At 42.9% G+C, this 55,993-nt stretch carries 65 protein-coding genes, 1 tRNA gene and 1 pseudogene (1 of these 67 running past the window's edge); 16 read left to right on the top strand and 51 right to left on the bottom strand.

Translation table 11 applies throughout. The features are described 5' to 3' along the window. Positions 1 to 50 carry the end of a Uma2 family endonuclease gene (locus RMZ95_RS14520; RefSeq protein ID WP_322684811.1) on the top strand. Its footprint begins 568 nt before the window's first position, so 50 of the gene's 618 nt are visible here — the last part of the coding sequence; its start codon lies off the left edge, out of view; it ends in the stop codon at positions 48 to 50. A gap of 27 nt (positions 51 to 77) precedes the next feature. Here RMZ95_RS14520 and RMZ95_RS14515 read toward each other — a convergent pair whose 3' ends face one another. Next, positions 78 to 308 carry a type II toxin-antitoxin system HicB family antitoxin gene (locus RMZ95_RS14515; RefSeq protein ID WP_322667297.1) on the bottom strand — a complete coding sequence of 77 codons (231 nt, stop codon included), beginning with the start codon at positions 306 to 308 and terminating at the stop codon, positions 78 to 80. Between the two features lie 236 nt (positions 309 to 544). On the opposite strand from RMZ95_RS14515, the gene RMZ95_RS14510 reads away from it, so the two are divergent. Beyond that, entirely contained in the window at positions 545 to 1,918 is a 1,374-nt protein-coding gene (locus RMZ95_RS14510; protein WP_322684810.1) for a deoxyguanosinetriphosphate triphosphohydrolase, read from the top strand. A 162-nt stretch (positions 1,919 to 2,080) separates the two neighbouring features. Here RMZ95_RS14510 and RMZ95_RS14505 read toward each other — a convergent pair whose 3' ends face one another. Then, positions 2,081 to 2,962, bottom strand: a complete 882-nt coding sequence (locus RMZ95_RS14505) for a LysR family transcriptional regulator (protein ID WP_322684809.1) — start codon at positions 2,960 to 2,962, stop codon at positions 2,081 to 2,083. A 691-nt stretch (positions 2,963 to 3,653) separates the two neighbouring features. Between RMZ95_RS14505 and RMZ95_RS14500 the strand changes: the two genes are divergently transcribed. Continuing rightward, positions 3,654 to 4,211 carry a hypothetical protein gene (locus RMZ95_RS14500; RefSeq protein WP_094349133.1) on the top strand — a complete coding sequence of 186 codons (558 nt, stop codon included), beginning with the start codon at positions 3,654 to 3,656 and terminating at the stop codon, positions 4,209 to 4,211. 77 nt (positions 4,212 to 4,288) lie between these two features. Then, positions 4,289 to 4,933, top strand: coding sequence for a DUF3318 domain-containing protein (locus tag RMZ95_RS14495; RefSeq protein WP_292729213.1), 645 nt, complete (start codon positions 4,289 to 4,291; stop codon positions 4,931 to 4,933). A gap of 143 nt (positions 4,934 to 5,076) precedes the next feature. On the opposite strand, the gene RMZ95_RS14490 is transcribed toward RMZ95_RS14495, so the two are convergent. Then, the gene (locus RMZ95_RS14490; RefSeq protein WP_322684808.1) at positions 5,077 to 5,874 is read right to left on the bottom strand and encodes a 7-carboxy-7-deazaguanine synthase QueE; all 798 of its coding nucleotides are present in this window, start codon (positions 5,872 to 5,874) and stop codon (positions 5,077 to 5,079) included. Positions 5,875 to 6,072: 198 nt separating this feature from the next. Here RMZ95_RS14490 and RMZ95_RS14485 point away from each other — a divergent pair, with 198 nt between their 5' ends. Continuing rightward, on the top strand, positions 6,073 to 7,122 hold the full coding sequence (locus tag RMZ95_RS14485; RefSeq protein ID WP_322672252.1) for a sugar transferase: 1,050 nt from the start codon (positions 6,073 to 6,075) through the stop codon (positions 7,120 to 7,122). Between the two features lie 283 nt (positions 7,123 to 7,405). Here the strand turns inward: RMZ95_RS14485 and RMZ95_RS14480 are convergent, their stop codons facing one another. The 6 genes from RMZ95_RS14480 to RMZ95_RS14455 form a co-directional block, all read right to left on the bottom strand. Further along, entirely contained in the window at positions 7,406 to 8,860 is a 1,455-nt protein-coding gene (locus RMZ95_RS14480) for a YcjF family protein (protein ID WP_322684807.1), read from the bottom strand. 103 nt (positions 8,861 to 8,963) lie between these two features. Beyond that, positions 8,964 to 9,040, bottom strand: a tRNA-Met gene (locus RMZ95_RS14475). Positions 9,041 to 9,086: 46 nt separating this feature from the next. After that, on the bottom strand, positions 9,087 to 10,040 hold the full coding sequence (locus RMZ95_RS14470) for an asparaginase (protein WP_322667280.1): 954 nt from the start codon (positions 10,038 to 10,040) through the stop codon (positions 9,087 to 9,089). A 151-nt stretch (positions 10,041 to 10,191) separates the two neighbouring features. Beyond that, entirely contained in the window at positions 10,192 to 10,692 is a 501-nt protein-coding gene (locus RMZ95_RS14465; protein ID WP_322672250.1) for a CGLD27 family protein, read from the bottom strand. Beyond that, a complete protein-coding gene (rsfS, locus tag RMZ95_RS14460; RefSeq protein ID WP_181928677.1) occupies positions 10,689 to 11,147 on the bottom strand; it encodes a ribosome silencing factor in 459 nt (152 codons plus the stop codon). The genes RMZ95_RS14465 and rsfS overlap by 4 nt, the downstream gene beginning before the upstream one ends. A 736-nt stretch (positions 11,148 to 11,883) precedes the next feature. After that, positions 11,884 to 13,158, bottom strand: coding sequence for a glycosyltransferase family 4 protein (locus tag RMZ95_RS14455; RefSeq protein ID WP_322684806.1), 1,275 nt, complete (start codon positions 13,156 to 13,158; stop codon positions 11,884 to 11,886). A 360-nt stretch (positions 13,159 to 13,518) separates the two neighbouring features. On the opposite strand from RMZ95_RS14455, the gene RMZ95_RS14450 reads away from it, so the two are divergent. The 6 genes from RMZ95_RS14450 (at position 13,519) to RMZ95_RS14425 (ending at position 20,261) form a co-directional block, all read left to right on the top strand. Next, positions 13,519 to 14,697 (top strand): DNA cytosine methyltransferase, encoded by a 1,179-nt coding sequence (locus RMZ95_RS14450; protein ID WP_322684805.1) that lies wholly within the window; start codon positions 13,519 to 13,521, stop codon positions 14,695 to 14,697. Positions 14,698 to 14,867: 170 nt separating this feature from the next. Next, the gene (gene deoC / locus RMZ95_RS14445) at positions 14,868 to 15,548 is read left to right on the top strand and encodes a deoxyribose-phosphate aldolase (protein ID WP_322672247.1); all 681 of its coding nucleotides are present in this window, start codon (positions 14,868 to 14,870) and stop codon (positions 15,546 to 15,548) included. Between the two features lie 90 nt (positions 15,549 to 15,638). Then, positions 15,639 to 16,583 (top strand): DNA repair protein RecO, encoded by a 945-nt coding sequence (gene recO, locus RMZ95_RS14440; RefSeq protein WP_322684804.1) that lies wholly within the window; start codon positions 15,639 to 15,641, stop codon positions 16,581 to 16,583. Continuing rightward, positions 16,570 to 18,210 carry an MFS transporter gene (locus RMZ95_RS14435; protein WP_322684828.1) on the top strand — a complete coding sequence of 547 codons (1,641 nt, stop codon included), beginning with the start codon at positions 16,570 to 16,572 and terminating at the stop codon, positions 18,208 to 18,210. Before recO ends, RMZ95_RS14435 begins: the two co-directional genes overlap by 14 nt. Positions 18,211 to 18,566: 356 nt before the next feature. After that, positions 18,567 to 19,715, top strand: coding sequence for a glycosyltransferase family 4 protein (locus RMZ95_RS14430; RefSeq protein ID WP_322672245.1), 1,149 nt, complete (start codon positions 18,567 to 18,569; stop codon positions 19,713 to 19,715). 150 nt (positions 19,716 to 19,865) lie between these two features. Next, complete coding sequence (locus RMZ95_RS14425) at positions 19,866 to 20,261, top strand: hypothetical protein (protein WP_322684803.1); 396 nt, start codon at positions 19,866 to 19,868, stop codon at positions 20,259 to 20,261. A 15-nt stretch (positions 20,262 to 20,276) separates the two neighbouring features. Here the strand turns inward: RMZ95_RS14425 and RMZ95_RS14420 are convergent, their stop codons facing one another. From RMZ95_RS14420 to RMZ95_RS14395, 6 genes and pseudogenes are all read right to left on the bottom strand, one after another. Continuing rightward, on the bottom strand, positions 20,277 to 21,086 hold the full coding sequence (locus RMZ95_RS14420) for a peptidase (protein ID WP_322672243.1): 810 nt from the start codon (positions 21,084 to 21,086) through the stop codon (positions 20,277 to 20,279). 10 nt (positions 21,087 to 21,096) lie between these two features. Continuing rightward, positions 21,097 to 21,330, bottom strand: a complete 234-nt coding sequence (gene secG, locus RMZ95_RS14415) for a preprotein translocase subunit SecG (protein ID WP_118167599.1) — start codon at positions 21,328 to 21,330, stop codon at positions 21,097 to 21,099. A 148-nt stretch (positions 21,331 to 21,478) separates the two neighbouring features. After that, positions 21,479 to 23,077, bottom strand: a complete 1,599-nt coding sequence (gene gpmI / locus RMZ95_RS14410) for a 2,3-bisphosphoglycerate-independent phosphoglycerate mutase (protein ID WP_322684802.1) — start codon at positions 23,075 to 23,077, stop codon at positions 21,479 to 21,481. A 221-nt stretch (positions 23,078 to 23,298) separates the two neighbouring features. Then, positions 23,299 to 24,993, bottom strand: a complete 1,695-nt coding sequence (locus RMZ95_RS14405) for an ABC-F family ATP-binding cassette domain-containing protein (protein WP_322684801.1) — start codon at positions 24,991 to 24,993, stop codon at positions 23,299 to 23,301. 167 nt (positions 24,994 to 25,160) lie between these two features. Continuing rightward, positions 25,161 to 25,963: pseudogene (locus tag RMZ95_RS14400) on the bottom strand (Rpn family recombination-promoting nuclease/putative transposase). A gap of 34 nt (positions 25,964 to 25,997) precedes the next feature. Beyond that, positions 25,998 to 26,495: a hypothetical protein gene (locus RMZ95_RS14395; protein ID WP_322672239.1), complete on the bottom strand. Its 498-nt coding sequence runs from the start codon at positions 26,493 to 26,495 to the stop codon at positions 25,998 to 26,000. Positions 26,496 to 26,573: 78 nt separating this feature from the next. On the opposite strand from RMZ95_RS14395, the gene RMZ95_RS14390 reads away from it, so the two are divergent. The 3 genes from RMZ95_RS14390 to RMZ95_RS14380 are packed head-to-tail and all read left to right on the top strand — an operon-like array spanning position 26,574 to position 27,591. Next, complete coding sequence (locus tag RMZ95_RS14390; protein ID WP_322672238.1) at positions 26,574 to 26,843, top strand: hypothetical protein; 270 nt, start codon at positions 26,574 to 26,576, stop codon at positions 26,841 to 26,843. Next, positions 26,773 to 27,312, top strand: coding sequence for a hypothetical protein (locus RMZ95_RS14385; RefSeq protein WP_322684800.1), 540 nt, complete (start codon positions 26,773 to 26,775; stop codon positions 27,310 to 27,312). Before RMZ95_RS14390 ends, RMZ95_RS14385 begins: the two co-directional genes overlap by 71 nt. 36 nt (positions 27,313 to 27,348) lie before the next feature. Next, complete coding sequence (locus tag RMZ95_RS14380; protein ID WP_322684827.1) at positions 27,349 to 27,591, top strand: DUF6745 domain-containing protein; 243 nt, start codon at positions 27,349 to 27,351, stop codon at positions 27,589 to 27,591. 481 nt (positions 27,592 to 28,072) lie between these two features. On the opposite strand, the gene RMZ95_RS14375 is transcribed toward RMZ95_RS14380, so the two are convergent. Both RMZ95_RS14375 and RMZ95_RS14370 read right to left on the bottom strand, forming a co-directional pair. Next, on the bottom strand, positions 28,073 to 28,531 hold the full coding sequence (locus RMZ95_RS14375; RefSeq protein WP_322672236.1) for a DUF29 domain-containing protein: 459 nt from the start codon (positions 28,529 to 28,531) through the stop codon (positions 28,073 to 28,075). Positions 28,532 to 28,734: 203 nt separating this feature from the next. Continuing rightward, positions 28,735 to 29,097, bottom strand: a complete 363-nt coding sequence (locus RMZ95_RS14370; protein WP_094328443.1) for a helix-turn-helix domain-containing protein — start codon at positions 29,095 to 29,097, stop codon at positions 28,735 to 28,737. A gap of 240 nt (positions 29,098 to 29,337) precedes the next feature. Between RMZ95_RS14370 and RMZ95_RS14365 the strand changes: the two genes are divergently transcribed. Further along, positions 29,338 to 29,805 carry a hypothetical protein gene (locus tag RMZ95_RS14365; RefSeq protein ID WP_322684799.1) on the top strand — a complete coding sequence of 156 codons (468 nt, stop codon included), beginning with the start codon at positions 29,338 to 29,340 and terminating at the stop codon, positions 29,803 to 29,805. 161 nt (positions 29,806 to 29,966) lie between these two features. Here RMZ95_RS14365 and prfA read toward each other — a convergent pair whose 3' ends face one another. The 31 genes from prfA to rplC form a co-directional block, all read right to left on the bottom strand. Next, positions 29,967 to 31,064: a peptide chain release factor 1 gene (prfA, locus tag RMZ95_RS14360; protein ID WP_322684760.1), complete on the bottom strand. Its 1,098-nt coding sequence runs from the start codon at positions 31,062 to 31,064 to the stop codon at positions 29,967 to 29,969. Between the two features lie 103 nt (positions 31,065 to 31,167). Then, positions 31,168 to 31,410, bottom strand: a complete 243-nt coding sequence (gene rpmE, locus RMZ95_RS14355) for a 50S ribosomal protein L31 (RefSeq protein ID WP_012410697.1) — start codon at positions 31,408 to 31,410, stop codon at positions 31,168 to 31,170. A gap of 182 nt (positions 31,411 to 31,592) precedes the next feature. After that, on the bottom strand, positions 31,593 to 32,009 hold the full coding sequence (gene rpsI, locus RMZ95_RS14350; RefSeq protein ID WP_104906415.1) for a 30S ribosomal protein S9: 417 nt from the start codon (positions 32,007 to 32,009) through the stop codon (positions 31,593 to 31,595). Beyond that, the gene (gene rplM / locus RMZ95_RS14345) at positions 32,009 to 32,464 is read right to left on the bottom strand and encodes a 50S ribosomal protein L13 (RefSeq protein ID WP_322672303.1); all 456 of its coding nucleotides are present in this window, start codon (positions 32,462 to 32,464) and stop codon (positions 32,009 to 32,011) included. The genes rpsI and rplM overlap by 1 nt, the downstream gene beginning before the upstream one ends. Positions 32,465 to 32,592: 128 nt before the next feature. Continuing rightward, a complete protein-coding gene (gene truA, locus RMZ95_RS14340; protein WP_322684797.1) occupies positions 32,593 to 33,441 on the bottom strand; it encodes a tRNA pseudouridine(38-40) synthase TruA in 849 nt (282 codons plus the stop codon). Positions 33,442 to 33,558: 117 nt separating this feature from the next. Continuing rightward, a complete protein-coding gene (gene rplQ, locus RMZ95_RS14335; RefSeq protein ID WP_100901254.1) occupies positions 33,559 to 33,909 on the bottom strand; it encodes a 50S ribosomal protein L17 in 351 nt (116 codons plus the stop codon). Between the two features lie 32 nt (positions 33,910 to 33,941). Beyond that, the gene (locus RMZ95_RS14330) at positions 33,942 to 34,889 is read right to left on the bottom strand and encodes a DNA-directed RNA polymerase subunit alpha (protein WP_322672233.1); all 948 of its coding nucleotides are present in this window, start codon (positions 34,887 to 34,889) and stop codon (positions 33,942 to 33,944) included. A gap of 402 nt (positions 34,890 to 35,291) precedes the next feature. Then, a complete protein-coding gene (gene rpsK / locus RMZ95_RS14325) occupies positions 35,292 to 35,687 on the bottom strand; it encodes a 30S ribosomal protein S11 (RefSeq protein ID WP_069070761.1) in 396 nt (131 codons plus the stop codon). Between the two features lie 54 nt (positions 35,688 to 35,741). Next, positions 35,742 to 36,122 carry a 30S ribosomal protein S13 gene (gene rpsM / locus RMZ95_RS14320; protein ID WP_104906411.1) on the bottom strand — a complete coding sequence of 127 codons (381 nt, stop codon included), beginning with the start codon at positions 36,120 to 36,122 and terminating at the stop codon, positions 35,742 to 35,744. A 115-nt stretch (positions 36,123 to 36,237) separates the two neighbouring features. Beyond that, on the bottom strand, positions 36,238 to 36,351 hold the full coding sequence (rpmJ, locus tag RMZ95_RS14315) for a 50S ribosomal protein L36 (protein WP_015129703.1): 114 nt from the start codon (positions 36,349 to 36,351) through the stop codon (positions 36,238 to 36,240). 117 nt (positions 36,352 to 36,468) lie between these two features. Next, complete coding sequence (gene infA, locus RMZ95_RS14310; protein WP_006276978.1) at positions 36,469 to 36,693, bottom strand: translation initiation factor IF-1; 225 nt, start codon at positions 36,691 to 36,693, stop codon at positions 36,469 to 36,471. Between the two features lie 234 nt (positions 36,694 to 36,927). Then, positions 36,928 to 37,482 carry an adenylate kinase gene (locus tag RMZ95_RS14305; protein ID WP_322684761.1) on the bottom strand — a complete coding sequence of 185 codons (555 nt, stop codon included), beginning with the start codon at positions 37,480 to 37,482 and terminating at the stop codon, positions 36,928 to 36,930. Between the two features lie 2 nt (positions 37,483 to 37,484). After that, positions 37,485 to 38,795 carry a preprotein translocase subunit SecY gene (gene secY, locus RMZ95_RS14300; RefSeq protein WP_104906409.1) on the bottom strand — a complete coding sequence of 437 codons (1,311 nt, stop codon included), beginning with the start codon at positions 38,793 to 38,795 and terminating at the stop codon, positions 37,485 to 37,487. 74 nt (positions 38,796 to 38,869) lie between these two features. Next, positions 38,870 to 39,313: a 50S ribosomal protein L15 gene (rplO, locus tag RMZ95_RS14295; protein ID WP_322684762.1), complete on the bottom strand. Its 444-nt coding sequence runs from the start codon at positions 39,311 to 39,313 to the stop codon at positions 38,870 to 38,872. 102 nt (positions 39,314 to 39,415) lie between these two features. Then, positions 39,416 to 39,943 (bottom strand): 30S ribosomal protein S5, encoded by a 528-nt coding sequence (gene rpsE / locus RMZ95_RS14290; protein ID WP_322672230.1) that lies wholly within the window; start codon positions 39,941 to 39,943, stop codon positions 39,416 to 39,418. A 93-nt stretch (positions 39,944 to 40,036) separates the two neighbouring features. After that, positions 40,037 to 40,399: a 50S ribosomal protein L18 gene (gene rplR / locus RMZ95_RS14285; RefSeq protein ID WP_099101131.1), complete on the bottom strand. Its 363-nt coding sequence runs from the start codon at positions 40,397 to 40,399 to the stop codon at positions 40,037 to 40,039. 2 nt (positions 40,400 to 40,401) lie between these two features. Beyond that, complete coding sequence (rplF, locus tag RMZ95_RS14280; protein ID WP_322672228.1) at positions 40,402 to 40,950, bottom strand: 50S ribosomal protein L6; 549 nt, start codon at positions 40,948 to 40,950, stop codon at positions 40,402 to 40,404. Positions 40,951 to 41,050: 100 nt separating this feature from the next. Then, the gene (gene rpsH, locus RMZ95_RS14275) at positions 41,051 to 41,452 is read right to left on the bottom strand and encodes a 30S ribosomal protein S8 (protein ID WP_094349096.1); all 402 of its coding nucleotides are present in this window, start codon (positions 41,450 to 41,452) and stop codon (positions 41,051 to 41,053) included. Positions 41,453 to 41,472: 20 nt separating this feature from the next. After that, positions 41,473 to 42,021 carry a 50S ribosomal protein L5 gene (gene rplE / locus RMZ95_RS14270; RefSeq protein ID WP_322684763.1) on the bottom strand — a complete coding sequence of 183 codons (549 nt, stop codon included), beginning with the start codon at positions 42,019 to 42,021 and terminating at the stop codon, positions 41,473 to 41,475. A 103-nt stretch (positions 42,022 to 42,124) separates the two neighbouring features. Next, positions 42,125 to 42,478 carry a 50S ribosomal protein L24 gene (gene rplX / locus RMZ95_RS14265; RefSeq protein ID WP_069070771.1) on the bottom strand — a complete coding sequence of 118 codons (354 nt, stop codon included), beginning with the start codon at positions 42,476 to 42,478 and terminating at the stop codon, positions 42,125 to 42,127. After that, positions 42,478 to 42,846 carry a 50S ribosomal protein L14 gene (gene rplN, locus RMZ95_RS14260; RefSeq protein WP_099101129.1) on the bottom strand — a complete coding sequence of 123 codons (369 nt, stop codon included), beginning with the start codon at positions 42,844 to 42,846 and terminating at the stop codon, positions 42,478 to 42,480. The genes rplX and rplN overlap by 1 nt, the downstream gene beginning before the upstream one ends. Positions 42,847 to 42,892: 46 nt before the next feature. Next, positions 42,893 to 43,141: a 30S ribosomal protein S17 gene (gene rpsQ, locus RMZ95_RS14255; RefSeq protein WP_094349093.1), complete on the bottom strand. Its 249-nt coding sequence runs from the start codon at positions 43,139 to 43,141 to the stop codon at positions 42,893 to 42,895. Positions 43,142 to 43,147: 6 nt separating this feature from the next. Next, entirely contained in the window at positions 43,148 to 43,375 is a 228-nt protein-coding gene (gene rpmC, locus RMZ95_RS14250; RefSeq protein WP_094349092.1) for a 50S ribosomal protein L29, read from the bottom strand. Positions 43,376 to 43,378: 3 nt separating this feature from the next. Then, positions 43,379 to 43,804, bottom strand: a complete 426-nt coding sequence (gene rplP, locus RMZ95_RS14245; RefSeq protein ID WP_069070775.1) for a 50S ribosomal protein L16 — start codon at positions 43,802 to 43,804, stop codon at positions 43,379 to 43,381. Positions 43,805 to 43,884: 80 nt separating this feature from the next. Beyond that, complete coding sequence (rpsC, locus tag RMZ95_RS14240; protein WP_322684764.1) at positions 43,885 to 44,667, bottom strand: 30S ribosomal protein S3; 783 nt, start codon at positions 44,665 to 44,667, stop codon at positions 43,885 to 43,887. Positions 44,668 to 44,718: 51 nt separating this feature from the next. Next, the gene (gene rplV / locus RMZ95_RS14235) at positions 44,719 to 45,075 is read right to left on the bottom strand and encodes a 50S ribosomal protein L22 (RefSeq protein WP_069070777.1); all 357 of its coding nucleotides are present in this window, start codon (positions 45,073 to 45,075) and stop codon (positions 44,719 to 44,721) included. Between the two features lie 108 nt (positions 45,076 to 45,183). Further along, positions 45,184 to 45,462 (bottom strand): 30S ribosomal protein S19, encoded by a 279-nt coding sequence (rpsS, locus tag RMZ95_RS14230; RefSeq protein ID WP_012410721.1) that lies wholly within the window; start codon positions 45,460 to 45,462, stop codon positions 45,184 to 45,186. Between the two features lie 113 nt (positions 45,463 to 45,575). After that, positions 45,576 to 46,439: a 50S ribosomal protein L2 gene (gene rplB, locus RMZ95_RS14225; protein WP_322672226.1), complete on the bottom strand. Its 864-nt coding sequence runs from the start codon at positions 46,437 to 46,439 to the stop codon at positions 45,576 to 45,578. 154 nt (positions 46,440 to 46,593) lie between these two features. Next, positions 46,594 to 46,908: a 50S ribosomal protein L23 gene (locus tag RMZ95_RS14220; protein ID WP_069070779.1), complete on the bottom strand. Its 315-nt coding sequence runs from the start codon at positions 46,906 to 46,908 to the stop codon at positions 46,594 to 46,596. Next, positions 46,901 to 47,539, bottom strand: a complete 639-nt coding sequence (rplD, locus tag RMZ95_RS14215) for a 50S ribosomal protein L4 (RefSeq protein ID WP_322672225.1) — start codon at positions 47,537 to 47,539, stop codon at positions 46,901 to 46,903. The genes RMZ95_RS14220 and rplD overlap by 8 nt, the downstream gene beginning before the upstream one ends. Before the next feature lie 82 nt (positions 47,540 to 47,621). Then, on the bottom strand, positions 47,622 to 48,254 hold the full coding sequence (gene rplC / locus RMZ95_RS14210; protein WP_289799260.1) for a 50S ribosomal protein L3: 633 nt from the start codon (positions 48,252 to 48,254) through the stop codon (positions 47,622 to 47,624). Between the two features lie 1,029 nt (positions 48,255 to 49,283). Between rplC and RMZ95_RS14205 the strand changes: the two genes are divergently transcribed. After that, entirely contained in the window at positions 49,284 to 49,760 is a 477-nt protein-coding gene (locus RMZ95_RS14205) for an NAD(P)H-quinone oxidoreductase subunit N (protein WP_322672223.1), read from the top strand. A 112-nt stretch (positions 49,761 to 49,872) separates the two neighbouring features. On the opposite strand, the gene RMZ95_RS14200 is transcribed toward RMZ95_RS14205, so the two are convergent. The 3 genes from RMZ95_RS14200 to RMZ95_RS14190 all read right to left on the bottom strand — a co-directional run bounded on the left by RMZ95_RS14200 (position 49,873) and on the right by RMZ95_RS14190 (position 55,504). After that, positions 49,873 to 50,346, bottom strand: coding sequence for a GNAT family N-acetyltransferase (locus RMZ95_RS14200; protein WP_322672222.1), 474 nt, complete (start codon positions 50,344 to 50,346; stop codon positions 49,873 to 49,875). Between the two features lie 313 nt (positions 50,347 to 50,659). Then, positions 50,660 to 53,980, bottom strand: coding sequence for an efflux RND transporter permease subunit (locus RMZ95_RS14195; RefSeq protein WP_322684765.1), 3,321 nt, complete (start codon positions 53,978 to 53,980; stop codon positions 50,660 to 50,662). Between the two features lie 75 nt (positions 53,981 to 54,055). Continuing rightward, positions 54,056 to 55,504, bottom strand: a complete 1,449-nt coding sequence (locus RMZ95_RS14190) for an efflux RND transporter periplasmic adaptor subunit (RefSeq protein ID WP_322684766.1) — start codon at positions 55,502 to 55,504, stop codon at positions 54,056 to 54,058. Positions 55,505 to 55,993 lie beyond the last annotated feature (489 nt).

The raw sequence follows: 55,993 nt of genomic DNA, 5'->3' as shown, positions 1-55,993 counted from the left end.
AGCCTGTTGAGCTGGAAGCTGAAAGGATTGATATTGAGGGATTGGGGTAAGTGCCATGCACTGTATCTTAAAAAGATTTAAGCCACTTTTAACGGTTTATGAGGAAAAGTAATTGGCTCTGGCAAAGCTTTTCCTTGCTCTTTATACCATTCAATCAGGGATTCAATTACCTCTTGTCCGTGTTTAGCGGCTTCTTCATAACTCTTACCATGAGTGTGGAATTGCTGCCAAGGGAATTCCGGTAAGTGTACTAAGTAGCAATTATCTTCATCTGACCATTGAATTACCATACTATAGCGATCGTTCATTATTCTTCCTCTATTTTTCCTACTTGCTTCAAAACACCATTGATTTGCTTTTCCAAGTATCGGGGAGATTTTCCTTGCTCTCCATACCATTTAATTAGAGACTCAATGACTTCCTGTCCATGTTTAGCGGCTTATTCGGTTATTACTTACATTTTTTTATAGCATAGAAGAATTTTTACATAGTGATAAGTGGGGGTTACAATGTGGCATTGCCCATTGCTTCTAGCTAAGGCGCATTGTCTAACCCACTTTCACATAACACTGCAATGATGGATTGGAAGAAACTTCTGACACCACAAAGACTTGGCAAGACTGAAGCAGAAAATCTCCAGTTTGATCGTACTCCCTTTCAAAGAGACTACGATCGCCTAGTGTTTTCCTCACCTTTTCGTCGTCTCAAAGATAAAACTCAGGTTTTTTCTTTGTCCACAAATGATTACATTCGTACTCGTCTCATTCATAGCCTTGAAGTGTCTTGCGTCGGTCGCTCCCTTGGCCGAATAGTAGGTGAAGCAATTGTAAAAAAATACGACTTTAATCAGGATGGGTTACGTGCTTCAGACTTTGGTGATATCGTATCTGCTGCTTGTCTAGCTCATGATATTGGGAATCCTCCTTTTGGCCATTCTGGAGAGGATGCTATTCGTACAGGATTTGAATCGTGGTACAACACTGTTAATCATGTAGGCGAAGAACTTCTCAGCAAGTCTCAAAAAGCTGACTTTGATTCATTTGAGGGTAATGCACAAGGCTTTCGTATTCTAACCAAGCTTGAAATGCCCCCCAGAAAAGGTGGAATGCAACTAACCTGCCCAACTTTAGCTGCTTTCACAAAGTACCCTAGAGAATCTTCTCTACCAAAATCTATTTTTAACGGTTACTCAGGTAAAAGTGTTAAAAAATATGGTTTTTTCCAGGCAGAAAAGGATTTATTTGCTGAAGTAGCAGAAACAGTTGGTCTAATTCGTCGTGATGATAATGCAGCATGGTGGTCTCGACATCCCCTTGCTTTTCTTGTTGAAGCAGCAGATGACATTTGTTACTCAATTGTTGATGTAGAAGATGGCCATCGTATGGGTTACATCCCATTTGACAAAACCAAGGAATTACTTAACGTAGTTGCAAATATTGCAAATAAAGATATTCAAGAACATGGTGAAAGCAATACAGAAATAGTTAAGCGATTGCGGGCTTTAGCTATCAATAAGCTCATAAATGAGGCAAGTGATATTTTTCTTAAACACGAAGAAGAGATACTTTCTGGAGAGTTTGATAAGGACTTATTATCTCTAAGCACTTATTCAAACCACTTAGAAGAAATTGGAAAGGAAACTCGCGCGGCTGTTTTTCAACATTCTGATGTTGTTAGTATCCAGATTGCTGGGTATGAAGTTTTAGGGAAACTATTTGCTGAATTTGTTAATGCCGTCCTGCACAATAGTAAGAAAGGGAATTTGGTCTATCATATGCTTCCCAAAGAATATAATACTCCGAATTCAGACGAAGATACCTATAATAAAATTCTTCGAGTAACAGACTATATCTCCGGTATGACTGATTCTTACGCTACCAGTTTATTCCAACAATTTAGTGGGATTTCATTGGGATAGGTTTAATTCCAATTTATGGCGGTACTTAATTTAATAATTTCCATTTCAATAATACATTGACAACGTAGCAAAACCTGTTTTTACGAAATGAGTAGATTGGCCAAATAAAGCTAACTCAGATTTGTGTAGGTAGCATCTATGTCAGAAGAAGATCGTCATTTCTCAACAGATACTTCTAACAACTTGTAGAAATCCCCTTAGTACAGGTGTCATATCTTCTTCCCGCCACACTATAGCCGTTTCTACTAATGGTGTTTTCTCCTCTAGAGTACGATAAACTACACCAGTTCTCTGAAGATTTTGCAATGAAGACGGTGCGATCGCAATCCCCATTCCCGCTGAAACCAATCCGATAATCGTCTGCATCTGAATTGCTTCTTGAGTCACTTTTGGGCTGAAGTCTCCTTGCTGACAAAGGCTTACGATTTGGTCGTAAAGTCCGGGCCCCAAATGGCGAGGGAACATGATAAAGTTTTCGTTTACTAGCGATCGCACTGAAATCTTTTCTTGTTCAGCTAAAGAATGAGTTTCCAACATAGCGACAATTAACGCTTCTTGCTGAATGCACTCTTGATTGAGTGTGTTGTCTTCTAAGGGTGGATGGGCAAAACCTACATGGATGCGCCGATTTTGTAGCGCTTGCTCCTGCTGAGTTGTGGTTAGTTCTTGCAATACCAACTCTACTTCTGGAAACTGTTCTCTAAACCGCCGCAAAATCACAGGAAGCAAATCGTAAGTTACCAAACTGGTAAACCCAATTCGTAATTGCCCCTTCTCACCTCTTCCCGTTTTTTGGGTTAGCTCAATTGCTTTTTGGAGTTGAGCTAAAAGTTGATAAGACTCTTGCAAAAAAACTTCCCCTGCTTCTGTTAGTTGTACTTGTCGTTTGGTTTTACGGTGAAATAGTTCTACTCCCAATTGCGTCTCTAATTGCTGAATTTGCTGGCTTAAGGGCGGTTGAGCAATGTGCAATCGCTCGGCGGCTCTACTGAAGTGCAGTTCTTCAGCTACAGCAATAAAGTAGCGCAGGTGTCGCAATTCCATTTTTGTGATATTTTATAAGTTTTAATTTTCTATAGAAGATATATAAACGCAAAGAGGCACAAAGTAGCGCAGAGGTTTTAGAAAATTTATAACAAAAACTAGAGGTGCGATCGCTATCATTAATGCTGATTTATGCATAATATTTCTTGATATTCATAATCCAAAAAGTGTTGCTAGCTACAATCATTATGTGAAAAAAGTTGTTAATTTTAATATAAAAATGTATTAATTATCATGCTATATTATTCAACTTTAAAAGTAGTATTTGAGGCTTTTACGTATATTTTCAAAAAATTTAGATGCTATGTATAAATTATTTAAACTTTGCTTTATATTTCAATTTGATTACAAATCCTGCCACCATGCTTGCTCTAGCAAGACATTCATTCAAATTATAAAAAAATTAAAATTTAAGGGAGTTAGGACTATATGCTTTATTAGCTAAAATTTGAAAAACAGTAATGATTACTTCTTTAAGAATCAGCAAAAGTCATCCAAAAAATATCATTCATAGGGACGACCGAACGTCTATTTTTCTTATCTTCAATGCCCCATACCCCATAACCCATCCCCAATACCTTAATTGCATACTTCTATGCGATCGGAAGTATCCACACCAACCCAAACAACTGCCCCTAGCAGGTTAAACTAGGTCTGGTAACAACTGCTCCACGTTCCTTATGAGGCTTTTATGGGAGCTAACCTCAAACAGATTGCCAACTATTTAGACAACCTTGGTTGGGACTACCGTTTTGATGATGAAGAAGACCGGATTATAACAGGTGTAGAGGCTGATAATCTAGAAGATTTCCTAATAGTTGTCCAACTGGATGAAGAAGGAAAATTTTTCCGGGTATTTGCCCCTCAAGTTCTGGGAGGAATCCAAGACCATCCTCACAAGGCAGCTATCCTCCAAACAATGCTTGCCATTTCCTGGGAAACCAAAATGTTGCAATGGGAGTATGACCCATCCGATGGTGAAATTCGTGCGATTATTGAGTTTCCTTTAGAAGACTCAATTCTTACAGAAAAACAATTTCACCGTTGCCTGAGTGGATTAATTCAGATTGTGGATGGCATAGCAATACCTCGCTTGACAGAAGTGATGGCAACAGGTCTCGATCCGGGGAATATAGAACTTGGGGAAAGACTATTACTCAGTATCCAAGAAGAAGCCCCAGGATTGTTAGATTTACTAGAAAAAGCAATGGAAGCACGAAAAAAGCGAGGAACTTTTCCTAGTGAGTGAGACGGATCGTTACTTAAATAGCTATACTCCAAAGTGATACCCTCACTATATACTGAAATTTTCTGGGGCTGGATATTATGACATCCTATGCAACCTCCTCTGCCAAAGCGGAAATGAGCGAACTCCGGCGGTTGAAAGCTTTACTACCACCAGAACTACAAAGCTGGGTCACGGTTGAAGGCACAACTGAGGTCAATCCACCCCTGGTTCGCTGCGAAGAAATTGGTAAAGACCAGGTAGAAATTCAAATTGATTTGGTGAAATGGGATGCCCTCGCAATGGATCAGCGTAATCTGCTGTTCTGGCATGAGGTTGCTCGCGTTCAAAATGACACAATTCCTAAAGATGGTTGGGAAATGGCAGCACTAGCCATCGGTTTAGGTGGTGCTGTCGGGGAATTGTGGGTACAAGATGGATTGCTGCTGGTGTTAGCTTTGTCGCTTTGTGGCGTGTCAGGCTGGCGACTGTACCAAAAGAATAATGGGGAAAAGCAACTAAGAGAATTGCTCAATGCTGATGAGAAAGCGATCGCTTTAGCAACTCGTTTTGGTTATAGCCTCCCCAATGCCTACAAGAGTCTTGGTAGCGCCTTGAAAACCCTGATTGATAATACTCCTAGTAAGCGCCAACGATCGAGATACGAAGCAAGACTCTCTGCCCTAAAACGCAGTGCCAATAAGGCAAAAGCTAAATCCAAAGCTCCAGATGAGGGCGCACTATAGCAAATTCTATTTGAAATGGAATAAATCAGCCCTGCTGCTAGTAATTGGGCTGCTGCCTTCCTAATTCATGAGAGGCAACAGCCCAATCACCATTTCATAAAATCTTACTTTTTTCTTGACTACATCTTTATCAAACTAAAATTTTACAACTGGTTCAGCATTTTATGGGTCTGGGGGATCACGCGCACGTGCTTGAGAAACCCCTTCATCAAAGCTTGCCACATCAAAACTCGATCGCTGGAAGGCGCAAGTACAGGCACTGGAGAAAATTGTTCTGATACTGCTAAAGGCGTGACAGGTTGTAAAAATACTGGGATATCTGGACTAACCTCTGCCACCAACAAAGCTGAACGTTCCAACTCGGCGGGATCTGTGTCTTGAGACACAATTATCTTGACAAAAACATTTAAATATGAGTCATGACATAACTGGAGAAATTTACTATGTTCTTGCCAATAACTTTCGCCGCTAACACTGGGCAGTTTTAAATCCATACCTACAGAGTCTAAGTATGGGATAATCATTGCTAGTTGTTCTGGGCGATGTCCGCCAGTTTCTAAGTATATAGGTAGACCAGTTATGGCTCGCACTTGGGGTAGAAACTGCGTTAAAAATGAAGCATGAAGAAGTGGTTCGCCGCCAGTTAAGCTAATGCTATCGTGTAGACAAGGTAGATTTTGCTGTTCCACCCATTCGAGTAATATGGGTAATGAGACGGGGTTAGAGTGAATTTCAAAGTCGCGCAATCCAGGCGATCGCTCTATCCGACAAGTTGTAGGTGCACTCCAAGTGTGGGCGCTATCACAAAAGTGACAGCGCAAATCACACAAAGCAAAACGAATAAATATCTGACGTGTCCCGACATTCAGTCCTTCCCCTTGAATGGCAGAAAAGACCTCAATCAGGCGTGCGGTAGGTGTAACCGTATTTTTAGCAATCATTTGATCAGAGCAACGCGATCGCGCTGCGTCGGCACAACAGCAAGGATGTTTTTTGGCTTCTTGTTCTATTGTGAATCGTCGCTAGCGATCTCCAATCTCAGCCCCGGTAAATAGCAGTTAGTCCTGATTACCACTAATTCCGATATTAGGTTAAGTAATTTTGTAGGACAAAGTAATGTTTGGCATATTACATTATACATGGCAACGAAAGTGCAGAGCTTCATGACTAGCCAACCGACAGAGGTCGATTTTCCAGTTAATTCCCTAAACGACATGGCTATAGTGCAGGTGCCGACGCGGTTGAGCGTGCTGGAGGCTTTAGGCTTTAAGCAAACCTGCCAAGGCTTAATTGGGCCCAATTCACATCCTAAGCAAATCATCATTGACTTTCACCAAACTACTTTTATCGATAGTAGTGGTTTAGGTGCTCTGGTAAGTAATTTTAAATACGCTCAGACTAAGGGGATTACATTAACACTGCGGAATGTAACACCTCAAGTCATGGCAGTCCTAAAACTCACAGGGTTAGATCAGGTTTTTGCTTTAGAGCTTCTGGGGGATGGGTCGTTAATAGAACAAGATGACGTAGTAGATAATCGGAAGACAACTTCCCGTAAAGTAGAGCAGTTACCCACTACTCACCCTTCTATGGCATCTTGGATGAAACGGTTCTTAGATATTGTCGGGTCAGTGATTGGTTTATTAATTACAGGAATTTTGTTTATTCCAATTGCGATCGCGATTCAAATTAACGATCCCGGGCCCATTTTCTTTAGTCAAATTCGTTGTGGTTGGATGGGTAAGCGGTTTAAAATTTGGAAATTCCGCTCTATGTGTGTGGATGCAGAAGCGAAGAAATCTGAAGTTAAAAACCAAGTGCAAGGTGCTTTTTTCAAAAATGAGAATGATCCCAGAATTACTAAGGTAGGGCGCTTTTTACGGCGAACTAGTCTTGATGAATTACCCCAATTTTGGAACGTCCTCAAAGGAGAGATGAGTTTAGTAGGCACTCGACCACCTACACCCGATGAAGTTGAACGCTATGAAGTACCGGAGTGGCAACGTTTAGATGTAAAACCCGGCATGACTGGCGAATGGCAAGTAAATGGACGTTCTACAGTCCGTAGTTTTGAAGATGTAATTCGTCTGGATTTGCAGTATCAAAAAAATTGGAGTTTAGTGTACGATTTAAAGCTAATTTTCAAAACTATAGCTATTCTGTTTAATAGAAACAGTGGTGCTGTTTAGCTAATTATCCTTATTCACAATTTTTTGAGAACTAGCAATCACGATATTCTTAAATACACCCAAGCCTAAAATAGGCTTGGGTAAATTTTAGGTTTACTAACAGCAGCACACAAGTGTCAGCCAATTTTGGTTTTGAAATTTTAGACTGATTTATTAAAAGAAAGATGTTTATGTATTTTTATCCTCTATTAAAATTATGGGTTGAAAAAAATTTTGGATTTTGAATCATTAAATCCAAAATCCAAAATCCAAAATCTAAAATTTAGCGATCCTGTGTATGAAATTATCCCATTGCTTTCTGAACACTAACTACTTCAACCTGCTGCACTTCTGGTAACAAACGCTTCATGCCTTGCTTAACAAACCCCTGCAAAAAACCAATCTGCTGATTTTGCTGAAATACCTTTTGCAAGGTTTGCCGCAAATTCTCCAAATTAAAACCAGTTCCAGAATCTATCGCTATTTCCTGCTGTTGGAAATACTCAACTAGACTTAACCCTGCGACTCTAGTCAGATAAGCTGCACTTACTCCTTGCACTACGCCACCAGCAACAAAGGTAACGGCATTACTTTTGAGAACAGTACTAATAGCCTTTGTAGAAAGTTCAACTAAACCCAATTTCAGCATTAAACTTCCCATTGTTCCAGCTACGGTTTGTGCCTGTTCTAGGGAAAATTTTTGCTGATAGATATTACCCAAATCCATTACCATTTGAGCATTAATCGCCGCAGTTGCCAGAATATCAAAGGCTGGTACTGGGTTAGCAAAGGCAGCAGCAGCAGCTATCCACTGATATTGTTCAATAATTGGGGTGGCGCGATCGCGTCTGGTTCCATTCAGCCAGTTTTTTGCCTCAGCTTTCAACAACCCAGCTTTCCTCATGGTTGTCACCCAAACTAGCCGTTGTCCTTGCTGTGCCAAAACTTCACCCAACTGGTGCGTTAATTGCTGAATATCTGCTGCTGGTTGCTCCATCCACTCTTGCACAGAACCATCAGCCTCATGCTTTCGGACTTTGATGGCAATGGGAGAGGCCGCAGTTGCAACTACATTTCCCTGCATCCGCTGTTTCAATTGACTAAAGATGTTGGCGCTTTCATCAGTTAAATACTGGTCTTGTTTGTTGAAAACCAGCATATTAGGCTGATTTGCTGCCTTTAGCTGCTGTAAGGTTTGAAATTCTGAATCTGTCAAATCACCGTTTGTCAGAAATAGCACAAAATCAGATTTTGCTACTTCTGCCAAAATAGCTGCATCTGAATTTTCACCTGTTTCTCTAAACAAAGGTGCTGTCTCTTGTAAAGACACGGAATTTTGTGTCTCTAGATTTTGTAGCACTTGAATTAAAGTGCTTTTACCCACGGATTTCCCGCCAGTCACAGCTACTTTAATTTTTTGCCTATCTAATTCCAGCAACAATTGGGCAACTTGTTCTCTGAGTGTCTCTAAGGCTGGATGGTTTTCTGTTTCTTGTGCTAGTTGGTTAATTACAGTTTCAGTTTTAGCGATCGCACTTTCCACAGTCGCTCGGTCAACCACCATACCATCTAGCTGCTTTAAACTGTCTTTGGGGCGCTTTTGCTGGAATAACCACAAACCACCACCGACAGCTAAGGCACTCAACAAACCGAACTCACCCACCTGCACTATAGAATCGTGCCAACTGTCCAACATCCACAGGGAAAAGGAAAGTCCCAATCCTCCCACTAAAATTGGTCGCTGCAACTTCACAACCATGATTCTCCGCGCTTTTTGGATGGCTATTTCTTCCAGAATAGATCAAAATAAAACAAAACCCTGCAATCTTTACTGATTGTAGGGTTTTGTTTTATTTTTTATGTGGTGGCGGGAAGTGGATTTGAACCACTGACCTTCGGGTTATGAGCCCGACGAGCTACCAGGCTGCTCTATCCCGCGTCGCTCTTAACTTTTATAGCATAACCTATAGTCAAGAGTTTGGCAACTACAAAAATGATAATTCTCCAATTACTTCTAAACGCTTGTATTTTCCCAAGGTGACAAACTTTTCTGAGAGACTTTCGGCGGCGCTGGGACTAATCCACCCCATTTGCTGAAGTAAATGAATAGCAACGGCATACTTTGCTCGTTTTGCCCCATCCATGACTTTGATTGCCAATCCCAAGCCTTCACCGAGTCTACCAATGCACTGCACTCCTTCGGCACCAGTTTTACTGACTAGTTCTCCTGGAGTTAAGCGCATCAGTTCCGTATCAAATTCTCCATCTCCTGCGACCATCGCGGGGTGATGAGTCATAGCACGGACAATCCGCTCCATATCCAAGTTGGTACTAGAGGCTAGCAGTGCATATAAAGATGCCATGTGACCGAGTTGCATTAGATAAGTTGGTGCGCCACAATCATCATGAGCGCTGATAAATTCTGCGGCTGGCATTCGCAGCAACTCTGCTACTTTGCCCAAAATCAACTGCTGTATTGGGTGCTTGCGATCCAAGTAGTTATTCAAGGGCCAATGGCGTTGCTGACAAACGGCTAACATTCCGGCATGTTTTCCAGAGCAATTGTATTCCAGAGGACTCCGTTTGCCTTCAGGAATTGGACACTGGAGTGTAGTCGGGTCGAGATCGGCTCGCCAAAGGATGTTAAATACCTGTCGGACTTGATCTACTTTTCCTTTATGAGAACTTGTGATAATTGCTAAGTCGCGATCGCTGAGTTGATAGCGTTCCAGTGTACCTGTGGTGGTGACAGCAAGTGCCTGAAACGGTTTGAGGGCTGAACGGATAAATGCAGCAGTTTCAGAATTTCCGGCAACGGTTAGAACCCGTCCTCGTTCGTCGCAGACAACAGCTTGGACTATATGCCTGGATTCAATAATACCTTCCCGCAGCAACCGGACTTCCAGTGCTGTGGCTTGAGTTCGTTTTCCCATTGTCATGGGTTTATATTTATCACCTTTTTTAATTAAATTAGTCATTGGTTATTAGTCCTTTGTCCTTTGTCCTACCCTGCGGGAAGCCGCTGGCGCGTCTATGTCTTTTGTTTATTTACTAATGACCAATGACTAATGACTAATGACTAATGACTCTTTAAAACAAATGCCAACCTATAGTACCAATAACGTACATTCCCGCCAACCCAGCGAAGGTAAATTGTAACCGTCGCAGAATGGGTTTGATCTCGTATGCAACAATTAAGCGATCGCGGTTAAGGACTTCCTGTGGTTTAGTCCAAGTTTGACCGTCGTACCAGCCGGACTCTTCATAAAATACTGTGGGACTACAAAGGCGATCGCACACGTAGTACCAGCCTAAGTATAACCTTACCAGTATCAGCACTAACCCGACACTGGCCCCTGCTGCACCACAGAGAATAAAATGTGCAATATACTTGTGAGGAGGAAAACTTGCCGCAGCTATCGGTCCTGCGAAGAGCCAAGATAAACCCCAAATCCAAACAAGTTTCGTGATATACTCGCGCCAATGTAAAGTAGTATCACGAAACAGCCAGGAAGTTTTTAACTCTTCGTATTCATTGAGTGGTTGTTGGTCTGTAGGAACTGGGCAATTAGAAACCGAAGACCTAATCATGTTGGCTTACCCTCACCTTCATCAGATTCTGGAAGGGAAATACGTTCTGCATGAATCCAGAACGCTTCTAAATTATAAAACTCCCGTTCCTTGGGCATCATGATATGAACGATCACATCACCGTAATCTTGTAGTACCCAACTGCCCTCGACTTTTCCTTCTGTCCTTAAGGGACGGCGTTGCAACTCAGTTTCGACTTTTCCTTCAATTGCTTGAGCGATCGCCCTTACCTGTACCTTAGAATAGCCAGTCATCATCACAAAGTAATCCGCCAAGTAAGATACCTCTGCTACTTTGAGCAATAGAATCTCACCTGCTTTGCGATCTGATGCCGCAACAGCGATCGTTGCGGCTAATTTTTCGCTCGCCTCTTCGGTTTGGCCGTGGCTTATTACCGCACTCTTCGTCAGTGGGACAGATTGCAATGGGAAATTTCCTTGGAAATAATCAGTCATTAAACCTCAGGTGCTTTCTTCCTTTTGAAACAATTGTTGACATTTACTTACAAACAACGAACAATTGATCTGACAAATATGTCAATAGGTTTTTTTGAATACTAACAAAAAAACAGGTGTCTATGGGATTAGTTTGATAATTGGCTGTTTAGATTTCGCTATCCGCAACAGCTAATTGCTGATGGTTATTGTGCAGCGATAAATCAACCAATAGCTTTGCAGCAGGAATTGACAGCGAAAATAATTGCAGATTAATCAAACAGCATAATATGTAATCTAAAGCTAGTAATTTGCAAGTAACTACACATCTACGCTTTATACTGTCTGCTAAAAATTACGATACAACACAGCATACTAATTACTGGTCTAGCAAAAGTCTGATTTATTATACACGCACAAATTTGAGTATTTATATATACTTTGTAATCGGGTAATCACGGGTTAAACTTCTTGCATAAATCAAAAATAAAGAACCCCACCCCGCATTTGAGTAAAGCAAATGCTCCTCTTTCCGATGCTTTGGGGAGGGGTTGGGGGTGGGGTGTTAGGGACTTTTGCAAGAGGTCTATTGAATGAAGTGAGCCACGAGATTTTTAGTTCAACAATCCACCTGACAACCTGCTTGTCTATTGTTATATTTTTATTAGTAAAATTCGCTACCTTAAAAATTCCTAATATTTAGGCATAAGGGTATAATCGTAATTTCTACAGATGTAACATAACTTTGCAGCAAAGATTAAACTTCTTGTTTCGTAACTATGCCTGTAGATTGAATTGCTCTGCGTTCTGCTGTCAATGAGTAACACAAGGACTCATACTGATTTAAAGCTTGCTCAAAAGCATATTGTTCAACGGCATATTGGCGACTTTTATAACCCAGAGTTTTGACTTTTTCGGGGTTTTGGTACAAATCTAAAATTGCCATCGCTAAAGCTTGGGGATCTTCTGGAGGAACGATAACTCCGCCGCCACTTTGCCTAATGGCTCTTGCTGCCGTACCATTGTCGGGTACAGAAGCAACTAAGGCCCCTCCACTAGCAAGTAACACTTGAATTTTTGACGGCATATTGAAGGATACAACATTTTTCTTTTGTACCACTAAACCAACATCCGCAGCTGCTAACATCTGTGGTAAATCTTTGCGGGGTTGAAATGGCAGTAACATCACATTATCTGCGCCGCAGTCTAGACATTCCTGTTGCAATCGCTGTAGACCTTTTGCCTCTCCAACAATGACAAAGACAATATCTGGGATATGGCGCAAGGCAGAAGCAGCTTTGACGACGCTTTCTAAGCCTTGGGTTAGGGCAATGTTACCAGAATACAGTACTACAAATTTGCCGTTTAGATTATGTGCTGTACGGAAAGGGTTATCCTCTTTAGGTAAAGGGCGGATAAAATTTACATCAACCCAGTTGGGAATTTGCACAATTTTGTCCGCTTCTACACCTTTAGAGCGCAAATTTTCCACAAACCCATCGGCAATGACGCTAATTTTAGTGGCAGTGCGGTAAGCAAATTTTTCCAATAATGTAAACAACCGAATAAGTAATTTATTTTTCAATAGACCGACATGGACGGCTGCTTCTGGTAAAATATCTTGTAGATTTAAAATTACAGGACAAGCACGTAACCATCCTAAAAGAGCAACTGGTACACAGCTTGGCAAGGATGGCGATGTTGAGAGAATCACATCTGGGCGCCAACCGATGAGGGCGGGTACAAAGCTAGTGACGACGAAACTAGCATCTAATAACACCCTATCTAATAGGTTGGGTTGTGGACGAATCCAAACGTAACTGCGTTGAATTTGAACGCCATTTTTGTCTTCGTTGACATACCATTTACCCCGATATTCCTGGTAAATTTGCCGCTCAGGGTAATTGGGCATAGCGGTAACTACACGCACTTCATGCCCGCGTTTCACTAGTCCCTCTGCTAATTCAGTCATTAGTGGGGCAATACCAATCGGTTCTGGATAGTAGTTGTAGGAGTAAATTAAAATCCGCATAAAATTTAGTCCGAAGTACCCCGGCTTTTTATTTAATGACAAATATTTGTCTGAAATATCATTTGGGCTTGGAAACCCCTATATTTAATTGTGACTCCAGACTCTTTTTCTGTCAGGTATTTTCCTTAAAGATTGAGTAAACTTTAAGATGTAATACTTAGGGAAACTGTAAATTTTTTTGACTATTTAAGCAGTTTTTCAATTGTTATTTTTTGATTGGTACTTACGTAGAAACCCTAAGTATATTAGTTTTTGCCAACCCTTAAATTAAATTTTGGATAGTTAGTATAAGTTACGTACATAAACCATTTTCCGAGAATCTGAATATTAATAATAATTTTTGATCGTACTAGTAATTCAATGAGCGATCGCCCTTGTATTTTCTCTTTTTTTGCTGGCTCAGGTTTCCTCGATTTAGGTTTTGAAGCCAGCGGTTTTAATATTGTTTATGTCAATGAAATCTTCGCCCCATTTATCGCCGCCTATCGCCATTCACGGGAAGTTCTAAAAATGCAATCGCCTGAATATGGATATCATCACGGTGAAGCAGCAGATGTAACAAAATTTATTATCGGAAAAGAAGCACAACACCTTCAAGAATTAGTCAAGGACTGCCGCAAATCTCATAATATAATTGGTTTCATCGGTGGGCCTCCCTGCCCTGATTTTTCTATGGGTGGAAAAAATAGAGGAAGTTTAGGAGATAATGGCAAGCTTTCTGCTTCATATATTGAATTAATTTGCCGAAATATTCCCGACTTCTTTTTATTTGAGAATGTTAAAGGTTTGTGGAAAACGACAAAACACCGTTTATTTTTTGAATCCCTCAAGCAAAAATTGCATGAATCAGGATATATGTTAACAGAGCGGTTAATTAATGCTATCGAATATGGCGTACCCCAGGATAGAGAAAGAATTATTCTAATTGGTTTCAAAAATAATTTTCTTCAAGATATAGGAATCAAAATCGGTAGTGAAAAGTTACTAAATGAGGCATGTTTTCCTTGGAATAATTATATTTTATATCCTCAAGAAAAAGTTTTTGCTTACCACTGGTGTAAGAGTGAACCATTCCAAGAAAATTCTCTAATACCTTGTCCTGATGGCATACTTGAAGAATTAACAGTTGAATACTGGTTTAGAAAAAATAATGTTCTGAAACATCCCAATACTAAAAACTGTTTTCAACCAAGGGCAGGTATCACAAAATTTGCTGCTATTAATGAAGGAGATGATTCTAAAAAGTCTTTCAAACGTCTGCATAGATGGCGTTACTCTCCGACAGCTTGCTATGGAAATAATGAAGTACATTTACATCCTTACAAAGTCCGGCGGATTTCTGTAGCAGAAGCTTTAGCTATCCAATCTTTGCCTGTAAATTTTGTACTTCCAGAAAATATGTCACTCACTAATATGTTTAAAACTATTGGTAATGGTGTCCCATATTTGGCATCGCAGGCATTGGCTCAAAGTATTATTAACTTCTTAGGAAATAGTACAAAAAAATCTCTTGATATTCCTAGTATTACTACTACTTAGCGTTAACTTAAACACTTGTAGTAATCCTGGGATATCTGTAAAGCCAATATTAAAGACAATTCAGCAACTTGTTTTCAGGATAAACTCGTAATAAATGTGGTTTAATATATATATAAGAAATGTTTTAATTTTTTATAAAGTTTAATAATCAATCACTGGCAGAAGACACGATGGCAGCAGACTATCCAGACATTGATATTGCGCCATTTATCGATCACTCCCTGTTAATGCCAACGGCTACTCCAGAGCAGGTTGAGCAATGGTGTGAAGAAGCATATAGATTCAACTTTGCGGCGGTTTGTCTGTTCCCCGCTAATGTCAAGCAAGCAGTCGAACTCCTCCACGGTAAAAACCCGAAAGTTTGTACAGTGATAGGCTTTCCTTCTGGTGCAACGACTTCAGCAGTGAAACTGTATGAAGCTCAAGAAGCGGTGGATAGTGGGGCCACTGAGTTGGATATGGTGATGAACTTGGGCTGGTTAAAAGCTGGCAAAACTGAAAAAGTCCACCGAGAGATTGCCGAAATTTGTGAAGAGACTGGGCAAACGGTCAAGGTAATTTTGGAAACTAACCTGTTGACAGATGCGGAGAAAAAAATAGCTGCTGAAATAGCTATGGAGGCAGGAGCAGCATTCTTAAAAACTAGTACAGGTTGGAATGGTGGTGCAACTGTGGCAGATGTGCGATTTTTGCAAGAATTGGCAAAAGAAAGGGTAGGAATTAAAGCTTCAGGTGGTATTCACACTATCAATCAAGCCCTAGACTTAATCGTAGCGGGTGCTACTAGATTAGGCACATCTCGCGGTATGGATTTGATCCGCCAGCGCGATAACTTGGGAAAGGGTGAATAGTCATTTGTCCTTTGTCATTTGTCATTTGTCCTAAGCTAATGACCCTTGAGCAATGATTAATAACTACTAATGACTAGTGACTAATGACTAATGAGTAGAACCTACAAAGCAACTGGTATTAATCTTAAAACCCAGGCGCTAGGAGAATCGGATAAAATAGTGACGATTTTGACACGAGAATTCGGTCTAATTCGAGCCGTGGCTCCAGGGTCGCGTAAGCACAACTCCAGCCTGGGTGGTAGGAGTGGAATGTTTGTTGTGAATGAACTATTGATTGCTAAAGGGCGATCGCTTGATAAAATTACTCAAGCACAGACGTTAAAAACTTATCCTGGTTTAGCTAAAGATTTAGGAAAACTGGCTGCCAGTCAATATTTAGCAGAAATAGTTCTGTGTGAAGCTTTGAGCGAACAACCCCAAGAAGAACTTTATGATTTGTTCAATGAACATCTCCATCGCTTAGAGGCGGTGTCTAGTACAAATTCATTTGGTGTTTTAGCTCATCTGGCTCATGCTGTATTTCACCTTTTAGCCTTAGCAGGACTGACGCCACAAGTGCAAATCTGCTGCCTATCTCAACGTTCCCTTAAGCCAGACTTCACAGACCCCAACTGGCAGGTAGGATTTAGCATCCCTGCGGGTGGAACGGTTTCCTTAGAAGCTAGGGAACGTTTACGAAAAGAAGGGGAAAAGGAGATAAGGGCGCAACAAAGGAGCAGGGGAGCAGGGGAGGAGGGAATTAATAACCAATACCCAATGCCCAATGCTCCATCCGCAATGCTCAATGCCCAAACAGTTGTTGTGCATCGGCAAGAAATACCTGTGATTTCTAGTCGTTTGGGTGCTATGGAACTAGCTTTGCTTCAACAGCTGTCACAACCAGAGATAATGCAAATTGATAGTGCTAGAGATTATGACTGGTTATCTGTTGAGCAGATTTTGCGCCAGTATGCTCAGTATCAATTAGGTCGTCCTATTCGCTCTGCTACCTTGATCGACTCTTATTTTGCTGCCAACCATGATGCAACCTTCTGATTTGGATAAAAAAATCCTACCTTTGTCACCAAGCCTCGCCAAAAAACAGAATAGGGTATCAGATTCTACACTCAGGAATCACTTGAGTGCTGTTCCCAAGTGTACACCTAGTCAAATAAATGGCCAAGAAATGTCCCCAAAAGATATTTCTAAAAACGATCAAAATTGTCCAAAAACCGATCTTTCAAGCCAATCAGAAACACAATCTGAGGACAAATTAACCACTGCTGAGGTAGATAGCAATGGCGTTCGTAATGGGCAAAATTTGCCAATAGCTACTATTCCAGAAAAAGAATTACCGACATTAGATGCCTCTAGTTCAGATGGAGAAGCTATTGCAGGGAATGTAAAACAGCTAGGATTTTTACCTGTCTTAAAAAATCCTAATTTCTTGGCTCTTTGGGGCGGTCAAGTTTTTTCCCAACTAGCAGATAAAGTTTATTTGGTGTTGATGATTGCTTTGATTAATACTCAGTTTCAAGGAAGCAATCAGAGTATTAGTGGTTGGGTATCAGTCTTGATGATGGCTTTTACTATTCCAGCCGTATTGTTTGGTTCTGTTGCTGGTGTGTTTGTCGATCGCTGGTCGAAAAAGGCTGTGCTGGTGGCAACAAATATTTGGCGTGGCATCCTGGTTTTGTCAATTCCCTTCCTGTTGTGGTTGACTCATGATTGGAAACCCATAGGAGTGCTGCCAGTGGGTTTTTTGATCATTCTGGGTGTGACTTTTTTAGTTTCGACTTTGACGCAGTTTTTTGCACCAGCGGAACAGGCGGCAATTCCTTTAATCGTAGAAGAACAGGATTTACTCTCAGCAAATTCGCTTTATACGACAACGATGATGGCATCGGTGATTGTTGGGTTTGCTGTTGGAGAACCATTGTTAGCGATCGCCGATGGACTTTGGCTGCAAATTGGTGGTAGTGGTAATTTGGGTAAGGAACTTTTAGTTGGTGGCAGTTATGCGATCGCTGGACTAATTTTGTTCCTCCTGGCAACTAAGGAAAAACACCACCACCCCGATACAGAATTCCCTCACGTATTCTCTGACTTGCGAGACGGTTTTGCCTATCTCAAAGCAAATCATCGCATCCGCAATGCTTTGCTGCAACTGATTATCTTGTTTTCTGTTTTTGCAGCATTAACTGTTCTAGCCGTTCGGATGGCGGAAATAATTCCCAACATGAAAGCTTCCCAGTTCGGCTTTTTACTAGCAGCTGGCGGTGTTGGTATCGCTGGTGGAGCAACAATTCTCGGTCAATTTGGTCAACGCTTCTCCTATACTCAGCTAAGTCTGTGTGGTTGTATAGGTATGGCAGCATCCCTGATTGGTCTGTCAGTATTTACAACTCAACTGTGGCTTGTCTTGTTACTGGTGATGCTCGTGGGTATTTTTGGGGCACTAGTAGGAATTCCCATGCAAACTGCAATCCAAACAGAAACACCTCCAGAAATGCGTGGTAAAGTTTTTGGCTTGCAGAACAATGTCATTAATATTGCCCTCTCCTTACCTTTAGCATTAGCTGGTGTCGCAGAAACCTTTCTGGGATTACAGATAGTTTTTTTGGGATTAGCTGCGATCGTCTTTTCAGGAGGTATATTAACCTGGTATAACTCACACAAGTAGTTATCAGCTAACAGTAGTTATTATTCATTACCTTGACGTAATTAATAATTTACTTAAAGCTTTTGTGTTCGTGGTAAACTGTTGCCAGTGAAAATTTATCACATACTTGCCGGATATGAATCTGACATTAGTCAGAATAAGTTGTTTAAATATCAGAAATTAACAACTTATAACTAAAATAAATAAAGCCATCAATCAACTGGTTTAATTAGCTGACAATAAGCTTTTAAACTAGTAGAAAGTTGTGGGAATTTTTAATAAATAAAAAAACCAGCAAGTATAGCTAGATAAAATAAAAATCACAAAGGACACATAATTAATAGATTAAACCCGCTTTTCTTACAGCTAAATAAAGAATGCGTATAGCCTGGATTGGAAAAAAATCACCCTTTTGCGGCAATGTCACCTACAGTCGAGAAATTACAAATGCCTTGCTAGATAGGGGACATCAAGTTAGCTTTCTTCACTTCGCCCAGGAAGAGTCTGAACCTGATAATTGGCCAAATCTTCGAGAGGTCTCTTTACCTTTCATTTACAAGTCCCAAGTTTACACAATTCCTACTTTTAAAGCCACCAAAGTTTTAACCGATTCACTGCGGGAAATCAAACCAGATGTAGTCCATGCTTCCTTGACCTTATCTCCTCTAGACTTTTTTCTACCGGAAATCTGTGAGGAACTGAGGTTGCCCCTAGTTGCCACTTTTCACACGCCATTTGCTGGCAAGGGTGCAAAACTGGTATCAGGAACACAACTTTTGGCTTATCAGCTCTACGCGCCTTTTTTAGTTAACTACGATCGCGTGATTGTATTTTCCCAAATTCAGCGAGAATTATTGGCAGGGATGGGTGTAAGAGAAGAAAATATTGCCGTAATTCCCAATGGTGTTGATACTGCCAAGTATTCTCCAGGATTTTCTCAAATCAAAGCAGAATTTAAAGCCGAACGTTTATTTGTCTATCAGGGTCGCATAGCACCAGAGAAAAATGTCGAGGCTCTTCTCCGCGCTTGGAAGCAGTCGGCAATGAGTCCTGGTACGAAGTTGCTAATTGTTGGCGACGGCCCTTTAAAGTCTTCCTTAGAGCCTTTTTATGGTTCAGAATACGGCATTATCTGGTTGGGATTTGTCGCTGATGAAGACCGACGCATTGAAATTTTGCGGGGCGCAGATGTATTTGTTTTGCCTTCATTGGTAGAGGGTTTGTCCTTATCTCTGTTAGAAGGAATGTCATGTGGGTTGGCTTGTTTAGCAACAGATGTGGGTGCAGATGGAGAAGTATTAGAAAAGGGTGCAGGTGTAGTTATTAGTACCAAAACAGCGCGATCGCAATTGAGAACCCTCTTGCCAGTGCTGCAAGACCATCCAGAGTTAACAACCCTACTGGGGCAAAAAGCTAGAGTGCGTGTATTAGACCGCTATACCCTTAGTAAAAATATTAGTCTGCTGGAAGAACTATATAAAGGAGTTTTAGCACAGCGACCTCTACCACTAAGTCGTAGAGCGTAAGGAAAAGGAAAAGGTGCGATCGTACTGGAAATTCTAAGATGCTAATGAGTGCGATCGAGCAACAATGTTAGCCAGCATAGGCTAGTATTCTAATCATACAATTATTTGTGATTTATGAATACAGATACCTGACTAAAGAAAGTTAACGAAATGAAGTATGATGCAAGTCAGATAAAGTTGATAAATATCCCTGACTTAGAGCAGCTAGAAGATGGAAAGTGCTGCCGAACATACGTCTATTCCTTCACAACTCCGTTGCCGGAGCAAAACGTTATCGATCAAATTGCAAATAGTTTGGAGAAGAGATTCACCTTTTCAAAAGAAGTATATGAGATTCCTGAAGATGTTGAAATTTGTGCATCTATTTTCATGGATCGTTTACAAAATAACGAAGCCAGAGTTCGTGTTTTGACACATCAACCAGAAGAAGATTGCGTTTACATCTTTGGGATATACACTCTGCCACGCAAAATTGAGGAAAGGTTTGGAATGGTACAGTCGATTCAGGGACAACAGCGAGAGGCTTGGATTACTGACAGACGTTAGGGTATTACTTATCAATCAATTAATCTTTGAATTATCCACTAAAGACCATCCTAAACTGGTTGGCTGTTCATAAACCCGCTTTAGAGTATTTACATCTCTGGCAGAAATAGGTGACGGGTTACGAACTTGAGAAAAGTATAAAGCATCAGTTTGTAGCGGACTATGACCCCAAATTCCCAATGCATGACCGAATTCGTGGCGGGTAGCTGCAATGAGATACTCACCTGTTTGACTAGGGCTTAACAAGATGGTGAAGCGGTGGGATAAAATTTTGTTGCTGGTGTATAACTCGTAAGTCGTTTGTGCCGATCGCGCACGGGGTATATTACTACCAGGCGAAGTTTGTAGAGGTGGCGCTTTTCGGACAATCGTAATATCAGCAACTTCTGGCTGTTCGACTACTGTTAAAGGTAAATAAGTACTCCACTCCTGTACACCCTGCAAGACACCATTAACCCATGCTTGAGCTTGTTTTTCGCTGACAGATTTTGGTGGTTCTACGTAAACTCGAATAGGAAATTGTGACCAGACTAAATAACCAACTTGGGTTGTTGTGATTTGGGAAAAGTAGTCACCACTGTTAGTGTTATCTTGCCACTGCGCCAGTGTGGGCGGTAAGGGATGGGGTTTTGAGGAAGTGGGGAGAGAAATTATTAAATCTGAATGTATATATTCTGGTACTATTGCAAACCCATTACTCAACTGGATATTAGTAAAAATGACTAACAGCCCTGTGCCAATCAACAAGGCAAGAGCTGTAATTAACCGTCGTGAAATTAAATTTATTAGGGTGTTAAGTATCGGGTGTTGGGTTCTTTTCCCCATTTACCTATCCTTATTTAGGCAGCCAACCAGCACTTAAAACTACTGTTAAACCGAGAAAAATTACTGTCAATGCCCAAGTAATTCGGTTTAAGGTGTTTTCTGCACTTTTGGTGCTGCTAAATAATTGGGCTTGTCCACCAATGGCACCAATGCCATCACCTTTGGGACTATGCAGTAAAACCAAGATAATCAAACCAGTGGCGGAAAATGCCCAAATGCCTTGCACGATATTACTAACTGTCATGGTAGGAATCTCATTTATAACAAGTTTTCAAACAGGGAGTCAGAGTTGGGAGTTGGAAGTTGGGAGTTAGGAGTTAGGAGTTAGGAGTTAAGAAAGTTTTAATTCATCACTCTTGACTATTAACTCTTAACTCCTCACTATTACTGTTTTACAGCCCTACTTGCACGGGAGTGCGAGTACGTTGCAGCTCGTATTCTGCTGTTTTCAGCAGCGATCGCCCGGTCATTTCTGGTGGCTGAGGCAGCTGTAAAATCTCTAGAATTGTGGGGGCGATGTCGGATAGCTTGCCATCGCTTCGCAGTTCGACATTTGTACCATATCCAGGGATTTTAACTCTTTCTCCTTCCACCAAGATGAAGGGGACTGGGTTAGTAGTATGAGCCGTCCAGGGATTACCCCCTTCATCTAGCATATACTCAGCGTTGCCGTGATCGGCAGTAATAATTGTTGTACCGCCGGCTTTGATAACGCTTTCTAACAAACGTCCCAAACAGCGATCGACTGTTTCAATTGCTGTAATGGTAGCGTCTATTTGACCCGTATGCCCTACCATGTCTGGGTTAGCATAGTTAATCACAACTAGGGAATATATACCCTTTTGAATCGCAGCGATCGCAACATCTGTAACTGCTGCTGCTGACATTGCTGGGGCGTGGTCGTAAGTTGCTACCATCGGGCTACTTACTAGTTCCCGATCTTCTCCGGGAAAAGGTTCCTCCAGACCCCCATTAAAGAAATAGGTGACGTGGGCGTATTTCTCTGTTTCGGAGGTGCGGAACTGATTCAAACTATGATTGGCTATAACTTCTCCCAGAATGTTACTGAGATTCTGAGGCTCAAAGGCTACAGCCACGGGTAAGTCTGGATCGTACTGCGTAAAAGTGACAAAAGACAGTGGTGTGATTTGCTGCCTTTCAAAACCATTAAACGTGGGACTGACCAAAGCTTGAGTCAGTTGTCTGGAGCGATCGGGGCGGAAGTTGAAAAATATCACCCCATCCCCTGGTTCTATTGCGCCTGGTGCAATTCGGATTGGGTTGATAAATTCATCTTTTACCCCTTCGGCATAAGATGCTTGCAAGATTTCTACAGCCGTGCGATTATCACCTACACCATCTTGGGTCATCACGTCGTAGGCGCGTTTGACTCGATCCCAGCGGCGATCGCGATCCATCGCGTAGTAGCGACCGCTGAGGGTGACTATGCGCCCAATTCCTGTGCGGTCTATATAATTTTGCAGTAGCGCGATCGCTCTTACACCGTCAGTTGGGGCGGTGTCACGACCATCGGTGATAGCGTGAATACAAATTTCTGGAATTTGCTGATCTTTGGCTAACTCAAGTAGTCCGAATAGATGGGTGATATGCGAATGTACCCCTCCTTCAGAACAAAGCCCGACTAGATGCAGCTTGCTATTCCGAGAACGAACTTCCTGGCAAATTTTGACAAGTGCTGGTTTTAAGGCAATAGAACCGTCTTCGACTGCATCGGAGATGCGTACAAGTTCTTGCGGTACCACTCGTCCAGCACCAATGTTCAAATGACCAACTTCCGAGTTGCCCATTTGACCTTCTGGCAACCCTACGGCTTTTCCTGATGTGTGGATGAGGGTATGCGGGTAAGCTGCCCATAGACTGTCCACAATGGGAGTTTTAGCCGCAATAATGGCGTTTCCTCGCGTTTGGTCGCAGTAGCCCCATCCGTCTAAAATGACTAGCACCACAGGAGCAACAGGTGCTTTGGTCATAGTAAAATTGCCCTTTACTTTTTGTAATACCCGAATGATACCACTGCTAATCCACGCCGCAAGTGAATTTTTGCTTATTAACTTCTTTTACGAAGGACTTGCGGTTTTTGGAAATATTTTTTAAATTTTAGTAGTTTTTCTGTGACGTTTTGGAACGCTCATCAGGAATGATTACTTAGTAATAGCGCTAAAACGCTACTACTAAGCCATTTTCTAGTTTCTCATTTCCTTTTCGTAGAAGCTTTAGCAGCTTTAGCAGCTTTTTTCGCTGCTTTTTCGGCTTCTATTGCAGCTAACTTTGCCTGTTCTTTTTCTTCGGCAATTTTCTGGAGATAGTAATGATAATCTCCTAAATAGACGCGGAATTCACCATCACGAATTTCGACGATTTTATTTGCTACTTGAGAAATAAAGTAGCGGTCATGAGAGACTACAATTGCCGTGCCATCATAGTTTTGGAGCGCCTCTTCCAGCATTTCTTTAGCTGGAATATCTAGGTGGTTTGTCGGCTCATCTAAAATTAGTAGGTTAGCAGGACGTAAGAGCATTTTTGCCAACGCCAAACGAGCTTTTTCTCCTCCACTTAATGCCCCAACCGCCTTAAATACTGTGTCACCAGTAAATAAGAAGCGTCCCAAAAGCGTGCGGACTTCTTGATTATCCCAGTCGGGAACTTCATCATGGATAGTTTCCATGACAGTTTTCTTTAAGTCCAAGGCTTCAGCTTGATTTTGCTCAAAGTAACCGGGGATAACGTTATGATCGCCTAATTTAACGATACCTTCTGTGGGTGGTTCCATACCCATAATTACGCGCAGAAGGGTAGATTTTCCAGCACCGTTGGGGCCAAGAAATGCAATGCGATCGCCTCTTTCAATGAGGAGGTTTGCTGCCAGAAACAGGATTTTATCACCATAAAGATGAGTTAAATCTTGAATTTCCACTACTTCGCGTCCACTGCGGGGTGCAGGTGGAAAACGGAAATGTAGAGTTCTTACCCCAGCAATGGGTGCTTCAATACGCTCAATTTTTTCGAGTTGCTTTTCCCGGCTTTTTGCCTGGGTACTGCGGGTAGCACTGGCGCGGAATCTATCAACAAAGGTTTGCTGTTTCTCTAATTCTTTCTGTTGGCGTTCGTAAGCACTAAGTTGTGCTAATTGACTTTCGGCTTTTTGTGACAAATATGCTGAGTAGTTACCAAGGTAAGTACTGGAAACGCCACGTTCAGTTTCCACAATTTGAGTGCAGAGGCGGTCAAGGAACTCCCGGTCATGGGAGACTATTACCATCGGCGTAACCAGTCCTCTGAGGTAATTTTCCAACCACTCAATGGTTTCTAAATCTAGGTGGTTAGTCGGTTCATCCAGTAGCAACAAGTCGGGTTTTTGCAGCAAAATTTTACCCAAACTCATCCGCATTTGCCAACCACCACTGAAAGCACTGACGAGGCGATCGCCATCTTCTAGCCCAAACCCCATCTCTGGTAAAATTTTCCCGATGCGTGCATCTAAGTTGTAGCCATCCAAGGCTTCAAATTTGCGCTGCAAGCGATCCAACTTGTCGATCAGTCGATCTAGTTCCTCTGGGCTAGCCGTTTCCATCTCTTGTGGGATGTGCGCCAGAGATAACTGTACTTCGTTGGCTTCTTTGAAGACAGTCCAAAATTCTTCTCTAACGGTGCGGGTGGGGTCTACTTCAAACTCTTGGTTGAGGTAGGCTATATGTAAGCTATTAGGACGGATAATTTCGCCTGCGGTGGGTTCAATTTCCCCGGAGATGATTTTGAGTTGGGTAGATTTTCCAGCACCGTTGACACCGACTAAGCCAATGCGATCGCCTGGTTTAACTTCCCAGTTGATATCTTTGAGAACTTCGCCTGTGGGATAAATTTTACTTATATGTTCTAGTCGCAGCATTAAGTTTCTCTCAGGTAGGGAGTGGGTGGTTGAGGACGAAGTACTAACACCGCCTCTAATATTAACAAAAATTAACTATAAATTCGTCGCGATCGAGTCGGGGAGGCGCAAACTAAATTTGGCTTGAGCCACGGATAAAATTTACCACATCTATCTCAAGGCTGGCTTTATATTACTTGTCCAACTTCTTCAACACTCAAATCTAACGCCTCTGCTACTTGTTCTACAGTCAACCCTGCTGCCAACATTGCTGGTACTGCTTTTAGTTTCCCTTTAATCTCACCTCTAACCTCACTTTGTTCAATGCCTTGTTCAACCCCTTCCTGAAAGGCTTCCTGATAAAATCTGGTTTGCTTTAACTCACTTAAGCCAAACATTTCTTCCATCTCCTCCCTACTCATTGCAGGAAATTTGTAAGACAAAATAGTCTCTATAAATTGTAATAATTGCTGCTGTTTTGATGGTGAGTTTATCTCGGACTTGGTTCTGTCTATCAACTCCCTTGCTTGTGCGATCGCAATGTCTTCGGTTGCAATTACTAATTTAGCAGTTGCAATGCCAATTGGAAGCGATCCACCTTCACCTAATTCATCCAAATAAATGCGCCTGACGCGCCCACTTGTGAAAAACTCACGGTAATGTTTGATATCTCCTGTATCTACATTCCTGTTTGCGTATAAAACCACAGCACCCCAGTCATTTGATGGTTGATTTTGACGGAGGTATAAACATATTTCTGCAATTAGCCGTGAATAAATTTCCCCATCAGCTTGAAATTGCACTTCAACAAAGTAAATCGGGTTCTCGCTTCCTTGTGTAGGCAAAAACACACCATCGATTCTGAAGGCTGTTTGATTTCAACTGATGAAAATTGATAAAGGCTAGCTTCTTCTGGAAGATTACCAAGTAGTTCAAAAAAGATATCAGGTAATTCTTGAAACAGCCGATAAAACATGATGTCTGTTTTCACAATTTTATATCATTTGAATATTTTGATTTGCTGTTCATGTGTTACTTGTTTCTCCAGAACCATCTCGCACTTTCAGCAATTGCTCTTTTGCCATCCCTAATATCCGTGAAAGGGGCGCTAATAAACTATCATCAAATGCTTCTCCAGCATAAATATTATTCAGTTCAGTTGGAGATAATTTAAAGGTGTCGCAGAATTTAGCAAACTCCTGATTACTCAAGTCAAGCTCTTTTTGCCTATCTTGAAGTAAAACTGCGATCGCTCTAGTTCCATACTTTGGACGTTCACTAGTTTTTACATATTTTTCCATTAAATAATATACTTTCCTGGTATCGCCTCCCAGTTTTTTAATTAAATCAGTACAAGCCATTTTTAGTGCTTTTTTTAAAACTTCTTCTTCATTTAAAAACTTAATAATTTCGCCAGCATATTCTGGTTTAAAAAATCCCACTAAATCACCTTTATGGTAAACTGGGATATAAGGCTCATTTGATTCAAAATGCCAATCTAATGGTTCGTTGCGTAGTGACATAGCTGCACCCCTAAATATTTTAAGATTGCACCATTTTAAAACCATTTATTCCTTAACTGCCAGTAAAATACTCTAGCTTTGGCGATTAGAAATCGCAGCTATACAGACAAAACACACCTCTGTGGGTTCCAACTTGCTGGAACCCATGCAGACGGACTTAGTTTGTACAGCCATTACGTATTTCTACCAGAACCTTTAACTCAGCCAAAATTAGCGATGCGATCGCCTCGCTCATTACCAAGGTTCCAAGCGATTGTGTTCTACAAAATAATTATCGATGATTACAAAACTGACATCTCAACAAGAAGAATCCATCGCATCTTATCAGCAAAAATGGAGAGCGATTAATTTATCTATAGAGCGTATAAATCGCAATAGAGTATTGGCTGTACTAGAAGATGTATACAATTTTTATGCTGAAAGTTTTACAATGCCTGAAATCACTTTTTTTGAGAGTCCGTATGCTGCTTTTAGTGCTGAGTTAAGACTTGCAACAGCTAACTTCAACGGTCTTAGTGATGATGAAATTATTAATCAGGTAGCTAGCTTACAAACTATTTGTGGCGAAGGTCAACCAAGAACTGATTTATGGTGGGATTTAAATACGGAATTATATCCAAGCGGACTGAATCCTCAAATCAGTCTAGAAATTTGGAAAGTTTTAGATGAAAATCTTACGGATAAAGTAGGTAGTAGAATTCATACGCAATTATGGAATGTTTTATGGGATTGGCTTTGCGAAAGGTTAAGTAGTGAGTTGAAAGATTGTCCTGACGCTTTTGGTCGTTTTTACGATAACTTTATTTATCCTGATTAGGAATGGGCAAGCTATGCTGGACTATTCGACTATTGCATCAATGAACTAGATTGCCAGCATAACCAGGAGCAATGGCAGGTTTACAAAGATTTATGTACTGAGTGTGGTTGGTGGTTTATACCAATGCCTATACATTACATAATTTGTGATAGACCTACAAAATTACTGCTTGATAATTACGGCAAACTCCATGCTGATGGAGAAACTGCAATTCAGTTTGCTGATGGTTTCGGTTTATACGCTCATCACGGTAAAGTTGATTCAATTTGTTTTCCCTAAAGTTATTTACTCTGTCTTGTCGTCAAAGGTCAGGCTCAAACCCAACGAACTAAGCATCCCGTTGTCAAGAAACTGTCAAAATCAACACCAATAAACAAAAAGCAGCGTAAATTTTCTTAGGCTTTAAGAATTTAACTCAGTTTGTAAAATAACTGCGGTAATTTATGATGCCTAATTTTTTATTCTCCCAAAATTTACGCTAACACTTATTTTTTGTCCAAAGTCCAATAATAATCGGGGGAACAATATTGAGTTTCGCAATGTTCCTTTTCCAAATTGAGGAAGTTTGACTAAGTAGGTGTGTGCAATTAACTTTTAGTAGCTTTTCAATCAGTACAACGTTTTCATGTCAATCTATTTATATATTTAATTCAGCTTTAATTCAGCCCACCTACTTACTTACAAATATTGGGCATCATCTGTTAGATCAAGGGATAACGTGTCTCTAAATAACAAATGAGCGTCATAAAAATAGTAGGAATTATCCTTCCCATTCTTGACGAGTATCGCACAGAAAATTGTCTGCGATCGCATCATCAAATAAATAGGGGCAATGCTCTGGAAAAGTTCGTAATGGTAAGTTAGTTTCTCGTAGCGCCAAATCGACTCCCGCTTCAAAGCCATCTAACAAGGCTTCTTCTGTTCGAGACTTTAAACTGGGGTTCTGTCGTAAATGCCTATGGATGGCGCGGCGCTGTTCTCGAATTGTTAAAAACCAACTGCGAGAGCGTTGTTCGGGTTGATACTCCCACTTCAAGAGATGACCGAGTAATACACTCAGACGGCTCACGAGTTCCCGATACTCCTGTCTCCCTAAAGCTTGAATTTCCTCTTGCAGGTGTTGCCAGTCCAGTTCCATAACTAGCCTCTGCTCTAACGCTTTAGCCTGCTGCTGTGTCCAGCCATAGAAGTCTTGGTCATACAAAAAAGGTTTGTCCATAGAGTTAAGAAACGAGAGCTATAGCGCTTCTGGGTTCAGTCCAATACAGACCTAACCCCCAGCCCCTTCCCTACAAGGGAAGGGGAGTAAAATTCAAAGCCTCTCTCCTAAAAGGAGAGAGGTTTGGAGAGAGGTCAGAGTATACTGCATACAAACGAGAAACGTTATATTTTAATGATTTCAATTCAATTCTGAACAAATATTCAACTAGCCTTCGCCTCATCCCCGGATGCTTCAGCCACAGCCGCCAATCTCTCCGCCGCAGCTTGGACAATTTGAGCCACTTGGGCCAAAGGCATGTGCTGGATTTGTCTAAGAATCAGACTCAAATCTGAGGTTTCTGGAATTGGCTTGCCATCAATGCAGCTGATTAACTCTTCCATTGTGTAGCCTGCTTTCGATGCGATTCGAGCCAAATTTTCTGTATCTGGCACCTTCACACCTTTTTCCCACATCTGAACAGCAGTAGCAGATACTCCCAAAAGCTTACCAAACGCTCGCTGACTCATTGAACCGCGAGCTAGTTTAATGATTTCAATCAGTTTTTGTTTGCTTTCGATCTTCACTGCTTATATAGCTAGCCAACTTTATTTACAAGTCTACTTTCAATATTACAAGTTTACTTTTATATTGACAGCCTTGTGTTTTAGTACTAAACTATATCTCTAGTTGTAAGTCGGCAACTACAGGCATCAAGCTAGTAGACTAACCCATCTATCTTTAACCAACCCAAAAAACTTAGTTTGCTACGGCGCTTGTGCTAGTAGCTTAACTTTGCTGCGAAGAAATAATATCGAAGGTGCATCATGTTTCGCAAGCCACGCAAAATTAACCAATATCGCCGCAAAGGAAAAAACCTTATAGCCACTAATAAAATTAAACCAGAACAGTGGAACATTTCTGACGCAGAAACCAAAGAAGCTTTAAAAGTTAAAGGCTACGATGTTAAGCAAATCAAAAAAATCCGCCTTTTGAAGCATCAAGTGTGTATTTCTTACTGGGATGCAAAAGGCAATATATGCAGCAGCTTTTTTAGCTATCGGATTTTTGCGCGTTGGCAAGAAGAAGCCCAAAAGTTAATTTATACCTGTCAAACCCTAAAGGAATGGGCAAAGCTAAATTACGTCATGAAGTACGAATTTGCCTATTACCTAGGACTTACGCACTATACAAATCAACCAAAACGTGTACTACGGTATTTAGTCTTTTCAGAGGCTTCAGATAACCCTGATTTATTCCGACATTTGCGATCGCTGGATGCAAAACATGGCTAAAATACCCAAATTGTGTTTAGTACTTATGTACGATGCGTAAGTCCTATTACCATTATCCCAGTGAAATGGAAGATGCACTCCACACGATACTAGAAAACCACCTGTGTGTGTTAAAAGGAACAGTACAACAAGTGGTTTTACAGGAATCTTAATAGCAAAAATTAGTTAGCAGCAGAAGTCGCTAACTCCGCGAGACGTTCTTGTTGGTCTAGAGATATACAAGATTGGATAAGCGTTTCTAAATCACCATCCAAAACAGGGTTAAGAGAATAATTCTGACCTAAGCGGTGATCGGTAGCGCGGTTATCTTTATAATTATAGGTGCGAATTTTTTCCGATCGCGATCCAGTACCAACCTGCGATCGCCGCATGGAAGTTACAGCTGCTTGTTGTTCGCTTAACTTGATTTCGTACAACTTCGCCCGCAGAATTTGCATGGCCCGTTCTTTGTTTTGCAACTGGCTGCGTTCTTCTGTACAGAAAATCCGAATCCCTGTCGGTTTGTGCATCAAGTCAACGGCTGTTTCCACTTTGTTGACGTTTTGTCCGCCAGCACCGCCAGAACGAGCTGTGGTCATTTCAATATCTTTCGGGTCAATGTGAATTTCCACATCATCGACCTCTGGCATTATCGCTACGGTGGCTGTGGAAGTATGAACCCGTCCACCAGACTCAGTTGCCGGCACGCGCTGCACGCGATGTACTCCAGCTTCAAATTTTAACTGGCTGTAAACATCATTACCTTTAATTTCGAGGATGACTTCTTTCCAGCCACCCATTTCTCCTTTAGATTCGCTCACTAGAGAAACTTTCCAACCTTGAGTCTGGGCATAGCGGGTGTACATCTGCATCAAATCGCCAGCCCAAATGCTTGCTTCATCGCCACCAGTACCAGCGCGAATTTCCAACATGATATTCTTTTCATCATTGGGGTCGCGTGGTAGCAGTAAGACTTTTAAGCGAGACTCTAAATGTTCTATTTTTTCTTCAAGTTCTTTTACTTCCAGTGATGCCATTTCTTGCAACTCTGGGTCACTTGCAGATTCTTTGTAAACTTGACGCGCTCCGGTCAAGTCTTCTTGGGCTGCTTTCCAAATTTCATAAGTATTAACGACCTCTTCCAAAGAAGAACGAGACTTAGCAATTTCTTGATATTCATCAGGATTGCTAGCAGTATCAGGGTCGCCAAGACGACGTGTTAATTCATTAAAAGTTTGTTCAACGGATTTTAGTTTGTCCAGTAAGTATGATTCAGCCATGACGATTGCGATCGCTCCTTAAAAAATAACAAATTGGCTCGAGCATATAAATGAAAATCGACCCAGCTGATGCAGGGCCGTCGTTAACAGCAGAGCCAACCCGCTACTTTTTGGTTTGTTCGTCGCCAGATGTTTGAGTGCTGCTCATGCCGTACTTGCGGAGGAAGCGCTCTACTCGACCTTCAGTGTCAATAATCTTCTGAGTGCCGGTGTAAAATGGGTGATTTCCAGACCAAACATCTACATGCAATTCTGGCTTTGTAGAGCCAATAGTCATAACGACTTGACCGTTGCAGTAAACTTTAGCATCTGGATACCACTTGGGGTGAATATCAGCTTTAGCCATTGTTCTTTTTGTGATGAATCTATATCAATTATAACTTTCAGGTTTCAATTGGGGTTAGGGATTGGGGACTGGGGACTAGGGATTGGGGACTGGGAAAGAGATAAAAAACCGACTTTTCCTAATACTCAATCCTTAATACCTAATTTACTCTACCCAGTATCCAGTACCTAGTCCCCAATCGCTTATCGCTTAGAGTACTGAGGTGCTTTCCGAGCTTTATGTAAACCATATTTCTTCCGCTCTTTTGCTCTGGGATCGCGAGTCAAATAACCTTCGGTTTTCAAAGGTGGGCGGTTGTCTGGGTCGAGTTGGCACAAAGCACGAGCAACTCCCAAACGAACAGAATCAGCCTGTCCGGTCAAGCCGCCGCCTTCTGCTTTTACCAAAATGTCATACTCGTTTTCTAGTCCCAGAGTTTCCAGGGGTGCTTTAATCACTCCCAGGTAGTTGGGGTTGAATTGGAAATACAAGGTTCCATCTTTACCGTTCACAATCAGTTGACCAGTGCCTGGAACCAAGCGTACCCGTGCTACTGCGTTCTTACGACGGCCAGTACCCCAGTATACGGCGCGACCGCTATTAGCATCTGCTACTACCATTAATTTTCTTCTCCAGGAATTGTACTAACTTTTAGTTCTTTAGGTTTTTGAGCATCATGAGGATGCGTAGGCCCAGCGTAAACTTTCAGCTTGGTGAACAACTGCTTACCGAGGCTATTTTTAGGTAGCATACCTTTAACAGCTTGTTCTAAAATCCGCTCTGGTATGCGCTCTTGCAGTTTAGCGAAAGTTTCGGTTTTCATCCCACCAGGGCGACCAGAATGGCGGCGGTAAAGCTTTTGAGTGCGCTTTTTGCCTGTAACTGCTACTTTCTCGGCATTGATGACGATTACGAAGTCACCTGTATCTAAATGAGGCGTATATTCGGGTTTCTTTTTGCCTCTTAATACCTGAGCGATTTCGCTGGCGAGGCGACCGAGGCGTTTATCGGTGGCATCTACTATGTACCACTCACGCTCAAGGGTTGCTTGAGAAGGAAGGTATGTTTTAACTATTGTCATTTGTCATTTGTCCTTTGTCATTTTTAATTTGTCATTAGTCATTTGTCCTTTGTCATTTGTTATTTGTCCTTTGTCATTTGTTATTTGTTATTTGTCCTTAGTTATTCACTAATGACCAATGACTAATGACCAATGACTAATGACTCTTGACTAGTGACGAACTTTGGCAAGGTGTCGTACCAAATCTCTTTTGGAAAGGGAAAATCGGGATAGCCGACTCGCAACAAGCACAAGCCTTGAGGCGGTGCGGCATATTTCACTTCTTCCCGACGTTCTTCTTTCCAGAGTTCGGTGAAGCTAGAAAGTGTTCGTTCTCCAGAACCTACTTGTACCAGCATCCCTACCAACAGCCGTACCATGCCATACAAAAATCCATCTGCCTGTATTTCAATATGGATAAATGGCCCACTGCGACGACACTCTGCTGCTTGCACCTCTACCCAGGAATGCGATCGCTTTGAGCCTGCACGGTGGAAAGCAGCTAAGTGATGCTTTCCCAAGAGAGGTTTCAAGGCAGCTTGGATTAAAGATTCATCCAGGGGTGCATAATAATAATGCCAACTGAAGGGTCTTACAAACAAGTTAAGCCGATCTTCAGTATATATTGTGTAGCGATACCGTCGATAGGCTGCACTAAAGCGAGCGTGCCAACGGTTATCGACACTAGCTGAAGCCCTGATTAATATATCTGGTGGCAGGTAGCTGTTGAGGATTGTTGCCCACTTGTGAGGCGGAATAAAACCTGTAGCTTCAAAATGGGCTACTTGAGCAGCAGCGTGAACTCCTGAATCGGTTCGCCCAGCCCCATGTAGTGTTACATGATGCCCAAGAATAGTCGCGATCGCAATTTCGATCTCTTCTTGGACTGTCCGGTGTTGTTTTTGCCGTTGCCAGCCATGAAAATGAGTGCCCAGGTATTGGATTACCAAGGCTACTCGATGAGTTTGTGTAGGCTGGGGGCTTTCTAACATACAGATTTTGTCCTTTGTCATTTGTTTTTTGTCATTTGTCTTTTATCAGTTGTCCTTTGTTATTCACTAATGACCAATGACTAATGACTAATGACCAATAACCAATGACTAAATGACTTAAACCAATTCAATTATTGCCATTTTTGCATTATCACCCCGACGCGGTACGGTATGCAGGATGCGGGTATAACCGCCCTGGCGATCGCCATATCGAGTAGGAGCTTGCTCAAATAGAGCGTGAACTAGTTGTTTGTCGAAGATATAGCCAAGAGCTTCCCGACGTGCTGCCAAGGAGCCATTTTTAGCTAGAGTGATCATTTTTTCCACTTCACTGCGGAGAACTTTCGCTCTAATTAAAGTGGTGGTGATCTTACCATGACGGATCAGCTCGGTGGCAAGCGATCGCAGTAAAGCACGGCGTTGATCGGCTGGTTTACTGAGTTTTTTGACGCGACAACGGTGACGCATAATTATGCACTATGAATTATGAACGGTTTTTCTTAAGGGTGTTTAGAGCCTCTTTCCATTGGCAGGGTGATGCCCAAGCGTCGCTGCAAAGCTTCCACGACTTCTTCTGCTGACTTCTGCCCAAAGTTCTTAATTTCTAAGAGGTCTTCTTGGGTATAATCCAACAAATCTGCCACAGAGTTAACTTGTGCCCGTTTGAGACAGTTATATGCCCGCACAGAAAGTTGCAACTCTTCGATGGGTATCTGGGCAGTTGGGTCGTCTGGAATATCCGAACCTGTGTCTGTTGGTTCTAGGGAGATGTCCTTCAACGGGTTGAATAAATCTACCAAGATCGCAGCAGCAGAAGATAGTGCTTCTTGAGGAGAAACACTGCCATTTGTCCAAACTTCCAACAGTAGTCGGTCTTTTGGAATCAAGCCTTCCCCACGAGATTCTTCAACACTGTAGTTGACTTTTCGCACTGGCATAAATATCGAGTCGATTTGAAGAAAATCCAACGATGTGGCTTCTTCACGTCCTCGCTCTACAGTGCGATAGCCTTTGCCTTTCTCGATCCGAAATTCCATTTCCAGCTTTCCACCCTCAGCGATGGTGGCTACATACTGGGTCGGATCGATGATTTCTACTTCACTGGGCAAATCAAAATGCGCCGCAGTGATTGTTGTTGGACCGGTAACGAGTAATCTCCCAATCTGAGGCTGCGAAGAATAGTTTTTCAGGATAACTTCCTTCATTCTCATGAGGATTTCCAGCACATCTTCCCGCACGCCCGGAACTGTAGCGAATTCATGTGAAACGCCCGCAATCCGCACTGCTGTAACTGCTGTACCTTCTAAATTAGACAGTAAAACCCGCCGCAGTGCGTTGCCAACAGTTGTTCCTTGACCGCGTTCTAGAGGTTCCAATACAAATTTGCTGTAATGGTTCCGACTTTCTTCGGTATTCGACTCTACACATTCAATTTGAAACTGCGCCACGGATGAGCCTCCCTTTTTCTAAGGTGCTGCTAGCAGACAAATCAATTGCCTCCAGAATTGACTGCCAATTTTCGATTTTGGACTTTGGATTTTGGATTGTGCTTCTTTCGTTCATGCTCCACTTCTTAATTATTGGCGGAACAAATCTTAAATCATCAACTTAAAATCCACGAGGCCCAGCACCCTTATAGTCGGGTTCAATCTAAAATCGCAAACCTAAAATCCAAAATTGATTAATAATATTTTGGGTAGCCCGAAGTTTAGCAGCTTTCCCGACGGGAAAATCTGACGTGCTTCTGGTCGCCCAACCTTTAACTCAATGACAGTTTGAACGTTAGACGCTCAAGTGGTCATTGCTGGCTGTAACTTTTCGTCCTCACTGCCCAGCCCAAGTCTTGGTATTTAAACTCGACGGCGCTTGGGTGGACGACAACCATTGTGAGGAATCGGGGTAATATCCCGAATCAGTGTAATTTCCAGTCCTGCTCCTTGAAGTGCCCGAATAGCGGTTTCTCTACCTGCTCCTGGACCACTGACCATTACCTCTATTTGGCGCATTCCTTGATCGATAGCTCGGCGAGCTGCACTTTCAGCTGCGGTTTGCGCTGCAAAGGGAGTTCCCTTTTTTGCTCCCTTAAAACCGCTAGAACCAGCGCTAGCCCAGGATATGACATCTCCATTTTGATCGGTAATGGTGACAATGCTATTGTTGAAAGTAGACTGGATGTATGCCATTCCACTGGGTACATTCCGTTTCTGCTTCTTGCTCCCGGTTTTTTTAGTTGGTTGTCTCGCCATACTTGTTTAGTTGATTTAAGGTAAAACTTGCTCGCATTAGCAAGCGTTGCAAAATTATTTCCCTGGAGCCTTTTTCTTCCCGGCCACTGTCTGCCTTCTGCCTCTACGGGTTCTGGCATTGGTGCGAGTTCTTTGTCCTCTGACTGGTAAGCCCATACGATGACGACGACCTCTGTAGGTACCAATGTCAACTAAGCGCTTGATGTTCAAAGACTCCAAGCGCCGCAAGTCGCCTTCAACTTGATAGTTGGTTTCTATTTCCCCTCGTAGGGCTGTCACATCGGCATCACTTAAGTCCTTAACGCGAGTGTCTGGGTTCACACCAGTAGCCGCTATAATTTCTTGAGAACGTGATAAACCAATTCCATAGATGTAAGTCAGACCGATCTCGACGCGCTTATCGCGTGGAAGGTCTACTCCGGCAATACGTGCCACAATGAACTCTCCCTATTGTTCTCGCAATTACTGTTGGTTGGAAAAACGTGATTAATCGCGTCTTTTCGTTTTAATGATGATATGCGTCCTGCAACTAGCTCTATTGGTAAGAGCGTTATCCTTGACGTTGTTTGTGCTTGGGGTTCACGCAAATCACCATAACGCGACCACGACGTTTGATCACGTTACATTTTTCACAAATTTTCTTGACAGAGGCTCTAACTTTCATGCCTTTTATTTTTTGACTCCAAATATAAAATTATAGCATTTTTAGGAAAATTAATCCAGTTAAATGACTAAGAAACAGTCAAAAAAATGGTTTTATGGTATAATTCTCTACATATAGTTACTTCTTTCGTAGTCGATAGGTGATTCTGCCTTTGGTCAAGTCGTAGGGGGTTAACTCTACCTTGACGCGATCGCCGGGCAAAATCTTGATATAATTTCGGCGAATCTTGCCGGAAATGTGTGCTAGCACATTAAAACCATTGTCCAAGTCAACGCGAAACATCGCATTGGGCAAGGACTCTGTAACCGTGCCTTCCATTTCAATCAAATCTTGCTTAGACAATTTGTTTTTTCCTCAACTCAACAATTTCGTGTTCAGTTGCAGCGCTTCATCTGCAAAGAAACACATTTTAAGAAATATATCAACAGTTTATTAATATATCTTAGCTAAAATTGATCTTTTTTTTGTAGAAGGGCATGGCGCATGGGGCATGGTGCATTGGGCATTGGGAAAGAATTACTGTAGGTAGCTCCTCCCATACTTCCTTGTCTCCCTCATGCCCTCGCCCTTTCTTTTTCAAGAAGCGATTACCTTTTGTAGTTCATTAGTGACATCTTCTTGGGACTGATTGCCATTGACTGTTAGGAGTTTTTTGCGATCGCCATAATAATCAATTAAAGGTGCAGTTTCCGCGCGGTACACTTCTAAACGACGACGAATCACTTCTTCAGTATCATCTTTTCGTCCTCTAGCTAGCAAACGCGCGATGACAATTTCATCTGGTGCATCTAAATTGACTACCTTTTCGCCACCTTGATATATTGCTTCGAGTAACTTCTCCAAAAAAGCTGCTTGGGTCACTTTTCGGGGAAAGCCATCAAGAATCCAACCATTTTTGGCATCTGGTCGATCGAGGCGTTCCTGTACCAAGTCCTGCACTAGCTGGTCAGGTACTAACTCGCCGCTATCAACATAGCTTTGAGCTTTTATTCCTAAAGGAGTCTGCTCTTTCATGGCTTGTCTTAATATTTCACCAGTAGAAATATGGGGGATATTCAAGTGTTCAGCCAAAGTTTGAGCTTGTGTTCCTTTACCCGCTCCAGGTGGTCCCAAGAAGATTAATCGCGTCACTATTATTTCACCATTCCTTCATAGCGCTGAGAGATGACATAAGTTTGGACTTGTTTGGCTGTCTCAATTGCCACACCAACTAAAATCAACAAAGATGTCGCACCGATGCCCCGGAAAGTTTTTACATTCAAAGCGCTTTCCACGGCTGTGGGGATAATAGCGACGAAGCCCAAAAAGATCGCACCCAAAAAAGTTAGTCGGTTGGACACGCGTTCGATATACTCGCTAGTTGCCTTGCCGGGACGAATTCCAGGAATACTAGAACCCATTTTCTTCAAGTTCTGTGCTACATCTACTGGGTTGAGAATCAACGAAGAATAGAAGTAGCTGAAGAAAACAATGGAAATCATGTAGACCAAGGCATAGACCCAAGAGCTAGAACCGCTTGGACTCAAATAAGTGTTAACTATATTCGCCAAATCGGCATTTTTAGTAAAATTGGCGATCAGCAGTGGCAAACTGAGGATGGCAGCAGCAAAAATAATTGGCATCACACCGCCTTGATTTAGCCGCAGTGGCAAATAGCTACGCTGCTCGGCTAAAACTCTCCGACCTACTTGGCGACGAGCCGAAATAATTGGGATGCGGCGCATTCCTTCCTGAACAATCACAATACCAACAATTGTTGCGAGGAAAACTAAGATCAGGACGATTACGCGACCCACTGCTTCCCGACCGCCGACTTGCACCAAGTCGATGGTATCGCCTAAAGCTTTTGGTAATGACGCAACAATGTTGACAAAAATCAACAAAGATGCCCCGTTTCCAATACCCCGTTCTGTAATTAGTTCTGATGCCCACATGACGAACATAGAACCAGCAGTCAGAGCGATCGCAGTTTCAGCGACAAAGATTGGCCCTGGCTTTAAGGCGAATTGCTGGAGGAATAATGCCGAAAAAGCTGTACTTTGAAGAATTGCCCAACCTACAGTGACATAGCGGGTAATTTGCGATATTTTTCGCCGACCTGCTTCGCCTTCATTTTTCTGTAAATTTTCTAAAGATGGAATCGCCGCAGTAAGCAATTGGATGATAATAGACGCATTAATGAAGGGCAAAATTCCTAAAGCAAAGACTCCCAAAGTCGAAAGTCCTCGCCCGGAAAATATATCCAATAAGCCAAATATGGAATTACTGCCCGATATGGCTTCGGCAAATCTTGGTCTATCAATCCCTGGAACGGGTAAGAAAATACCCAGGCGAACCAAAATTAAAATACCGACGGTGACAAGCAGCCTACCTCTGAGACCAGCTGCCTGCGCCATCTGCATAAAAGTTTCTTGAGCCGTTGGGGCTTTATCTCGACTGATCATAGAGTGCTACCTTTATAGTGAACCAAGCACTGGCAGCGAGTTGGCTTGCATTTAAGTGCGCTGTTCCGGCTCACTCATAAGACTTCACAACTACCACCAGCTGCCTCAATTTTGCTACGAGCTGAACCTGTGAAAGCTGCCGCTTGTACCTTGAGCGGAATGCTCAATTCCCCGTTACCTAAAATTTTCAATGGCCCTTTGACAGCAGTCAGGATACCTGCGGCTTTCAATGAGGTCAAAGTTACTTCCGTATTCGCGGGAAGAGAGGCTAGCTTCTCTACATTAATCGTAGTGTAAATCCTCTGATTAACAATCGGAAAGCCCTTCAGTTTAGGTAGGCGGCGGTACAATGGCTGTTGACCACCTTCAAAACCTGGTCGAGTCCCGCTACCAGAACGAGATTTTTGACCACGCATACCTAGACCTGCACTAGCACCTTGACCAGCAGAAATACCTCTAGCTACACGGCGCTTACGTTTCTTTGAGCCTTTTTGCGGCTTAACATCATGGAGTCTCATAAGTTATCAAGTTCTCATTTGTCGTTTCTCATTTGTCATTTGTCATTTGTAGTTGGTCATTTGTTCAGAACAAAGGACAACTGACTAAGGACAAATGACTAATTAAATGTAGAGACTTTCAATAGGAATACCGCGATCTTCCGCGACTTCAGAAAGAGTCCGCAATGTAGATAAAGCATTGACTGCTGCTCTAGCATTATTGAGCGGATTGTTGGAACCAAGTTGCTTGGCTAAGATGTTACGAACTCCTGCCAATTCCAACACAGTCCGCACAGCACCACCAGCAATTACCCCAGTACCAGGTGCGGCTGGACGCATAATCACTTTTGCACCGCCACCGACACCATTAATGGGATGGGGGATGGAGTTGGATTTAGTAATTGGGATATCAATGAGGTGTTTTTTGCCGTCAGCTACGCCTTTTTTAACTGCGCCAATTACATCTGAAGCTTTGCCTACTCCGACTCCAACTTGACCGCGTTCGTTACCAACGACAACGATCGCTCGGAAGCTGAGTTTTTTACCACCTTTGACCACTTTACTTACGCGGCGGATTTGGATAACCCGCTCTTGCCAAGTGGTTTCTTCTTTTTTGGCACGCTTTGTTCTACTTTTACGCTCTGTTGCCATAATCTATGCTCTGGTGAACGTCATTTGTCAGTTGTCATTTGTCATTTGTCCTTTGTCATTTGTCCAATAACTAATGACTAATGACCAATGACTTTAGAAATCTAAACCAGCTTCGCGTGCTGCATCAGCTAGTGCTTTGACACGACCATGATATAAGTTACCACCACGATCGAAGACTACTTTGGTGATGCCTTTTTCTAGCGATCGCACTGCGATCAACTTCCCAACTTGTACCGATGCATCACGGTTTGCACATGACGCTAAACTAGATTTCAACTCTGGTTCTACAGTCGATGCTGCCACGATGGTTTGATGCTGAGTATCATCAATTATCTGGGCATAAATATGCTCATTGGAACGAAATACCGCTAAACGCGGACGTTCTGGGGAGCCAATAACTTTGCCACGAACGCGTCGATGACGACGGTTTTTTGATTCTCTACGAGTAAGTTTCATTTCTACTTCTTACCACCCTTACCAGTCTTACCAGCTTTCCGTCTGACCACTTCACCGGCATAGCGGATGCCTTTACCTTTGTAAGGTTCTGGTGGACGAACAGCACGAATTTTGGCGGCTGTGTTACCGACGATTTCTTTGTCATAGCCGCTAACAATGACGTTAGTGGTACCTTCTACGGCAAACTGAATTCCATCTGGTGGTTCAATTTGCACCTGATGGCTGTAACCCATATTCAAAACTAGGTTACGCCCTTGAATTTGTGCCCTATAACCCACACCTTGAATTTCCAAACGGCGCTGAAAACCTTGGGAAACTCCCTCGACCATGTTGGCAACTAAAGTGCGGCTCAAGCCGTGCAATTGCTTCGATATCCGAGTTTCATCCCGACGATTTACGTGTAATATTTCCCCCTCTTGAGAGAGTGAGACATTATCTCTGAGAGTGCGAGAAAGTTCTCCTTTCGGGCCTTTCACCACAATATTCGTACCATCGATCGCCACTTGAACTTTGGCGGGAATAGTAATTGGACGTTTACCAATACGTGACATGACTTTTTGTCCTTTGTTATTTGTCCTTTGTCCTTTGTCCTTTGTCCTTTGTCTTTCAATAATGACAAATGACTAATGACCAATGACTAATGACTAATGATTACCAAACGTAACAAAGTACTTCGCCACCCAAGTTTTGACGCCGCGCTTCGCGGTCAGTCATAATGCCACTGGATGTAGAAATAATGGCAATGCCAATGCCGCCTAGTACCCTTGGTAATTCTTTTCGATTTGAATAAACACGCAAGCCAGGCTTACTCACTCGCTTTAAGGCGGTGATCAGAGGCTGACGGTTTTTTCCCTTGTATTTCAGGGAAATCACCAGATTGCGTTTTACCCCTTCTTCTGCTTCTTCGATTTCAGCAATAAAGCCTTCCTCCCGTAGCACTTTGGCAATGCTTCGGGTCAATTTTGTAGCTGGCACTTGTGTAGTTTGATGCCGCGCCAGGTTGGCATTGCGGATGCGCGTCAGCATATCTGCAATTGTGTCGTTAGCCGCCATCGTTCCCTCTATAGATGAACTTATTGATCGCGAAAAGGCATTCCTAATTCTTTAAGTAAGGCGCGTCCTTCTTCGTCGTTTGTTGCTGTGGTGATAATGGAAATATCCATCCCACGCACTTGATCGATGCTGTCGTATTCGACTTCTGGAAAAATTAGCTGTTCTCTCACCCCTAGAGTGTAGTTACCGCGTCCGTCAAAGCTTTTGGGGCTAACGCCGCGAAAATCTCGAATTCTGGGTAGTGACAGGCTAACTAACCGATCGAAAAAGGCATACATCCGTTCGGCTCTGAGTGTCACCATGATCCCCACAGGCATCCCTTGACGAATCTTAAAGCCAGCGATCGCCTTTTTCGCCCGTGTCACTACTGGTTTTTGACCAGTTACTACGGCAATCTCGTTGATAGATGCCTCTAGTGACTTCGCATTTTGAGCTGCTTCACCCAAACCTCGGTTAATCGTAACCTTTACTAATTTCGGTACTTGATGGACGTTGGTATATTGAAACTGATTAATCAGTTTGGGGACGATCGTCTCTTGATATAAGGTTTTGAGTCTTGTTGTCGCCATAGTTTTTTGTCCTGATATCCCTGGGCTTGGTCAGGGAAGCTTTAATTTTTGATTTTAGATTTTTGATTAAATTTAAAATCTAAAATCTCAAGTTGACTAATTCTTATTTATCGAGAATTTCGCCAGTTTTCTTGAGTTTTCTAACCTTTTTGCCTTCTGAGGTAAAGGTGTAACCAACACGACTGGCAACGTTTTGCTTGGTGGAATAAAGCATCACATTGGAGCTATGAATCGGGAATTCTTGGGTAATAATTCGCCCTGATTCCCCTTCTTGTTGGGGTTTGACGTGCTTGGTTTTAATGTTGACACCTTTGACGATGACTTTACTCAGTTGGGGAAGTGCCTGAGTAATTTCGCCAACTTTTCCTTTGTCTTTACCAGCAATCACTTGTACGGTGTCGCCAGTTTTGACGTGCATTTTGTGGAATACTTTGGGCGTACCCTGTTTGGTTGCCATTAAAGCACCTCCGGAGCCAGAGAAACAATTTTAGTGAAGTTTTTATCGCGCAGTTCCCGTGCAACTGGGCCAAAAACCCGTGTGCCTCTGGGATTACCGTCTTTGTTGATGATTACAGCAGCGTTATCATCAAAGCGAATACTCATGCCGCTGTCACGATTTACAGCTTTCCGAGTCCGAACAATTACTGCTTCTACCACATCAGACTTTTTTACAGCCATGTTGGGTGTAGCATCTTTGACAACTGCGATAATTTTATCGCCAATAAAACCATAACGACGGTTGCCTCCGCCTAAGATGCGGATGCACATCAGTTTGCGGGCGCCGCTATTATCTGCGACATTCAGGTAAGTCTGGGGTTGAATCACAATTATTCTCCCTTGTAATGTTGTTAGTTTCTAACAACGATGAGGTTTAAGTAGGCTTGACGTTCAGGACTTCTGTGATTTTCCAGCGCTTGGTTTTACTCAGGGGTCTAGTTTCCTGAATGCGAACGCGATCGCCTACTTTACACTGATTTTCTTCGTCGTGAACTTTATATCGTTGGGTGTTAACCACAATCTTGCCGTACTTGGGGTGAGGAGCGCGGTTTTCTATGGCGACTACCACAGTTTTTTGCATTTTATCGCTCACTACCAAGCCAACTCGTTCTTTAACTGCCATAATCTCCTACTTCTCTTCTTTAGCCGATTGACTTGCTGCCCGTTTGCGTTCTGTTTCTAGCGTCAGCAATTGGGCTAAACGGTGACGCAATTGTCGGAACTGATGGGGCTTTTCTAATTGTCTGGTGGCTTTTTGCAAGCGCAACTGAAATAGTTGTCTTTTAATCGCGACAATTTCATCAGAGAGCTTCTCGTCACTTAATTCTCTAGCTTCTGAAATCTTGGGAAGAGGCATAAGCTACTCCTGCTCCTGTGGTTGAGAGCGCACAATAAACTTGGTTTTGATGGGCAGTTTAAATGAAGCCAAACGCATCGCTTCACGAGCTATTTCTTCAGAAACCCCACCGATTTCAAACAAAATTCGTCCTGGCTTGACTACAGCTACCCAAAACTCTGGATTACCTTTACCGGAACCCATCCGGGTTTCAGCAGGACGCATGGTTACAGGTTTATCAGGGAAAATCCGAATCCAGATTTGTCCACCCCGACGAATATAACGAGTCATTGCCCGACGGGAAGCCTCGATTTGACGCGAGGTAATCCAAGCCGGTTCTTGAGCTTGGAGTGCAAAATCACCGAAGTTGAGGGTACTACCACGGCTGGCTAGTCCTTCCATCCGTCCGCGCTGTTGTTTGCGGAATTTAGTTCTTCTAGGGCTTAACATGGTTTGTCATTTGTCATTTGTCATTTGTCATTTGTCATTTGCCATCTGCCATTTACTAATGACTAATGACTAATGACGATTTATCCTTCATTTGAGCGGTCTTCAAATTGCTGGCGACGACGTTGTTGTTGACGACGACGGGGTTCACGTTCGCGATCGCGGGGGTCACGTTCGCGATCGCGGTTTGCGGGTGGTAGCGGTTCTGGTTCCTGTCCAGGAATAATTTCTCCCTTAAACACCCATACTTTGATACCCAAAATGCCGTAAACAGTTTTTGCTGTGCAATAAGAGTAGTCAATGTCAGCCCGTAAGGTATGTAAAGGTACTCTACCTTCACGAGTCCACTCTGTCCGGGCAATTTCCGCACCGTTGAGGCGACCGCTAACTTGGATTTTAATACCTTGGACGCCAGCGCGTTGGGCACGTTGAATTGACTGTCTTACTACCCGCCGAAAGGAAACGCGGCGTTCCAATTGTTGAGCAATGTATTCAGCAATTAGGTAAGCATCAGCATCAACCCGTTGAACTTCAACTACGTTAATGCGGATTTGACGATTACTACCCAATAATCCTTGGAGTCCGGTACGTAAGGATTCAATACCTTGTCCACCACGACCCACTACTACCCCAGGTCTAGCTGTGCGTACTTCTAAGTCGATTTGGTCGGCTTTGCGCTCAATCCGCACTTCGGAAATTCCGGCGTTGTTTTGAGCTTGTCTACCCAGCTTTTGTTCTATGTATTGACGGAGTTTGTGGTCTTCTTGGAGAAGTTCTGGATAGCGATCGGGAACAGCAAACCAACGGGATTGATGTTCATGTGTAATACCCAGGCGAAAACCAACTGGATGAATCTTTTGTCCCACAAATGCTTCCTCTAAAATTTCTTACTTTACGCAATTTATTGGTTAACGTGCTTATTTTTCTGGAGCAGCTGCAACAGCTACGGTAATATGACACGTCGGTTTGCGAATTTGGTAAGCTCGACCTTGCGCTCTTGGTTGGAATCGCTTCAACGGCGGCCCTTGATCGGCATAAGCCTGAGTAATCACTAGTTGAGTCCGATCTAACCCAGCGTTGTGTTCGGCATTGGCAGCAGCGCTTCTGAGAACCTTCAATATGGGTTCAGTGGCGCGATAGGGCATGAATTCTAGGATGATTAACGCTTCTCGGTAAGATCGCCCGCGGATTTGATCGAGTACCCGACGCACCTTGTAAGCCGAGATGCGGATAAAACGAGCGATCGCTTTTACTTCAGTAGTATTAGTAGCCATAATTTTCTCCAATTTTGTCCTTCGTCTTTCGTCCTTTATCCTTTGTCCTTTGTCGAAAGTTAATAACTAATGACCAATAACAAATGACAAATGACCAATGACTAATAACTACCTACCTGCTTTCTTGTCGCTTTTTCCATGACCCCTGTAGGTGCGTGTCGGGGCAAATTCACCCAACTTATGTCCTACCATCTGTTCATTTACAAAAACAGGAACGTGTTGGCGTCCGTTATGAACAGCTATAGTGTGACCTACCATTAGGGGCAAAATTGTCGAAGCTCGTGACCAAGTTTTAATAACTTCTTTTCTGTTGTTATCGTTGAGCTTTTCAATTTTCTTTAGGAGATGATCCGCAACAAAAGGACCTTTTTTTAGAGAACGACCCATAGTTCAATTTTGGATTTAGGATTTAGGAATTACAAGTGAGGAGTGAGGAGTTAGTAATTAGGAGTTAGATTTTACTCTCAACTTATAACTCTTAACTCTTAACTCCTAACTCTTTAAGACTCACGACCACCGCGACCGCGTTTAGAAGACTTACGACGACGACGCACAATCAACTTGCTGCTAAGTTTCTTGCGATTGCGTGTTTTCGCACCCAATGTGGGTTTACCCCAAGGTGTAACAGGACCCGATCTTCCGATAGGCGCTCTACCTTCACCACCACCATGTGGGTGATCCACTGGGTTCATGACGCTTCCTCTAACTTTAGGACGACGACCTTTCCAGCGATTTCGTCCGGCTTTACCTGCACTCAGGTTTCTCGCATCGGTGTTGCCTACTTGCCCAATGGTGGCGTAGGACTCGCGTCGAATCAAGCGGACTTCTCCTGAAGGCAACTTGAGAGTTACATAATTACCTTCTTTTGCCACAACTTGAGCGCTAGCACCAGCAGCACGGACAATTTGACCACCTTTACCAGGGGTCAGTTCTACGTTGTGAACACTAGTACCCAAGGGAATCTTCGAGAGCGGTAACGCATTACCATCTTCAAAGGGAGCTTCCGGTCCAGAAATAATTATTGTTCCAACTTTCAACCCGTTGGGGTGAAGGATGTACCGTTTTTCGCCGTCTTGGTAATACAAAAGGGCAATTCTGGCGTTACGGTTAGGATCGTATTCAATTGCTGCGACTTTTGCCGGAATATTATGTTTATCCCTTTTAAAGTCGATTATCCGATAAAGCTGTTTGTGTCCGCCACCCCGGCGACGACTAGTAATCCGCCCGTGATTATTCCGACCTTTGGCGCGATGCTTCGAGGTAGTTAAGGATTTTTCTGGTTCGCTTCTGGTAATTTCCGCAAAGTCAGAGATTGTAACTTGGCGAGTGCTGGGGGTATAAGGGCGATAAGAACGAGTACCCATAATCTATTTTGGATTTTGGATTTTGGATTTACTTAATTTTGGATTTTGAACTTTTGATTTTGAATTTAATGAGTGTTTAACTAATTGCCACCATTTTCGGTACTTATTCAGTCAACTCCTCAATCTAAAATCTAAAATCTAAAATCTAAAATTTTTAGACTTCTGGGAATAGAACTTGTCTAATCTTGTCTTCATCCCCAGGTGCGACTGTAACAATGGCTCGCTTATATTGGGGTTTATAACCAATAAATTTACCAACGCGCCGCTTTTTGCGCGGTGGTAGAGTGGTGTTGACTTTTACAACCTTGACCTGAAACAAGTCTTCGATCGCAGCCTTGATTTCTGGCTTAGATGCCTTTGGAATTACTTCAAAGGTGTACTTGTTTTGCTCCATCAAGATTGTCGCTTTCTCGGTGACGATTGGGCGACGTACTAAGTCGGCAAGGTCGCGGGGGTCAAAGCTAGGCACTGTAGACCTCCTGAATTTTTTCTAGGGCTGATGCCGTAACTACAATTTTGTCAGCGTGCAGTAAATCAAAAACATTTAGCTGGTCAGCTGCAATTAGTTTTAAATTTTCAATGTTGCGGGCTGATAAATAAACGTTATCTGTATCCGCAATTTCAGACAAAATTAACAGTGCCTTGCTTTCTGGTACTACTCCCCAACGGGCAAGCGCTGCTACTAATTCTTTAGTTTTGGGGCGAGATAGCTCGGTGCTAAATTCTTCTACTACGATCAAGTCGTCAATGCGGCTGACAAATGCTGTCCGCAGTGCTAAACGCCGCTCTTTGCGGTTCAATTTGAGGTTGAAGTCTCTGGGTTTTGGCCCAAATATTACACCACCACCACGCCACAATGGCGAACGAATAGACCCTGCACGAGCGCGACCTGTGCCTTTTTGCCGCCAAGGTTTACGACCGCCACCCCTGACTTCCGCACGAGTTTTTGTGCTGGCATTTCCTTGACGAGCATTGGTCAATTGCCGTACTAAGGCGCGGTGCACAATATGAGACGCTGTTTCTTCTTTGGCAGTGCGCAACTCGAAGGTCGTCTCGCCGACCTGTTCTCCTTGCCAATTTTTAACTACGCTTTCAACCATTTTTGTTATTTGTCCTTTGTCATTTGTCAATTGTCTTTTGTCTTTAGCCAATGACTACTGACTAATGACTACTGACTTTTGACTATCCCACTATTTTTGCAGGCACAACACTTACTAGAGCGCCTGGTTTACCAGGAATGGCTCCTTTAATTAGCAATAAGTTGCGTTCTGGGTCAACTCGCACTATGGTCAGTTTGCGGATTGTAATACGTTTTCCACCTAAACGACCTGCCATCCGCTTACCTGGATAGACACGACCGGGTGTTGTACCAGCACCAATAGAACCGGGTGCTCTGTGGTTTTTGGAACCGTGTGACATTGGCCCGCGACCAAAGTTGTTGCGCTTCTGGTTTCCCGCAAAGCCGCGACCGATGCTTGTACCGACGACATCGACAATTTGACCAGCGCTAAAAATATCTGCTTTAATCTCTTGACCTAAAGCATAATCACTAGAGCTATCGGTGTGATATTCATTTAAGTGACGCAATGCTGGGGCAGATGATTTAGCCAAATGTCCCAATAATGGTCTATTTAGTGCCTTGGGTTTGACTTCGCCATAACCAACTTGAATGGCAAAGTAACCATCGGTTTCTTTCGTTTTAACTTGTGTAACGGTGCATGGCCCTGCTTGAATGACAGTTACAGGAATAGACACTCCTGCTTCGTCAAATATTTGGGTCATGCCCAGCTTGGTGCCGAGAATACCTACAGACACAGTAACTGGTTCTCCTTCTACTTGCTGACCTTGGAATTGGACTCTAGAGGACACGCTTTGTACGCATCAGTTTAGGCTGGGTTAGCCTGCGAAATTTGGAATGGCTTTAGTAAACCGCTCCAAATGCTTTTGGACACAACAAACCGTGTCCTTACTGCTTGGTAAATCTGTTTAGCTTCACTCATTAGATCGCTAGAACAGCCACAAGTCTCTTCTCGTTGGGAAGGAGTAACTTCTGGAATCAATGCAAGGCGCTACAGCTTTAAGCTGCGTGCAGCAATGCTTTTGTCCAAGCAATTGCTCTGGCACTTTCTGGAGGCAGCGCTGTCGGCAGGTTTTCCGATTTGTACACGCCTGATATAGCGGCTTCTTGGAGATTGGCTACTTGCCGTGTTGCAGTTGGACTTAAGCGGTTACTACCGCCCAGTATCCGTTAACTGAGACTGACGTAATGCCATGAAACCAACATTGCTGCTCAGTCTTTACTTCCTTAAACACTTTAAACTATTGTTTAAGCTTTTGCCTGCTTTTTTAGAGGCACAGGAGTAAACGTACCTTGGAGCTTAGGATTAACTTTAATTATTTTTCCATAAGCTCTAATATTGACCTGAAAGCTTTCTTAGTTTACCAGTCTACGATCGCTCTGAGCTAGATTATCCAATTTGGATTTAAGTCATCAGCTTTTGATGCTAACACTACCTCAGAATGACAGTAAAAAGTTAACCTGATTTGCGTTTTTGGTCACAATCTAATAATATAAATTATTTATTTATGTTTGTCCAGTAATTTATAGAGCTATTTTTAGGGAGTAGGAAAGAAGCAAGGGAGCAGGGCGCAGGGGGCAAGGGGGAGAAATCAATTCAAAATTCAAACATTTTAGAACTCTGCCTCCTGCCTTCTGCATCCTCTTTCCCCTCTGCTCCCAGCTAAGAGCCCCTCTGCCTCTTCTCAATACCGAAAAAAAATGCTTTTAATCTATCGGTTCAGAGTAAATAATAGAAATATCTAAGTGGGATAAGACGAAAATCTATGGCACTAATTACCACTGGCAACGGTTTAATCCGCGATCTGGAAAAGTTTGGCGCTCTGGGAGTGTATGTACCTCTAGAAGGAGGTTATGAAGGTCGATATCAGCGCCGACTACGGGCAGCTGGCTATACTACCCTCCACATTACTGCTAAAGGACTGGGTGATTTAGCTGCGTATCTCACAAGAATTCATGGAGTCAGACCTCCTCATCTTGGAAAAAAAAGCACTGGTAGCGGTGCCGCAGTAGGTCATGTGTACTATTTACCCCCAATTCTCAATTCTCATCTAGAACAGCTACCACCAAAGTCTAAGGGGCTGGTCTTGTGGATTATTGAAGGGCATATTCTTTCTAATGAGGAACTTGAGTATTTGACGAATTTGCCTCAACTAGAACCACGAGTGAGAGTAATCATTGAGAGGGGTGGCGATCGCGCTTTCCGTTGGACTTCTCTAGAAAAAACTCTGTTAGCTAGCTAACACTTACAAAAGTGAGGAGTGAAAACTGCAAAAGTGAGGAGTGAAAAGTGAGGAGTTAAAAATTTAAAACTTCTAACTCCTAACTCCTAACTCCTAACTCCTAACTCATAACTCATAACTCTTTTAGCATTTCAATAATGCTGAATCGAAAACCGCAAGATGCAAATAACCGCCGTGAAGCCTCGTTAGCAATTGCTGTATCTAGCCGAATTTGCTTGACGCCCATCTGATGAAAGCGTTCAATACTTAGCATCACCATCTGCCGCGCAATTCCGTTTTGGCGATATTCCGGCTCGACCCAGATATCATGAATAAAAGCAAATTCCTGTAACCGATAAATTGGTATTTCTCGCTCAACTGTTGCTACCAGAAACCCTACAATTTGCCCTTCATTTTCGGATACTAGAAATATACTGCGTCCATCGCCGCTATTTGCCAAACGCATCAACCATTGCTCATAACGCTGTTCTGGATGCGGTAGAAAACCATATTTGGCGGAATCCCAAGACTCATGCAAAGCACAAATTTTGGCAACCATTGGTAAAACTGTGGGTACGTCAGTTATTGTGGCGGGGCGGATCAGCATAAGCTTTCAAGCACAAAAAGCACAAACAAGAAAGAATGCTTTGGAGTGAGATATTAGTTTTTGTCCACTTACTCAGTCAAGAGTATCGTTTTGTTGAACCTGAGCATCATAAACTTTGGAAAACTTTGTTTTTAGGATGGGAGAAGGGCTGGGCATGGTTTGAACAAGGGCGATGTCTATGTGGCTGTCTGAAATGGTTATAAGGTTGAGAAACTATGGCAAACAGTTCTCTATTTATAACCACCCCAGAAACAAACAACGATCGCGATCGCCAGTAAAATCGGTATTGCGCTATGTGCAACTTAAATGCTCATTAGCTGATAAGTTTTTTCGTAACTCCACGCAATCGGATTAACACTGGCTTTGCCCAATTTCCACCAAGCAAATCGTGCAGCAGAATATAAAAACAAGGGATGATAAATAATGTCAGCATCGTTGCGATCGCCATCCCAAAGAAAACTACAATTCCTAAAGGCTGCAAAAATTCAGAACCTTCACCAATGCCTAATGCCAAAGGAAACAGTCCCAAGATAGTAGTGACTGTAGTCATGATAATTGGGCGCAAACGTTGAGGAGCAGCTTTCACGATCGCAATTTGGCGAGTACAACCAACTTCTTCTCGAATTTGATTCGCCAGTTCCACCATCAGAATCCCTGCATTCACCACAATTCCCACCAGCAGGACGACACCAACAATTACAGTTGCGCCAATTGCAGTTTGGGTAATGTAAAGTCCAAAAATTCCCCCAGCTAACGCTAGTGGTACGGTGAACATAATTACCAATGGGTCAATTAGCGAATTGTATTGTACCGCCATGACTACAAAGATTAAGAACGTTGCCAACGCCCCCAAAGTTTTTAAAGCATTCTGAAGTTGCTGATTAGTTTCTTGGGCAGAACTAGGCACAATTGAAACACCATCAGGTAAGTCTACATCCTTAAGTACCTGATTGACTTCTGCGATCGCTTCACCAAGACTAGCTCCCTCGCTGAGATTTCCGGCGACAATAAAAGCTTGGCGCTGATTAATCCGTTGCACCTCACCAGGCGCTTGACCTTCTTGAATGTTCGCAACATCTGAAAGCCGAATTAGTTGATTATTTTCTGTAAATAGCGGTAATTGCTCTAGCTGGGAAGGACGCGCGATCGCTTCCTTATTTAGCTGCACCCGCACATCAACTAAACGATTACCGCGTTGAATTTGCGTAGGAACTGAACCTTCAATTGCTGTTTGAACTGTTGCACCAATTTGCTCGGCGCTCAACCCTAAAGCTGAAACCCTTTCCCAGTCGGGGCGAATTTGGATTTCCGGTTGTCGGGGGTCGGCATCTGGCCGGAATGTCGCTAATTTTGCTCTTTCTTGTAATGCTTGCAGCACTTGGGCCCCGGCTTGCGTTAAGTTTTCTTCATTCTCACCTTGCAGAATCACGTCAACCTCTGACCCTTGCACTGGAGAATTACTCAAAATTAAACCCCGCACCTGACCAGGATTGAGGCGCAGCAAAATTCCTGCTAAGTTGAGTTTGTTAAATTCCTGAGTTACTTTTTTGACGAAAGCTTCTACATCTGTGCCTGGTTTTAGATTGATGGTACTGCTGGCACGTAAGGGATTTTCTGTAGTACTGCTGCCAAATAAATTACCACCCACAGTTGTGAAAGCAGACTCTGTTTCTGGTTGTTTGAGCAAAATGTCATCGACAATTTGCATAACTTTTTCAGAAGTTGCTAAAGGTGTACCGGGAGGAAACTGCGCTCTCAAGGTAGCTTGTCCGGTACTGATGCGGGGTAAAATTTCTTGGGGAATTTGACCAAACATGAAGAAGCTACTGCCGCCTAAAATTACCAAAGCAGCAGTTACTACGAGGAGCCGATAGCGTAAAACCTTGGTTAAGAAGTTACTGTATCCCCGCGTCGCATCTTCAAATCGGTGATTAAACTGTCTAAGCAGCCAAAATTCACTAATCCGACTAGACCAGCGGATTCCCAAAAGTCGAGAAGACAGCATCGGCACTACTGTAATCGCAACCACAAGAGATGCTGCGACTGCGAAGCTAATTGTCAGAATCAGTTCATTAAATAGCAGTGCAATAAAGCCGCCAATTAAGAGGAATGGCACTACAGAAACTAAGTTGGCACCCGTAGCAGCAACTAAAGCAGATTCTACTTCTTGGGAAGCAGTAGTCGCACTGTCTATAAAGAATTTGGAATTTCTCCCGTTCTCCTCTGCTCCTCTGCTCCTCTGCTCCCCTGCCTCCATCTCTCTTTGATTGGGAGTCATCCCTGTTTTTTCGGAGATGTTCTCCAAAATCACAACCGATGTATCAATTGCTTGACCGACTCCTAGTGTTAGACCTGCCAAACTAAAAACATTCAAAGTCAGGCCAAAGATTTTCATTAAAGCGATCGCTGCTAGAGTACACAGCGGAATCGTCAAACTGATAATAAATGTTTGCCTGAACGATCCCAAAAATAACAATACTGCTGCTGCTGCTAGCAATGCCCCAGAAATCCCTGAAAAGATCACATCATTTAAAGAATTGCGGATGAAGACAGATTCATCTGTGGTGGGACTCAAAGTCATGTCTGCTGGAATTAAACCTGATTGCCGTAATTGTTCGATTCGCCGCTTAACAGCATCTACAACTGCGATCGTGTTGGCTTCAGGCTGCTTTTGGACTGAAAATTTCACCGCAGGCTGACGATTCAGATAAACAAATACTCGCTGTTCTTCTGTATCATCAATTACCTCTGCAAAGTCTCGCAAGTAGACGCGGCGGGAAGGTGTAGGGGAAGTAGGGGAAGCAGGGGAAGCAGGGGAAGCAGGGGAAGCAGGGGAGGCAGGGGAGGCAGGGGAGGAAACTTCCAAGGAAAGGTTTTCAATTTCCTTAGCATTTTGAAAGCGTCCGACAGTCCGAGTCAATGGCTCGGAATTTTGCCCCAGAATCCGACCGCCAGAAGTATCTTGGTTACGGGCTGTTAATTCATCTAAGACATCATTTAACCCGACACCCAAAGCTTGCAATCGGTTTAAGTCAACAAGCACTCGTACTTCTTCTTCTGCACCGCCGGATACGTCAACAGAAGCGACTCCTGGTACTACACTGAGTTCACGCGTTAACTCTTCATCAGCAAATACGCGTAAATCTTTCCCTGGTAACGAGGCAGATGTCAGCGCCAATTCATAAACCGGCAATTGAGAAGGATCGACTTTGAATAAGCGCGGCTCCTCTATCGTATCTGGTAGTTGTCCTCGATTTCGGTTAAAAGCAGCAGTAGCATCGTTTAGGGCTTGGTCAATATCGCCCCCTGGTTGGAAGTATAAATCGAGGCTGACTTGTCCTTCACGGGTGCGGGAAAAAACTTGCACTACATTCTCAGTTGCCCGTAAAGCTTCTTCTAAAGGTCTGGTGATTTCATCTACTGCTACTTCTGGCGAAATACCGGGGGCTTCTAGCCGCACCCCAATTCGGGGATAGGTAATTGATGGTAGGAGATCGACTTGGATCGTTGTGAGAAAAAATACCCCAATGACAATTACTGCCACGGTGAGCATGAGTGTGCCAATGTGTTGGCGGATAGCGATCGCACTCAGGCTAAATCCGCTATTGCCACTATTATTATTTGCCTGTTGCATGATACTAAGTGATAAGTGCTAAGTGCTGACTACTGAGTACTTTTTTCATTAATATGGTGGTTACTCCCCACCCTACTATTGCTTTTCTGAAAGAATTGAAAGACTTACAGTGTCACCTTCTTTTAACGGCTTACCACTACGAACAACATAGCGCTCTCCTGCTTGCAAACCGGATAAAATTTCCACTCTGCCATCAGCCCTTTTTCCTAAAGTAACTGCACGCGTCGCTACTTTCGTCTTACCATCTGTGTCTTTCACCACAAATAGCGTCCCCGACGAGTTTTCTTGCTCTTTCTGTGCTGCCTTTGCTGCCCCTGCTTGTTTTTGAATCGCTGTTTGCGGTACTACTACCCGCTGTTGAGTCTGGTTTTGAAAGTTGACTCGCGCCAGTAGTCCGCTACCAATCTTACCTTGAGTGTTGGGAATCACTACTTCTATAGGTATCAAGCGAGCTGTAGCATCGGCAGCAGGGGAAATGCGCGTAACTCTGCCAATTAATGTTTCTTTGGGGAAGGCATCTAAACGGACTTGTACAGATTGCCCAACTTGAATTTGCGCCAGTTCTAATTCCGAAACTTGGACGACGACTTTGACACGGCTAAAGTCTCCAATTTTCAAGACTTCGTTACCTGCTTGCAGCAGGTTGCCTGGTTCTGTCACCTTTTCTGTGACTACGCCAGCGATCGGAGATACCAGCCGAGTATAAGACCTGCGTTCTTTGGTTTGAGCAACCAATGCCTGTTGAGCAAGTACTCTACCTTGGGCAGCTGCAACGGCTTGCTGTTCTGTCCGTACTTGTTCTTGGGCTGCCCGGAGTGCTTGGGCGGCTGTTTTTGCCTGGGTACGCGCCTGTTGCGCAGTTTGTTCCGCGATCGCTCCAGCCTTAAACAACCTCTGCTGCCGCTCTGAGTCTGCTTGAGCTTGTACTACTTCTAGGCGCGCCCGTTCAACGTCTGCACGAGCATTGCTTACCTGATTGGTTGCCCTAGCTACTTCTGATTTGAGGGCTGCTAGTTCTGCTTCTGCTTGCTTTAATTCGGTCGAAAGTATGGCATCATCTAACCGCCCGACGTTTTGCCCAAGCTTTACTGCATCGCCGACATCAAGGTTCAAAGCCAACAACCGAGCTTCTACTTGCGATCGCAGTGACACAATTCGGAAGGGTGTTGTATTACCTGTGTATTCTGGTTGTGTTTGCAACGTATCAGTTCGAGCGATCGCCGCATCTACAGCCGTTGCACCGCCACGTTGTCCGCTACCAGGACTCTGAGATTGTGCGTCAGCCGCTTCTTCCTTGGGTAGCGCTCCACAATTCGCTGTCAGCAGTCCTATGCCTAACAGACAGGGAATCAATAATTTGGATGCTAAAGGGGAAGACACCTTTGTGTCAAAACTATTTTTTACATCTGCAACAGCCACATCAGTCTTCATAACTGAATTTAACTTGGTATTAATTACCTGGTTAGCGGCTGCCAAAGGTGAGATTTTCGCCTGCTTGTGCGGCTTATTTCTGTCCAAAATCATTTATTTTTCTCGTATTTGGTGAGCTTTTTGGGTTAAACAGCCATGCATTACCAAGTAATTTTGAGACATTATGAATAGTGAAAAGCGGCGAGAGTCAATTGGCTATGTTCTTGCAGAATTTTGTATCAAAAATTACTTTTTATTTGAAAAAATTTCTCACCACTTTAACTCATTAAATTGAGTCGCCCGCTTTTTAGCTGACGATGCAATTCTTAACTCAGTATAAATATTTTTAAATTTCTTGCAATCTGCCCTTAGTAGAAGACTTGTATTTACTGAAGATACGGAACTTTCACACCCCTACTTCTAATCGTGGCAGTATTAAGTAACTAGACTTAGGCTGACATAACTAGATTTAATGTAGCAATTTCGTGGGTGCGGTTCACTTAGCCTCACCCGTTTTTAGACTAGCCAGCATCTAGCTATTAACCGCTTATATAACTTTTTATAACAGTTTTTCAAACTTTTACCCAGAAAGTTGGTTGCTAT

This window comes from Nostoc sp. DedQUE07, from assembly GCF_034530975.2.
Taxonomy (GTDB): Bacteria; Cyanobacteriota; Cyanobacteriia; order Cyanobacteriales; family Nostocaceae; genus Nostoc.
This window is presented reverse-complemented; position numbering and strand designations above follow the sequence as displayed.

Coding starts and splice junctions, on each gene's coding strand:
- rpmE (WP_012410697.1), bottom strand. CDS start 31,410: ATGGCTAAAGCTGATATTCACCCCAAGTGGTATCCAGATGCTAAAGTT.
- prfA (WP_322684760.1), bottom strand. CDS start 31,064: ATGGCTGAATCATACTTACTGGACAAACTAAAATCCGTTGAACAAACT.
- RMZ95_RS14190 (WP_322684766.1), bottom strand. CDS start 55,504: ATGATTTTGGACAGAAATAAGCCGCACAAGCAGGCGAAAATCTCACCT.
- RMZ95_RS14490 (WP_322684808.1), bottom strand. CDS start 5,874: ATGATTGCTAAAAATACGGTTACACCTACCGCACGCCTGATTGAGGTC.
- recO (WP_322684804.1), top strand. CDS start 15,639: ATGAGTAGAACCTACAAAGCAACTGGTATTAATCTTAAAACCCAGGCG.
- gpmI (WP_322684802.1), bottom strand. CDS start 23,077: ATGACCAAAGCACCTGTTGCTCCTGTGGTGCTAGTCATTTTAGACGGA.
- RMZ95_RS14420 (WP_322672243.1), bottom strand. CDS start 21,086: ATGGGGAAAAGAACCCAACACCCGATACTTAACACCCTAATAAATTTA.
- secY (WP_104906409.1), bottom strand. CDS start 38,795: ATGATCAGTCGAGATAAAGCCCCAACGGCTCAAGAAACTTTTATGCAG.
- rplP (WP_069070775.1), bottom strand. CDS start 43,804: ATGTTAAGCCCTAGAAGAACTAAATTCCGCAAACAACAGCGCGGACGG.
- RMZ95_RS14515 (WP_322667297.1), bottom strand. CDS start 308: ATGAACGATCGCTATAGTATGGTAATTCAATGGTCAGATGAAGATAAT.
- rplO (WP_322684762.1), bottom strand. CDS start 39,313: ATGAGACTCCATGATGTTAAGCCGCAAAAAGGCTCAAAGAAACGTAAG.
- rplX (WP_069070771.1), bottom strand. CDS start 42,478: ATGGCAACCAAACAGGGTACGCCCAAAGTATTCCACAAAATGCACGTC.
- rplF (WP_322672228.1), bottom strand. CDS start 40,950: ATGTCACGTATTGGTAAACGTCCAATTACTATTCCCGCCAAAGTTCAA.
- rpsQ (WP_094349093.1), bottom strand. CDS start 43,141: ATGGCAGTTAAAGAACGAGTTGGCTTGGTAGTGAGCGATAAAATGCAA.
- RMZ95_RS14395 (WP_322672239.1), bottom strand. CDS start 26,495: ATGTCACTACGCAACGAACCATTAGATTGGCATTTTGAATCAAATGAG.
- truA (WP_322684797.1), bottom strand. CDS start 33,441: ATGTTAGAAAGCCCCCAGCCTACACAAACTCATCGAGTAGCCTTGGTA.
- RMZ95_RS14195 (WP_322684765.1), bottom strand. CDS start 53,980: ATGCAACAGGCAAATAATAATAGTGGCAATAGCGGATTTAGCCTGAGT.
- RMZ95_RS14455 (WP_322684806.1), bottom strand. CDS start 13,158: ATGCGGATTTTAATTTACTCCTACAACTACTATCCAGAACCGATTGGT.
- RMZ95_RS14365 (WP_322684799.1), top strand. CDS start 29,338: ATGTTTCGCAAGCCACGCAAAATTAACCAATATCGCCGCAAAGGAAAA.
- deoC (WP_322672247.1), top strand. CDS start 14,868: ATGGCAGCAGACTATCCAGACATTGATATTGCGCCATTTATCGATCAC.
- rpsK (WP_069070761.1), bottom strand. CDS start 35,687: ATGGCGAGACAACCAACTAAAAAAACCGGGAGCAAGAAGCAGAAACGG.
- RMZ95_RS14500 (WP_094349133.1), top strand. CDS start 3,654: ATGGGAGCTAACCTCAAACAGATTGCCAACTATTTAGACAACCTTGGT.
- rplR (WP_099101131.1), bottom strand. CDS start 40,399: ATGAAACTTACTCGTAGAGAATCAAAAAACCGTCGTCATCGACGCGTT.
- rpsH (WP_094349096.1), bottom strand. CDS start 41,452: ATGGCGGCTAACGACACAATTGCAGATATGCTGACGCGCATCCGCAAT.
- RMZ95_RS14200 (WP_322672222.1), bottom strand. CDS start 50,346: ATGCTGATCCGCCCCGCCACAATAACTGACGTACCCACAGTTTTACCA.
- RMZ95_RS14205 (WP_322672223.1), top strand. CDS start 49,284: ATGGCACTAATTACCACTGGCAACGGTTTAATCCGCGATCTGGAAAAG.
- RMZ95_RS14465 (WP_322672250.1), bottom strand. CDS start 10,692: ATGATTAGGTCTTCGGTTTCTAATTGCCCAGTTCCTACAGACCAACAA.
- rplD (WP_322672225.1), bottom strand. CDS start 47,539: ATGGTTGAAAGCGTAGTTAAAAATTGGCAAGGAGAACAGGTCGGCGAG.
- rpmJ (WP_015129703.1), bottom strand. CDS start 36,351: ATGAAAGTTAGAGCCTCTGTCAAGAAAATTTGTGAAAAATGTAACGTG.
- secG (WP_118167599.1), bottom strand. CDS start 21,330: ATGACAGTTAGTAATATCGTGCAAGGCATTTGGGCATTTTCCGCCACT.
- RMZ95_RS14450 (WP_322684805.1), top strand. CDS start 13,519: ATGAGCGATCGCCCTTGTATTTTCTCTTTTTTTGCTGGCTCAGGTTTC.
- RMZ95_RS14375 (WP_322672236.1), bottom strand. CDS start 28,531: ATGGACAAACCTTTTTTGTATGACCAAGACTTCTATGGCTGGACACAG.
- RMZ95_RS14480 (WP_322684807.1), bottom strand. CDS start 8,860: ATGGTTGTGAAGTTGCAGCGACCAATTTTAGTGGGAGGATTGGGACTT.
- rplB (WP_322672226.1), bottom strand. CDS start 46,439: ATGGGTACTCGTTCTTATCGCCCTTATACCCCCAGCACTCGCCAAGTT.
- rplV (WP_069070777.1), bottom strand. CDS start 45,075: ATGGCTACTAATACTACTGAAGTAAAAGCGATCGCTCGTTTTATCCGC.
- rpmC (WP_094349092.1), bottom strand. CDS start 43,375: ATGCCTCTTCCCAAGATTTCAGAAGCTAGAGAATTAAGTGACGAGAAG.
- rplQ (WP_100901254.1), bottom strand. CDS start 33,909: ATGCGTCACCGTTGTCGCGTCAAAAAACTCAGTAAACCAGCCGATCAA.
- RMZ95_RS14505 (WP_322684809.1), bottom strand. CDS start 2,962: ATGGAATTGCGACACCTGCGCTACTTTATTGCTGTAGCTGAAGAACTG.
- RMZ95_RS14470 (WP_322667280.1), bottom strand. CDS start 10,040: ATGACAATGGGAAAACGAACTCAAGCCACAGCACTGGAAGTCCGGTTG.
- RMZ95_RS14485 (WP_322672252.1), top strand. CDS start 6,073: ATGGCAACGAAAGTGCAGAGCTTCATGACTAGCCAACCGACAGAGGTC.
- RMZ95_RS14405 (WP_322684801.1), bottom strand. CDS start 24,993: ATGCTGCGACTAGAACATATAAGTAAAATTTATCCCACAGGCGAAGTT.
- rpsS (WP_012410721.1), bottom strand. CDS start 45,462: ATGGGTCGTTCTCTAAAAAAAGGTCCTTTTGTTGCGGATCATCTCCTA.
- RMZ95_RS14495 (WP_292729213.1), top strand. CDS start 4,289: ATGACATCCTATGCAACCTCCTCTGCCAAAGCGGAAATGAGCGAACTC.
- RMZ95_RS14385 (WP_322684800.1), top strand. CDS start 26,773: ATGATTACAAAACTGACATCTCAACAAGAAGAATCCATCGCATCTTAT.
- RMZ95_RS14430 (WP_322672245.1), top strand. CDS start 18,567: ATGCGTATAGCCTGGATTGGAAAAAAATCACCCTTTTGCGGCAATGTC.
- rplE (WP_322684763.1), bottom strand. CDS start 42,021: ATGGCGACAACAAGACTCAAAACCTTATATCAAGAGACGATCGTCCCC.
- RMZ95_RS14435 (WP_322684828.1), top strand. CDS start 16,570: ATGCAACCTTCTGATTTGGATAAAAAAATCCTACCTTTGTCACCAAGC.
- RMZ95_RS14425 (WP_322684803.1), top strand. CDS start 19,866: ATGAAGTATGATGCAAGTCAGATAAAGTTGATAAATATCCCTGACTTA.
- rpsI (WP_104906415.1), bottom strand. CDS start 32,009: ATGGTAGTAGCAGATGCTAATAGCGGTCGCGCCGTATACTGGGGTACT.
- rpsE (WP_322672230.1), bottom strand. CDS start 39,943: ATGGCAACAGAGCGTAAAAGTAGAACAAAGCGTGCCAAAAAAGAAGAA.
- rsfS (WP_181928677.1), bottom strand. CDS start 11,147: ATGACTGATTATTTCCAAGGAAATTTCCCATTGCAATCTGTCCCACTG.